The organism is Acidaminococcus hominis, from assembly GCF_022484025.1.
Taxonomy (GTDB): Bacteria; Bacillota; Negativicutes; order Acidaminococcales; family Acidaminococcaceae; genus Acidaminococcus; species Acidaminococcus hominis.
This window is the reverse complement of the sequence record NZ_JAKVMG010000001.1, coordinates 2,357,814-2,415,484: the sequence shown is the minus strand read 5'-3', so window position 1 is coordinate 2,415,484 and position 57,671 is coordinate 2,357,814. Positions and strand designations below refer to the sequence as shown.

General features: G+C 52.3%; 45 protein-coding genes, 3 rRNA genes and 1 pseudogene (1 of these 49 only partly in view). 6 read left to right on the top strand and 43 right to left on the bottom strand.

The features are described from left to right. From LKE88_RS10900 to LKE88_RS10890, 3 genes and pseudogenes are all read left to right on the top strand, one after another. Window positions 1-5, top strand: the end of a protein-coding gene (locus tag LKE88_RS10900; RefSeq protein WP_105326902.1) for an ABC transporter substrate-binding protein. Its footprint begins 1,051 nt before the window's first position; the window shows 5 of its 1,056 coding nt (coding positions 1,052-1,056); its start codon lies off the left edge, out of view; it ends in the stop codon at window positions 3-5. Between the two features lie 239 nt (window positions 6-244). After that, complete coding sequence (locus LKE88_RS10895; protein WP_270441592.1) at window positions 245-1,429, top strand: MFS transporter; 1,185 nt, start codon at window positions 245-247, stop codon at window positions 1,427-1,429. A 20-nt stretch (window positions 1,430-1,449) separates the two neighbouring features. Beyond that, window positions 1,450-2,536: pseudogene (locus LKE88_RS10890) on the top strand (alpha/beta hydrolase). 81 nt (window positions 2,537-2,617) lie between these two features. Here the strand turns inward: LKE88_RS10890 and LKE88_RS10885 are convergent. From LKE88_RS10885 to LKE88_RS10855, 7 genes are all read right to left on the bottom strand, one after another. Beyond that, complete coding sequence (locus tag LKE88_RS10885) at window positions 2,618-3,070, bottom strand: hypothetical protein (protein WP_146109056.1); 453 nt, start codon at window positions 3,068-3,070, stop codon at window positions 2,618-2,620. Between the two features lie 55 nt (window positions 3,071-3,125). After that, window positions 3,126-4,325, bottom strand: a complete 1,200-nt coding sequence (locus LKE88_RS10880; RefSeq protein WP_105326899.1) for an LL-diaminopimelate aminotransferase — start codon at window positions 4,323-4,325, stop codon at window positions 3,126-3,128. A 63-nt stretch (window positions 4,326-4,388) separates the two neighbouring features. Further along, the gene (gene dapF, locus LKE88_RS10875) at window positions 4,389-5,264 is read right to left on the bottom strand and encodes a diaminopimelate epimerase (protein WP_105326898.1); all 876 of its coding nucleotides are present in this window, start codon (window positions 5,262-5,264) and stop codon (window positions 4,389-4,391) included. A gap of 146 nt (window positions 5,265-5,410) precedes the next feature. Further along, entirely contained in the window at window positions 5,411-6,742 is a 1,332-nt protein-coding gene (locus LKE88_RS10870; protein WP_270441596.1) for a purple acid phosphatase family protein, read from the bottom strand. A gap of 150 nt (window positions 6,743-6,892) precedes the next feature. Beyond that, window positions 6,893-7,498, bottom strand: coding sequence for a flavodoxin (locus LKE88_RS10865; protein ID WP_270441598.1), 606 nt, complete (start codon window positions 7,496-7,498; stop codon window positions 6,893-6,895). Window positions 7,499-7,687: 189 nt separating this feature from the next. Next, window positions 7,688-8,695 (bottom strand): N-acetylmuramoyl-L-alanine amidase family protein, encoded by a 1,008-nt coding sequence (locus LKE88_RS10860; protein ID WP_276803577.1) that lies wholly within the window; start codon window positions 8,693-8,695, stop codon window positions 7,688-7,690. Window positions 8,696-8,936: 241 nt separating this feature from the next. Further along, window positions 8,937-11,927 (bottom strand): ESPR-type extended signal peptide-containing protein, encoded by a 2,991-nt coding sequence (locus LKE88_RS10855; RefSeq protein ID WP_105326894.1) that lies wholly within the window; start codon window positions 11,925-11,927, stop codon window positions 8,937-8,939. Between the two features lie 266 nt (window positions 11,928-12,193). On the opposite strand from LKE88_RS10855, the gene LKE88_RS10850 reads away from it, so the two are divergent. Next, the gene (locus tag LKE88_RS10850) at window positions 12,194-12,919 is read left to right on the top strand and encodes a LytR/AlgR family response regulator transcription factor (RefSeq protein WP_270441602.1); all 726 of its coding nucleotides are present in this window, start codon (window positions 12,194-12,196) and stop codon (window positions 12,917-12,919) included. On the opposite strand, the gene LKE88_RS10845 is transcribed toward LKE88_RS10850, so the two are convergent. The 22 genes from LKE88_RS10845 to LKE88_RS10740 form a co-directional block, all read right to left on the bottom strand. Next, window positions 12,916-14,274 carry a GHKL domain-containing protein gene (locus LKE88_RS10845; protein ID WP_105326892.1) on the bottom strand — a complete coding sequence of 453 codons (1,359 nt, stop codon included), beginning with the start codon at window positions 14,272-14,274 and terminating at the stop codon, window positions 12,916-12,918. The genes LKE88_RS10850 and LKE88_RS10845 overlap by 4 nt on opposite strands. Further along, window positions 14,271-15,182 carry a hypothetical protein gene (locus tag LKE88_RS10840; RefSeq protein WP_118287197.1) on the bottom strand — a complete coding sequence of 304 codons (912 nt, stop codon included), beginning with the start codon at window positions 15,180-15,182 and terminating at the stop codon, window positions 14,271-14,273. Before LKE88_RS10840 ends, LKE88_RS10845 begins: the two co-directional genes overlap by 4 nt. A 152-nt stretch (window positions 15,183-15,334) precedes the next feature. After that, window positions 15,335-15,451, bottom strand: a 5S ribosomal RNA gene (gene rrf / locus LKE88_RS10835). A 69-nt stretch (window positions 15,452-15,520) separates the two neighbouring features. Next, window positions 15,521-18,426 (bottom strand): 23S ribosomal RNA (locus LKE88_RS10830). Between the two features lie 391 nt (window positions 18,427-18,817). Then, window positions 18,818-20,373, bottom strand: a 16S ribosomal RNA gene (locus LKE88_RS10825). The 16S, 23S and 5S rRNA genes sit together here, the layout of an rRNA operon. A 511-nt stretch (window positions 20,374-20,884) precedes the next feature. Next, the gene (gene eutH / locus LKE88_RS10820) at window positions 20,885-21,964 is read right to left on the bottom strand and encodes an ethanolamine utilization protein EutH (protein WP_105326890.1); all 1,080 of its coding nucleotides are present in this window, start codon (window positions 21,962-21,964) and stop codon (window positions 20,885-20,887) included. A gap of 45 nt (window positions 21,965-22,009) precedes the next feature. Then, window positions 22,010-22,765: a gamma-glutamyl-gamma-aminobutyrate hydrolase family protein gene (locus tag LKE88_RS10815; RefSeq protein ID WP_105326889.1), complete on the bottom strand. Its 756-nt coding sequence runs from the start codon at window positions 22,763-22,765 to the stop codon at window positions 22,010-22,012. Window positions 22,766-22,875: 110 nt separating this feature from the next. Beyond that, window positions 22,876-24,222, bottom strand: coding sequence for an ISL3 family transposase (locus tag LKE88_RS10810; RefSeq protein WP_146109029.1), 1,347 nt, complete (start codon window positions 24,220-24,222; stop codon window positions 22,876-22,878). Window positions 24,223-24,347: 125 nt separating this feature from the next. Further along, window positions 24,348-25,754: an alanine/glycine:cation symporter family protein gene (locus LKE88_RS10805; RefSeq protein ID WP_231086339.1), complete on the bottom strand. Its 1,407-nt coding sequence runs from the start codon at window positions 25,752-25,754 to the stop codon at window positions 24,348-24,350. A gap of 359 nt (window positions 25,755-26,113) precedes the next feature. Then, window positions 26,114-27,358 (bottom strand): MerR family transcriptional regulator, encoded by a 1,245-nt coding sequence (locus LKE88_RS10800; protein WP_158572332.1) that lies wholly within the window; start codon window positions 27,356-27,358, stop codon window positions 26,114-26,116. Window positions 27,359-27,419: 61 nt separating this feature from the next. Further along, the gene (locus LKE88_RS10795) at window positions 27,420-28,160 is read right to left on the bottom strand and encodes an RsiV family protein (protein WP_105326887.1); all 741 of its coding nucleotides are present in this window, start codon (window positions 28,158-28,160) and stop codon (window positions 27,420-27,422) included. Between the two features lie 87 nt (window positions 28,161-28,247). Next, complete coding sequence (locus LKE88_RS10790) at window positions 28,248-28,982, bottom strand: energy transducer TonB (RefSeq protein WP_105326886.1); 735 nt, start codon at window positions 28,980-28,982, stop codon at window positions 28,248-28,250. Beyond that, the gene (locus tag LKE88_RS10785; protein WP_270440834.1) at window positions 28,975-29,391 is read right to left on the bottom strand and encodes an ExbD/TolR family protein; all 417 of its coding nucleotides are present in this window, start codon (window positions 29,389-29,391) and stop codon (window positions 28,975-28,977) included. Before LKE88_RS10785 ends, LKE88_RS10790 begins: the two co-directional genes overlap by 8 nt. Further along, window positions 29,388-29,972 (bottom strand): MotA/TolQ/ExbB proton channel family protein, encoded by a 585-nt coding sequence (locus tag LKE88_RS10780; protein ID WP_231086337.1) that lies wholly within the window; start codon window positions 29,970-29,972, stop codon window positions 29,388-29,390. The genes LKE88_RS10785 and LKE88_RS10780 overlap by 4 nt, the downstream gene beginning before the upstream one ends. A 53-nt stretch (window positions 29,973-30,025) precedes the next feature. Beyond that, entirely contained in the window at window positions 30,026-30,862 is an 837-nt protein-coding gene (locus tag LKE88_RS10775; protein ID WP_158572333.1) for an ABC transporter ATP-binding protein, read from the bottom strand. A gap of 1 nt (window position 30,863) precedes the next feature. Then, window positions 30,864-31,829: an ABC transporter substrate-binding protein gene (locus LKE88_RS10770; protein ID WP_276803570.1), complete on the bottom strand. Its 966-nt coding sequence runs from the start codon at window positions 31,827-31,829 to the stop codon at window positions 30,864-30,866. A gap of 69 nt (window positions 31,830-31,898) precedes the next feature. After that, on the bottom strand, window positions 31,899-33,809 hold the full coding sequence (locus LKE88_RS10765) for a TonB-dependent receptor plug domain-containing protein (protein WP_276803568.1): 1,911 nt from the start codon (window positions 33,807-33,809) through the stop codon (window positions 31,899-31,901). Between the two features lie 27 nt (window positions 33,810-33,836). Further along, a complete protein-coding gene (gene truA, locus LKE88_RS10760) occupies window positions 33,837-34,574 on the bottom strand; it encodes a tRNA pseudouridine(38-40) synthase TruA (protein ID WP_105326881.1) in 738 nt (245 codons plus the stop codon). Beyond that, on the bottom strand, window positions 34,571-35,380 hold the full coding sequence (locus LKE88_RS10755; RefSeq protein WP_105326880.1) for an energy-coupling factor transporter transmembrane component T family protein: 810 nt from the start codon (window positions 35,378-35,380) through the stop codon (window positions 34,571-34,573). The genes truA and LKE88_RS10755 overlap by 4 nt, the downstream gene beginning before the upstream one ends. Continuing rightward, on the bottom strand, window positions 35,370-36,236 hold the full coding sequence (locus LKE88_RS10750; protein WP_105326879.1) for an energy-coupling factor transporter ATPase: 867 nt from the start codon (window positions 36,234-36,236) through the stop codon (window positions 35,370-35,372). Before LKE88_RS10750 ends, LKE88_RS10755 begins: the two co-directional genes overlap by 11 nt. Then, window positions 36,221-37,057, bottom strand: a complete 837-nt coding sequence (locus LKE88_RS10745; protein WP_105326878.1) for an energy-coupling factor transporter ATPase — start codon at window positions 37,055-37,057, stop codon at window positions 36,221-36,223. Before LKE88_RS10745 ends, LKE88_RS10750 begins: the two co-directional genes overlap by 16 nt. Before the next feature lie 96 nt (window positions 37,058-37,153). Then, window positions 37,154-38,698: an AbgT family transporter gene (locus tag LKE88_RS10740; RefSeq protein WP_105326877.1), complete on the bottom strand. Its 1,545-nt coding sequence runs from the start codon at window positions 38,696-38,698 to the stop codon at window positions 37,154-37,156. Window positions 38,699-38,811: 113 nt separating this feature from the next. Between LKE88_RS10740 and LKE88_RS10735 the strand changes: the two genes are divergently transcribed. Together LKE88_RS10735 and LKE88_RS10730 are read left to right on the top strand one after the other, a co-directional pair. Next, window positions 38,812-39,585, top strand: coding sequence for a hypothetical protein (locus LKE88_RS10735; protein WP_146109054.1), 774 nt, complete (start codon window positions 38,812-38,814; stop codon window positions 39,583-39,585). Window positions 39,586-39,590: 5 nt separating this feature from the next. Continuing rightward, a complete protein-coding gene (locus LKE88_RS10730) occupies window positions 39,591-40,712 on the top strand; it encodes a M20/M25/M40 family metallo-hydrolase (protein WP_105326875.1) in 1,122 nt (373 codons plus the stop codon). A 43-nt stretch (window positions 40,713-40,755) separates the two neighbouring features. Here the strand turns inward: LKE88_RS10730 and LKE88_RS10725 are convergent, their stop codons facing one another. The 14 genes from LKE88_RS10725 to LKE88_RS10660 form a co-directional block, all read right to left on the bottom strand. Continuing rightward, on the bottom strand, window positions 40,756-41,085 hold the full coding sequence (locus tag LKE88_RS10725; RefSeq protein WP_353937273.1) for a carboxymuconolactone decarboxylase family protein: 330 nt from the start codon (window positions 41,083-41,085) through the stop codon (window positions 40,756-40,758). 597 nt (window positions 41,086-41,682) lie between these two features. After that, entirely contained in the window at window positions 41,683-45,714 is a 4,032-nt protein-coding gene (rpoC, locus tag LKE88_RS10720) for a DNA-directed RNA polymerase subunit beta' (protein WP_276803563.1), read from the bottom strand. 16 nt (window positions 45,715-45,730) lie between these two features. After that, entirely contained in the window at window positions 45,731-49,453 is a 3,723-nt protein-coding gene (rpoB, locus tag LKE88_RS10715) for a DNA-directed RNA polymerase subunit beta (RefSeq protein ID WP_105326873.1), read from the bottom strand. Window positions 49,454-49,709: 256 nt separating this feature from the next. Beyond that, window positions 49,710-50,111, bottom strand: coding sequence for a type II toxin-antitoxin system RelE/ParE family toxin (locus tag LKE88_RS10710; RefSeq protein ID WP_105326872.1), 402 nt, complete (start codon window positions 50,109-50,111; stop codon window positions 49,710-49,712). An 83-nt stretch (window positions 50,112-50,194) separates the two neighbouring features. Further along, a complete protein-coding gene (rpmA, locus tag LKE88_RS10705; protein ID WP_105326871.1) occupies window positions 50,195-50,485 on the bottom strand; it encodes a 50S ribosomal protein L27 in 291 nt (96 codons plus the stop codon). Window positions 50,486-50,490: 5 nt separating this feature from the next. Continuing rightward, entirely contained in the window at window positions 50,491-50,817 is a 327-nt protein-coding gene (locus tag LKE88_RS10700) for a ribosomal-processing cysteine protease Prp (protein ID WP_105326870.1), read from the bottom strand. 3 nt (window positions 50,818-50,820) lie between these two features. Continuing rightward, window positions 50,821-51,132, bottom strand: a complete 312-nt coding sequence (gene rplU / locus LKE88_RS10695; protein ID WP_105326869.1) for a 50S ribosomal protein L21 — start codon at window positions 51,130-51,132, stop codon at window positions 50,821-50,823. Window positions 51,133-51,294: 162 nt separating this feature from the next. Next, window positions 51,295-51,816 carry a cyclophilin-like fold protein gene (locus LKE88_RS10690; RefSeq protein ID WP_105326868.1) on the bottom strand — a complete coding sequence of 174 codons (522 nt, stop codon included), beginning with the start codon at window positions 51,814-51,816 and terminating at the stop codon, window positions 51,295-51,297. A 237-nt stretch (window positions 51,817-52,053) separates the two neighbouring features. Continuing rightward, window positions 52,054-53,400 (bottom strand): ISL3 family transposase, encoded by a 1,347-nt coding sequence (locus tag LKE88_RS10685; RefSeq protein WP_146109029.1) that lies wholly within the window; start codon window positions 53,398-53,400, stop codon window positions 52,054-52,056. A 124-nt stretch (window positions 53,401-53,524) separates the two neighbouring features. Continuing rightward, window positions 53,525-54,136: a flavodoxin gene (locus LKE88_RS10680; protein WP_105326867.1), complete on the bottom strand. Its 612-nt coding sequence runs from the start codon at window positions 54,134-54,136 to the stop codon at window positions 53,525-53,527. Window positions 54,137-54,153: 17 nt separating this feature from the next. Continuing rightward, window positions 54,154-54,678 carry a cyclophilin-like fold protein gene (locus LKE88_RS10675; RefSeq protein ID WP_199614643.1) on the bottom strand — a complete coding sequence of 175 codons (525 nt, stop codon included), beginning with the start codon at window positions 54,676-54,678 and terminating at the stop codon, window positions 54,154-54,156. Window positions 54,679-54,826: 148 nt separating this feature from the next. Continuing rightward, complete coding sequence (locus tag LKE88_RS10670; protein WP_105326866.1) at window positions 54,827-55,708, bottom strand: LysR family transcriptional regulator; 882 nt, start codon at window positions 55,706-55,708, stop codon at window positions 54,827-54,829. A gap of 80 nt (window positions 55,709-55,788) precedes the next feature. After that, entirely contained in the window at window positions 55,789-56,310 is a 522-nt protein-coding gene (locus LKE88_RS10665; RefSeq protein WP_158572334.1) for a cyclophilin-like fold protein, read from the bottom strand. 25 nt (window positions 56,311-56,335) lie between these two features. Then, window positions 56,336-57,667 (bottom strand): SGNH/GDSL hydrolase family protein, encoded by a 1,332-nt coding sequence (locus LKE88_RS10660; protein ID WP_231086331.1) that lies wholly within the window; start codon window positions 57,665-57,667, stop codon window positions 56,336-56,338. Window positions 57,668-57,671: the final 4 nt, after the last annotated feature.

Below are 57,671 nucleotides of genomic sequence, written 5' to 3'. Positions count from 1 at the left end.
AATAAGCAACAAGAGCAAGAACCCGACAGAACACACCTTCTGCCGGGTTCTTTTCCATTCTCAGGGGCTTTTCCCGTTTTTACATCTAACTTGCTCCTATCAAAAGAATACCGCTTCTAAAGCCCAATTTGGGCCTGAAGCGGCTTTCTTTATTTTTATGCTCTTAAAGCATAATTTATAAAAGTATATAGGTATTTGTTATTCATCTTTTCCTAGTTTATACTGTTTGCAGAAAGGAGAGTCTATGAAAAACCTGCGTTTATTTCTCTTTATTTTAGCCATAGGCGTATTCGGCATCTTGAATACGGAAATGGGAGTCATTGGCATTCTGCCCGCTGTGGCTGAACGCTTTTCCGTTCCCATCTCCCAGGCAGGCCTTTTGGTCAGCTTGTTCGCCCTGGTAGTTGCCGGGGCCGGGCCCGTTATGCCCCTGCTGTTTTCCCGCTTCAACCGGAAAACCGTCATGCTTTTTGTGCTGGGGCTTTTCGCCGTATGCAACCTGCTTTCTGCTTTTACCGACAGTTTTGCCGTACTTTTGGCCGCCCGGATCATTCCCGCCTTCTTTCATCCGGTGTACTGCTCCCTGGCCTTTGCCGCAGCCGCCCAGGAGGCACCCGCTGGTGAGGTCCCCAAAGCCGTGGGCAAGGTAATGATTGGCACCGCCGCCGGCATGGTGGTAGGCGTTCCCGTCAGCAACTTTCTGGCCGCCCAATTTTCTTTAGAAGCGTCCCTGCTGTTTTTCGCAGCAGTAACAGCCCTGGCCTTCCTGGCAACCCTGCTTTGGGTGCCCTCCCTGCCTGTGCATCAGGTTCTGAGCTATGGCAGCCAGCTGGCCGTACTGAAAAAGCCCGTAGTTTGGCAGGCCATTTTGGCCGTGGTATTTATGAACGGAGCCGTCTTCGGTGTCTTCAGCTACCTGGCAGATTATCTGGACCGGGTCACCGGCCTGAACCCCCAAAACGTCAGTCTGCTGCTGCTGCTCTATGGGCTGGCCAATGTGGTGGGCAGCTATATTTCCGGCGGCCTCCTGATCCGCTTTCCCCGCTCTTCGGTCCAAGCCTTTCCCTTTGTGCTGGCCGCCCTGTATGGGCTGCTGAGCTTGGCCGGCACTTCCGCCAGCTTTACCGCTCTGGTAATTCTTCTTTGGGGAATTCTGGGCGGCATCAATGCCAACATGAACCAGTACTGGCTGACCACTGCGGCCCCGGAAGCTGCGGCCTTTGCCAACGGACTGTTCCTGACAGCCGCCAATTTGGGCACCATGGCTGCCAGCCTGCTCTGCGGCCAGCTGATTGACCGCTATGGAACCAGTTTCGTTTTAAGCGGCGGCGTTTTCTTTGCTGCTGTCAGTGCCCTGTTTATTTTCTGGCGTACCAGCCAATCCGGTACCCCAATTTCTGTACTGCAAAAAGGAGGAAATGTATTATGATGTCCAAAGCAAAAAAAATAATGGTATCCCTGCTGCTGTGCAGCAGCGTCTTTTCAGCAGTAGGCTATACGGGAAAAGCCCAGGCAGCTGATTTCTTCGCTCCCCTGCCGGCCACTACCCCGGCTCCCACCGATACCGCCGGCCATCCTGACAACTTTTACAAGAGCAGCCAGGTGACCAAACAGACGGTTTCTTTTAAGAACCTGTATGATATGAAGGTAGCCGGCAGCCTGTTTGTACCCAAAGACCTGAAAAAGGCAGAAAAACTTCCGGCCATTATTGTGGGCCATCCCATGGGCGCCGTAAAGGAGCAAAGCTCCGACCTGTACGCCCAAAAGCTGGCGGAAAAGGGCTTTGTAACCCTGGCCATTGACCTGTCCTACTGGGGCGAAAGCGAAGGCCAACCCCGGAACAGCGTAAACCCCGATGTCTACGCCGAAGATTTCAGTGCCGCCGTGGATTACCTGGGCAAGCAGAATTTTGTCAACCGGGATAAGATCGGGGTTCTGGGCATCTGCGGCAGCGGCAGTTTCGTCATCAGCGCCGCCAAGCTTGATCCCCGGATGAAGGCCGTAGCCACCGTAAGCATGTACAATATGGGCAACGCCAACCGCTGGGGCCTGAACAAATCCCAGACCGTGGAACAGCGCAAGGCCATTCTGGAACAGGCCGCCCAGGAACGCTGGGCAGAAGCTGACGGAGCTCCCGTAAAATATACCAGCGGCACCACCCACGCCATTGACAGCAGCACCAACCCCATCCAAAAGGAATTCTATGATTTCTACCGCACCACCCGGGGCTCCTACACTACGCCGGGAGAAAATCCGGAACATACCACCCATCCGACCCTGGTCAGCAACGTAAAGTTTATGAACTTCTATCCCTTTGAAGATATCGAGACCATCTCTCCCCGGCCCATGCTGTTTATTACCGGCGACCAGGCCCATTCCAAGGAATTCAGCGAAGACGCCTACCGCCGGGCAGCAGAACCCAAGGAACTGTATGTACTACGTAAAGGGCGCCGGCCATGTGGACCTGTACGATAAGGTGGACCTGATTCCCTGGGGCAAACTCACCCAATTCTTCACCAAGTATCTGAAAAACTAAATACCACAGACAAAAAAATTCCTGGCCCCGTAGGGTCAGGAATTTTTTGTTGCAAGCCTTTTGGATAATTTCCCAAGAAACTTATTTGGCAGCAGCTGCCTTATCCTGGGTATTTTCCGTTTTGATTTCTACCGGAGTCACGTTAACGCCCTGGAGCAAAGCTTTCTTGTCTTTGGTCACAAAGAGGAAAGTCAATTGCACATTCGGGGATTTTCTTGCTTTGCCCAAGTAGATCAGACGGTCTGCATCCGGGAACTTGTCCAGCCGTACCAGGGTAGCATCGCTGACTTTGCCCAGTTGGTCGGTAACGCCCTTTTGCATATTGCTGAGAGCCTTATCGTTAAAGTTCTTTTGCAATTCTGGGGTAAAGTTCTTGGATACATCAGCCAGTTCGCCTTGGCCCTGCAGCAGGTTCACTACTTGGGTAACGGTCTTTTCTTCCTGATTCAACAGGTCACTGGCGGGGCTGGCAAAACCCATACTTGCCAAACCCATGGACAAAACGGCGGTCAATGCTAATGCTAATTTCTTCATACGCAAACACCCTTTCCTGTTTTTAAGAATTGACTCTGGTTGGTAAAAAACAATTTTAAATGCTGTCTTTCTCAATCCGTTCCATGGCTTCCTTGGTGCCCTCATGGGTACCGAAAGCGCTGAGACGCAGGTAACCTTCCCCCATGGTGCCGAAACCAGCGCCGGGAGTGCCTACAATGGCCAGGTCATTGAGCAGGTGGTCAAAATATTCCCAGCTGCCCATATGGTTGGGACATTGCATCCAAACGTAAGGAGAATACTTGCCGCCGAAATACTTGTAGCCTTTCTTGTCAAAGGTTTCCATGATCATGCGGGCATTTTCACGGTAGTAAGCCAGCATTTCGCCGCATTCCTTTTCCCCTTCCGGAGACATGGCAGCTTCTGCACCCCGTTGTACAATGTAGTTGACCCCATTGAACTTGGTGGTCTGCCGGCGCAGCCACATTTTGTTCAGGCTCATTTCCTTGCCTTCCGGAGATTTCCGTTTCAGGCCCAGGGGAACTACGGTGTAGCCGCAGCGGGTGCCGGTAAAGCCTGCCGTCTTGGAGAAGGAGCAGATTTCAATGGCATAATCCTTGGCGCCGGGAACCTCGTAAATAGAGCGGGGGATGTTCTCATCCGTAATAAACGCTTCGTAAGCTGCATCGTACAGCAGAATGGCATCATACTTCTTGGCGTATTCTACCCAAACTGCCAGCTGGTCCCGGGTGTAAACGGCACCGGTGGGGTTGTTGGGAGAACACAGGTATACAATATCGGCTTTTACATCAAAGTCCGGCATGGGCAGGAAGCCGTTCTCCGGAGTGCCGTTCATGTACAAAATCTTGCGGCCGCGCATCAGGTTGGTATCCACATAAACGGGATAAACCGGATCCGGAACCAGGATTACGTTGCTGTCGTCAAACAGGTCGGTCATATTGCCGCAGTCGCTTTTGGCACCATCGCTGATGAAAATTTCCTTGCTGTCCAGTTCCACTCCATGACGAGCGTAGTAGGCAACAATGGCTTCATGCAGGAAATCGTAACCTTGTTCAGGGCCATAACCCCGGAAGGTTTCTTTCTTGCCCATTTCCTGGACAGCCTTGGTCATCGCATCCACAACTACAGGAGCCAGCGGCAGGGTAACATCGCCAATGCCCATTTTAATCAATTTCTTTTCGGGATGGGCTTTGGTGAAAGCAGCTACCCGTGCTGCAATATCAGAAAACAAATAGCTGTCCTTTAATTTTGCATAATTGCCATTTACTAAAGCCATAGTAATCTCCTTTATGTGCTGAGCACTCTTATATGTTTATTTTAAATTAGCAATGGGGTAAAGTCAATCCAAGTTATCGGGAAGTTCCATTTCTCCCTCAAAAACAGTGGTGGCCGGTCCCTTCAGGATAATCTCCCCATCGGGCTGGACCTTCACCTGGAGCATACCGCCTTTGGCTTCCACCTTGACGAATTCTCCTGGTTTGCCGGCTTTGCCCAGGGTAAGCACCGTATAGCCTACTGCGCAGGCGCCGGTTCCGCAGGCCCAGGTTTCCCCGCTGCCCCGCTCCCAAACCCGGAATTTCACGTGGTTGGCATCGATTACCTGGACAAACTCCACATTGACCTGTTCCGGAAAGACCGGAGAGGTTTCAATGATGCGGCCCACTTCTTCCACCGGAGCCGTTTCCACCTCGTCCACAAACAGGACAAAATGGGGATTGCCCATGGATACCGCCGTTCCCTGTACCTGGAAGGTACTGCCATCCGGCCGGGTGAAAGTCACCCCTTGGTTGATGCAGGTCTCTGCGTCCCATTGCATAGGAATCAGCTGCGTTCTTGTTTCGGCCTTGCCCATGGCCACTTCGGCCTCCGTCACCTTGCCGTTCTGGACCGTCATATGGATGGTTTTGATCCCGGCCAGGGTTTCCAGGGTAATGGTATCCTTTTTGGTCAAACCCTTGTCATAAACAAATTTGGCCACACAGCGGCTGCCATTGCCGCACATCTTGCCTTCTGAGGCATCGGCATTGAACATACGCATACGGAAATCCGCCTTCTCAGACGGGCAAATGCAGATCAGACCATCGGAACCAACCCCAAAACGGCGATGGCTCACCAGCTCCGAAATTTTCCCCGGCTGCGGCAGCATCTTTTCCATACAATTCACATACACATAGTCGTTTCCACAGCCATGCATCTTTGTGAATGATAGCTTCAAGGCAACAACCTCCTTCTGCCTTCTGCCCCACAGGGAGCAGAATTCTCAATAATAGTAGTATTTTACTGCATTCTGTCCATTCTGTAAAGAAAAACTTGTCACATTTTCGTGACAAGTTTTCATAATTTTGTATACTTTGTTCAGTTTTACTTGACCACCGTTGCCGTATCAAGCAGCGTGCCATTGGGCAGGTAGCAGCGAATCCGCAGCATATTGTCCTGCTTCTCCAGCACCAGATAGTTATCCGTCTCCGGCTGCGGTGCCACCATCACATCCAGGCTATGCCGGGCCCACAGGGAAGGATACCGCACATTGCCGGCCACGCCGGTAATAATGTATAACGGCCCCTGGGGCGCCCGCTGGAAGTTCTGGATAATGCCCCGGTTCCGGTAGGTGTGCAGATGGGCGGACAGTACCAGGTCAATATGGTACTGGTCAAACAGGGGCATCCACTGCCGGCCTTCTTCCGAAAAGCCCTCTTTCCGGTCGGCGCCGGGCCGGGTTTCCGGATTAAAGGCGTATTGCAGGGGATCCTTATGCATCAGCACCACATTCCACTTTTTCTGGTTTTTGGCCATATCTGCCTTGAACCAGGCCATTTCATCCGCCAAAAGACTGGGCTCAAAATCGGCCATTTCCTGGGTTTGGGTATCCAGCACCACAAAGTGCACATCTCCCACATTGAAGGAATAAAACCGGTTGGGATAGGCCTTGTACCCATTGGCCGGCAGGGAGAACAGTTTCATATAGGCTTCCGGCCGGCGAACCTTCCAGTCCAGGTTATAGGTTTCGTGGTTGCCCATAAGAGGCGCCACCGGAATCTTTTCCGCCATGGGTTCCACCACGTCAAACCAGGCATTCCACTGGGAAGCATCCTCCCCATTGTCCACCAGGTCCCCCATGTTGATGAAGAACTGGGCATCCTGGTTCCGTTCCCAGGCGGGCATAGCCGTTTCCTTCCAGACACTGTAATCGCTGGACTGGGAGTCCGGGAATACCAGCGCCTTAAAATCATTGCCCTTAAACGTATGAAGTGCCAGCCAGTTTCCTGCCTTCTTGGCATAGCGGATCCGGTATTCGTAGTCCGTTCCCGGCTTCAGCTTGGTCAAATACGCCGTATGGATGTAGGTTTCCTTGCCCCCATCGGTGAACTTCTCCTCTGCTGCAGAAACCGTCTGGGAGTCATTTTGGCCCTTTACCCGGTATTCCACCACGGGGTTTTCCTGGGCAAAGGAAGACTGCCACATAATGGTCCGGCTGGTGGAAGGATCCGCAGTCATTACCTGCCGGATATTGGTCACCTCCGAACCGGAAATCAAATCGTAGTGGATGGCTTTCTCCTGGCCCCAGCGCAGAGCTTGGAGCACAGGGGCCTTGGCGTAGCTGGGGGCGAACTGCCAAAAGGCAGCGCCCAAACCTGCCAGGCAGACCAAAAAAAGCAGCAGCTTCAAAAATCTGCGGAGCCATTTATTGTGCATATCCATAATCCTCCTGATTGTAAATTGGGTTTCTTTGGTAAGAATATTACTCTTTATTATACCGAAACCTGGGAAAAAAAGAAGCCCCTTTTGCTGGCAGCCGGGCAGAAAGAAAGGACACTCACTGCCGTGGGTGCCCTTAGACAAAGCTTATTTTTTCAGCCAATCCTTTACTTCAGCTGCACCAGCGCCGCCGGCAAAGCGTTTGCCTTCCTGCCAATTGCCGGTTTTTGCTGCTTTGGCCAGGTTGGAGCCGCTGCTGCCAAAAGAGCTGCTGTAGGAAGTAGCAAAAGGAATCACTTTCTTGCCGTCGAAATTATGGTTTTCTACAAAGGTGTAGAGAATATTGGGAGCCTGTCCCCACCAGATGGGATAGCCAATATAAACGGTCTTATAAGAACCCCAGTCAGCCACATCCCCTTTAATGGCAGGACGGATGGACGGATCCTTATGTTCCTTTACGCTCCGGCTATCGTTGTTGTTATAGTCCAAATCGGCCGCCGTATACGGCTGGGCCGCTTCGATAGCATACAGGGTGCCGCCGGTTTCCTGGGCAAGAGCTTCCGCCACCTTTTTGGTATTTCCCGTATTGGAGAAATAGACTACCAAGGTTTTGCCCTCAGCTGCGGCACTGCTGTCCGCTGCAGCTGCCGCCTTATTGCCGCCAGCCGGTGCTGCCGTAGAAGCCGTTTCTCCGCAGGCGCCCACCACAAGGGCCAAACAACAGACCAGAACGGACATCAATTTTTTCCACATAATAACCCCTCCCAAAAAAAGTCAAACTAAATACCCGGAAAACAAGTATGTTTTTCCTACAACAATTATAGTCAGGGTAAGGGAAAATAACAAATACCTATTGAGAATTATCCATGATAGGAAAAAGTAATCATAAAAAGCAATGGAGTCCGTTCTTTAGCGGGCCAGTATATTTTCTCCGCCAATTGCCTACACTCCAGCCTCCTCAAATTTTTCAATTCCCCGCGCAATAGCCTCTGCAATTTTATCCAGGAAATGCTCGGAGAGCAGCAGCTGTTCCTCCCTTTTATTCGTCATAAACAGGCATTCCACCAAAGCACTGGGCATTGAAGATTTGCGATTGACGTACAGCCGGGAAGCAAAGATGCCTCGATCCGTCACAGCAGCCGTTTTCATTAACTCAGTCTGTAGGTCATAGGCAAAGTTCTTATCATAGGGTGTCTTGGGCGTATAATACGTGGAATAGCCTCCAACACTGCGATTCGTACTCGCATTGCAATGAATACTGAGAAACAGGTCAGAACGGGTCTTTTCGGCCACATCAACGCGGGCCTGGAGTTCCTGCTGATCCGTAGCCGTAGGTCCAAAAACATCGCGGTCACTATATCGCGTTAAATAGACCGTTGCTCCCTTCTGTTCAAGGAGCTTCTTTACCCGAAGGGCAAGAGGCAGGGTTACTTCCTTTTCCTTGAGCCCGCTTTCAAGGCCATGGGTCCCAGGATCGGAACCCCCATGACCAGGGTCTAGCGTAATCCGTTTCCCTTTGAGTCCGCCCCCTACCCTGTATTCTCGCTCGAATACAGGCGCCACGTCGATTACAATGCGCGGCGGCCGTTTTGTTTCCGCATCGGCCTTCAAAGCAAATATCTTAAAATCCGCCCGGGTTGGGTTTTCATCCGTATGGATATGAATTAACGTCCCTTTTGGCGTCTTTTGCAAACGGACCGTCCTTACGTGAGTGGATTCACGCGGCTGGTAGATGGGAGCGATTGAGGGTTCCAGTATGCCATTAATAAAAATATGGGCCTCTCCTTCCAAGATTTTTGTCTTGTAAGGAAGCGGCTCATCCGATTCAATCACAACCCCTAGCTGCCCTTTCTGGTTGACTCCATAAGATACACCCACAATGTGCCCTGCCGCTTCTGCACTGCCCCAAAAACAAAAAAACAGCAATAACAAAACAATCCATTTTTTCAAGTCTTTCAGCTCCTTACTTGCAAATAATTTGCGTTCGCTTTTAAATTATAGTTAGTGTCAGCAAACCTGTCAACCAAAGAAACCTATTTTTCTGTTTCGTCCTATGCTTTGCAGGTCCAGTAAAAATAGCTGAAGACAAGCTTACAGGCCTTCTGCCGCTGCGTAACACAAATTCACCCTGGCTGGATTGCCAGGGTGAATTTGCAAGGGTATTCAGGTTTTATTTACTTCAGCTAGTGGGTTACGCCTGTCTCTTAGCCGCCAGGGCCTGGAGTTCCGGCCGGAATTCCTGCACCAGTTTGACTTCGGCCTTGGCCCCTTTGCTCAGGGCGTTATAGATGATTTCCGCCATTTCGTAGCGGGTCAGGGTCCGGTCACCATGATATTTGCCGTCTGCCTCCCCTTTGAGGATACCTTTCTCGGCCAGTTTACTGACCGCCTCATAAGCCCAATGGTTGGCCGGCACATCCGGAAATTCCCTGCTCATATGGGGATTCAGTGCCCCCAAGAGAGCGTCCAGCCGTGCCTGGAGTTCATTCACCTGTTTCGCCAAAGCGGCATTGGTATTTTCAGCCTGCTCCAGCCGTTTGCTGCTCCGGCCCAGTTTAAAGGTTACCCCGCCGCCTACCAGGTTTTCGCCATTGCCAAAACTGGAAGAGACATTAAGCATTACCCGGTCAGTAGGCCGGTAGAATACGCCCAGGGCACCGGCGGCTGCGCTGCCATAGTTCCCTACCGCGGCGGCCACGCTGACTTTGGAGTCTTCATCGAAATCCAGGGGATGGAGGTTAGCCAGGGCCGCTGCGCTGGCCCCCACCTTGTCCACCCGGCTGTCCAGCCTGTCCACTCGCTGGTTAGTGCTATACAGCTGGCTGCCGTTTACCGCATCCTTGCTGTCCGGGGCCAGTTCTCCCGGTGCCACATTGGTGATTTTCTGGTCATTGGCGTTGATGCCGTTCTTGTCAATGTAGGTCTTGTCCCCAATCTTATAGGAACTGGCCGATACTTCGCCGGCTATGGAAGCATTGCCGCCCACCTTCAGGTCTTTTTCCAGCGTGACGATATCCTTGAAGGAAGCTGCTTGGGCCACTTCCAAGGTACCGTCCAGCTTGGTATTGCCTTTCACCTCCAGCTCTTTGCCTACCGTAACGCTGCCTTGCAAGTCCGAAGCACCTTTTACTGTCAGGTTCTGGTCGATGGCGGCACTGCCCCGGACCCCCAGGTCTTTCATGACCTCCGCATAGTCCATGGTTGCTTTGCCCGTTTGGAGGGTATTCCCGGAAATCGTCGTCTTCGTAAGCGAACCGCCTTCCAAAGCCGTGCTGTGACCTGTGTTTTCAAAAGTCGTACCCTCTGTAGTCGTAGTCACCGTCGTATTCCCTACCACGTCCAGGATGCTCGTACCAGCCGTATGCGTAATGCCATCGGCAGCTGTATTCACCAGGTTCTTGGCGTTATTGGTGATGGTACCAGTGGCTGCCTGATTGGTAATATCCTGCGCGGTCTGGGTACTGCTGGTTGTATTGGTGCCAGCTGTCACCTCCGCCAAAATCTGACCCGTGGTTTGCCGGAAGGTGGATTTCGTCTTCTCATCGTTGCTGCTGACGACATTTTCCAGTTGTCCCGCGGTCAACGTACTGGAGCCTTTGGCTATGTCATCTTTCACCTTTACGGTGCTGCCCTTTTCATCAAAAGTGGCTTCGCTGGTATAAAGCGTGCCGCTATCAATCTTCTCATTTTCGGAGTGGGTACTGCCCGCGCTAATGGTCGTATAGTTGCTGGAATTGGTGTCTCCGCTGGTTAGGGTGCCGCTGGCCGTAAGGTCTTTGACACCGGTCACCGTACCGTCAGTTGCTACATTCACTGTACCGATGGTACCAGAAACTGCGGTCAGGCTGCCCTCGGCATCTACCGTGAATTTGCCGTCCGCCCCTTTGATTTCCCCGGTGGCTTTAAGGGCTGCTTTGGCGTCGTTGTAGGAATCGCCGCCGGTATAAATACCGTCGTCATCCATCAGGGAGCTGTTCGTACCCACCTTGATGCCGTGTTCATCAATGGTCACCTGGTTATCCTTTCCTTGGTTGATAATCAGGGTATCCACTGCCGTTTGGCTATTGGTCACTGCGCCAGTTTCTGCATTGACAGCAGTGCTGTTTTTCATTAGGACATTGTCACTGCCAATGACCATCCCGCCATTTACGGCACCGGCCAGGGCAGTATCAGCAGCGATGCGGGCGGTTTTCTCGTTCCCCACTGCGGTATCCAGGGCATTCAGGTTCTGGCCTACGGTACTTGTGGTCGCAACGTAAGTGCCGGCTTTAAGGCTGCCGTCATTAACCCCGGAGGTGCCGGTGAGGGTAGAAGTTTTTATTTGCGTTGCATCAATGGTAGTAGTATAGTTTCCTCTCTGATAGTATAGTGTAATCGATGGATTCGATTCCGTATCCATTGTGAGTTTACTGGCAGAGAGGCTGGTCGTTCCAATAAAGTCTTCACTAATGGTAGTAGCGCCGCTGCCAAAATCAATGGAACTACTGGTGATGGTAGTGGAATGCCAGGTGTTAACATCATCTTGAACTTTTATAGTATTGTTATTGATAATGGTTGACCCAGTAGCACCATCAATCGTCAGAGAATCTGCAATCTTGTCCTGCTTACCCGCCAGTGCCGTCTTGGTGGCATAGGTAGCTGCAATGTTGTTTCCCTCTCCATCGTTGGTGGCATTGGTGGCATTGGTTGCCGTAGTGGCGGTATCCGCTTTGACAGCAGCGTCAACTTTCCCGTCCTCATTAACATCTGCCTTTTTTTCCAATGCCGCATTTACACTTTCCTGGGTAGCATAGGTATCTGCAATATTTTTTCCATTGCCATCGTTAGTGGCATTGGTAGCGATATCCGCAGTGTCCGCTTTGACAGCAGCAGCAACTTTCCCGTCCGTATTAAGATCTGCTTTTTTCTCCAGTTCTGCATTCACTTCAATCTTGGTGTACACTTCATCGGTGGTATACACGGTGGCCGAGACTCCTGGATCTGTTGTCCCTATAGTGACGGCTGCCCAGGCGTTTCCTCCTACGCCAAAGGTCAGCAGTACAGCCAGAACCGCTGCGGGCTGGAACAGTTTGCTCCGTTTACCCCCGGCCCCGCTGCCCTTGGACCGGCTTTTAGCCAGTTCGGACACCACCATATACATTCCCCGTGCCCGATTCCAAATGACCTGATAGATCCTGTTCATACAATTTCCCTCTTTTCTTCTCCCACAGTTTGGGCTATTGTATCCTTCCTATTAACTACACTATACCAAAGTCTTTACAGGAAAATTTACAATTGGCAAGAAAGGGCGCTTTTTTGGCATGACCAGCAAAAATTTGCGCTTGCCTATTTCCCAGGTGCATTTCGTGAAAAAAAACCGCCTGTTTAGGACGGTTTTCTCAGAAAGCGTTTGTATTTGTGTATAATAGAATTAACAAGCTAACAGGTTACGGAAAGGAGAGGTGCAGGATGCTGCACATTGCTATCTGCGACGATTTGCCGGATCAAGTACAAATGATTCAGGCCGCTGCGGAAATCTACTTCCAAAACAAAAAAGAAACCGTGGAATACCGGACCTATACCGATGGCTTCGCCTTTACCGATGCCATCAGCCAGGGGTGCCCGTTCGATATCGTCCTGCTGGATGTGTGCATGCCGGGCATTCTGGGCACCGAGGTGGCCCGTGCCCTCCGGGAAAAACACAGCCAGGCGGAAATCATCTTCCTGACCACCAGCGACGAATTTGCCGTAGACGCTTTTGCCGTAAAGGCCACGGATTATCTGCTGAAACCCTTTACCCAGGCCCAATTCAACAAAGCCCTGGACCGGGCCGTAAGCTATATCCGGCAGCGCAGCAGCGCCAAAATCATCTTTCGGCTGGTAGGCGGAGGAATCCGGGTAGAAGAAATCGCCCAAATTCTTTTTCTGGAAAGCCATGGCCACGTTATGGAAGTCTATCTGGCCGACGGCAGTACCCTGGAAACCCGGAAGTCCGGCCAGGAAATGAAGGCCGACCTGGATAAAATCGCCCCGGGACAGTTTCTTTCCCCCACCAAGGGTTACCTGGTAAACCTGGCCGCCATCCACTTGATCAAGGCTGAATATGTGGAAATCCAGGGCCACCAGATTCCCCTGGGGAAACGCAAATATCGGGATTTTCAGGAACAGTATTTCCAGTTTATGTTTGACCTTTAACCGTCTTCACCCCCTGTTTGGGTTTGGGCAGCTACTTGCAGGTAGGTCTGAAACCAGCCATCTTTCTGTTGGCACAGGATGCTGGCCCCGTACTTGTCCCGGAACCGAACCAAGGATTTCATGCCAATCCCATGGCCCTTCACATGGGTCACCGGCAGACCGTTTTCGTCCAATTCCACAGGTGCATCGAACAGATTCTTCACCAAAATGTTCAGCACCCCAGCCTGGTGCAGGGCCAGTACCGTAATGTTCCGCTTTTCCCTTGGCTGCTTCTGGCTGGCCAAAAGGGCATTCTCTACCAGGTTGGACAGGACAATGGACAGATCCACACTGCATTCCAGTCCTGGAGGCAGGTCCGCTGCAATGGTTACCGGGATTCCCCATTCCCGGGCTTTGGCAAAATATACCGTCAGCGCTGCATTGATTACGGGATTCTGGCAATACTGGGGCAGTTTGGTGGTATTGAAGCGTTCTCCCAGTTTATCGATGCAGTGCAGAACCCCATCCCGGTCCTTTTGCTGGACCCGCTCCAGCAAATAGGCCAAAAGCTCCCGTTTTTCCTGGTAGAGAGCCTCCATGCGCTGCCGGGATTCCTGGGCCAACCGAATGTAATTTTCCGTGGAAGTAAACTGCTGCTGCAGCTGGTGATTCTTTTCAAAGATTTGGATGCCCTGATAGACCTCCTCCTGGCTAGTGCGGATGGACGCCAGGAGAAGCACCGCAATCACCAGCAGGAAGAACCGGGGCAGCAGCAAATCAAAGACCCCCGGCAGCACAAAGTCGTACAGACTCACGTACAGGCTTTCCACGGCCAGCAGCACCGGAATCAGGGTAATATACCGCCAGTACCGCCGGGTAGCAGCCTGGGAAAAATGGCTGAACACCTGGGTAAAGAACCGCAGCAAAAAGGGAAAGGCCAATAGGGACAGAAAACCGTACAAGAGGGTCTGCTGCCCTGCTCGCTGGGAAGTTGCCAAAAGGGGAAAAAATTCCTGGCTAAGTCCCTGGCTTAGGGTAAACAGAATACCGGAAAACAGGATCCGGAAGGCAAACACATACAGCTGGCCAATCCAAAAGCGGCTGGTAAACCCCAGACACAGCAAAACCTGAGGAAGCCAGGAGCAGTCCCGGAGGACCCAATAACTGGTCTGGGAATCTTCAAAAATACCCTGCTGCTGCAGCAGGGTAAAGCCTGCCGCTTCCAAGAGCACCAGCCCCCACCAACCCCGCCAAAGCAGCTTTTGCTGCTGAGCGGGCAGAAATTGCCGGAAGGGCAAAAAATGGAGTAAAGCAAAAGGCTGAACCAGTATAAGGAAGAATGTAGTAATACCCAGGGTAGCGAAAAAAGAGCTCATGGTTCTTCTACCTCTTTCTGCAGCTGTTTCAGTTGTTTTTCTGCTTCCGCGAAATAGCCCTGTTCTGTCAGCTGGGCCAGAAGCCGCAGCTGGTGCCGGCTATCATGGCGCAAAATAGCCATTTTTTGCTGTTCCTTCTGGAGCAGTGCCGCATAAAGATTGAGCTGCTCCAGCTGATCCTGGAGAACCACATTCTTTTCCTTCTGCCTCCGCAGCTGATCTGCGTGCCGGATACCACTCCGGACAGCCGCCACCAGGCACACCGCCACCAAAAGAAGAATGCCCCGGCTCAGAAGCGTATACACATAGATGGAAACAGGCGTGACAGCCTCTGTGGGCAGATCGTAGTAATCCATATTGGTCAGGTAATAGCACAGCAGCAGCGGCACCGGTCCCAAATAGTACCAATAGGCCGGCCGCACCCGCAGCTGTTTCCGGGTGAAAAGCCGTCCCAGCAGCCGCTGCATCAAGGGCATTCCCAAAAGGAACAGAAACAGATAGAGGCCAAAATATTCCAGCATCTCATGGGCTTCCCATTTGGCAGGCCAGCCCAACTTATAGATCTCCATGGACACTGTATGGATGAACAGCATATAAATGGACTGAAGCCCCAAAACAAAGATATGCCGAAACCAGTAAGGTCGGATGGTGAAAACCAGCAGCAGCACATGGGGCAGGTAGCTGATAAAATACAACTGCTGATAGGTATGAGTCCGGGAAACCAGGACCCCCTGACTATAGAGAACGGAAATCAGTACAAATTCCAACAAGAAAATAATCAAATGGCCGCAGAGCAAAAATCGGCGCACAGACCTGGAGGCCAGAATCCGAAAAGGATAGTACCGCAAATAGGCCGACGGCAAAAGGGAAAAACAAAAGAGAAGAATGGTCATAAACTTATACCCCATTTTTCACTTCCCCTTTCTCTTGTTTGATGGTAATTGTATTATAACAAAAAATCCCCCATTTTCGTTATTTGTAAGATAACGAAAATGGGGGATTTTTGCAAAAGACAAAAGAAAAACCCCTGAGTGATTTCTCACTCAGGGGTCCTTACCTTAACCGGCAGCTTCCTATCCTCCCGGACCGTTTCCAGTCGAGTACTTTCGGCGTATGAAGGCTTAACTACTGTGTTCGGCATAGGAACAGGTGGATCCCTTCAGCCATAACCACCGGATTTTCAATTGAAGGCATGAGCCTTCAAAACTTCATGAAGAGACGTTTTTTACTTCTTGGACTTGCGGTTTAAGTCAAGCCCTCGACATATTAGTACAGGTCAGCTGAACACATTGCTGTGCTTACACATCCTGCCTATCAACCTTGTGTTCTTCAAGGTGTCTTACCGGATTACTCCGTGAGAGATCTCATCTTAAGGATGGCTTCACGCTTAGATGCTTTCAGCGTTTATCCGTTCCAGACGTAGCTACCCAACTATACCCTTGGCAGGATAATTGGTACACCAGCGGTCTGTCCACTCCGGTCCTCTCGTACTAGGAGCAGCCCCCTTCAAATCTCTTACGCCCGCGATGGATAGGGACCGAACTGTCTCACGACGTTCTGAACCCAGCTCACGTACCACTTTAATGGGCGAACAGCCCAGCCCTTGGGACCGACTTCAGCCCCAGGATGTGATGAGCCGACATCGAGGTGCCAAACCTCCCCGTCGATATGGACTCTTGGGAGAGATTAGCCTGTTATCCCCAGGGTAGCTTTTATCCGTTGAGCGATGGCCCTTCCACTTGGATGCCACCGGATCACTAAGCCCTACTTTCGTACCTGCTCGCCGTGTTTGGCTCGCAGTCAAGCTCCCTTCTGCCTTTACACTCCGCGCGCGGTTTCCGTCCGCGCTGAGGGAACCTTTGGGCGCCTCCGTTACTCTTTAGGAGGCGACCGCCCCAGTCAAACTGCCCGCCTAACAATGTCCCGGCGATCGTTACTCGCTCGGTTAGAATCCCGATAGTTGAAGGGTGGTATCCCAACGGCGGCTCCGGTAATCCCAAAGGACTACCATCTCTGCCTCCCACCTATCCTGTGCATCAAATATCAGAACCCAATATTAGGTTACAGTAAAGCTCCATGGGGTCTTTCTGTCCAGTCGCGGGTAACCTGCATCTTCACAGGTATTTCAATTTCACCGGGTCCCTCGTTGAGACAGTGCCCAAATCGTTACACCTTTCGTGCGGGTCGGAACTTACCCGACAAGGAATTTCGCTACCTTAGGACCGTTATAGTTACGGCCGCCGTTCACTGGGGCTTCAGTCGAATGCTTTGGGTCGAACCCGGACATCCTTCTTTAACCTTCCAGCACTGGGCAGGTGTCAGCACCTATACATCAGATTTCTCTTTCGCAGGCACCTGTGTTTCTGGTTAACAGTCGCTTGGGCCTCTTCTCTGCGACCATCCTAGGCTCCAGGAGCAAGTCCCTTCACCACGATGGCTACCCTTATCCCGAAGTTACGGGTACATTTTGCCGAGTTCCTTAACGAGGGTTCTCCCGCGCACCTTAGGATTCTCTCCCCGCATACCTGTGTCGGTTTACGGTACGGGCGGCAGCTTTCTCACTAGAAGCTTTTCTCGGCAGCGTAGGCTCAATCCCTTCGGGAACAAGTTCCCTCCGCGTCACACCTCAGCCTCAGTGTACGGATTTGCCTGTACACCAGCCTGCATGCTTGCACACGAACTACCAATCTCGTGCGGACCTGCCTTCCTGCGTCACTCCATTGTTCAAACGATTGCTGCCGGTACTGGAATATCAACCAGTTGTCCATCTCCTACGCTCTTTGCCTCGGATTAGGTCCCGACTTACCCTGAGACGACGATCGTTGCTCAGGAATCCTTATGCTTTCGGTGGAAAGGATTCTCACCTTTCTTTTCGCTACTCATGCCAACATTCTCACTTCCCACCAGTCCACCGTACCTTACAGTACGACTTCAACCCGATGGGAACGCTCCTCTACCACGCAAGCCTAAGCTTGCATCCATAGCTTCGGTTCCATACTTTAGCCCCGGGAATCTTCGGCGCAGGGCCTCTCGACCAGTGAGCTATTACGCACTCTTTAAATGGTGGCTGCTTCTGAGCCAACATCCTGGTTGTTTATGAGACCCCACATCCTTTTCCACTTAGTATGGCATTGGGGACCTTAGCTGATGGTCTGGGCTGTTTCCCTTTTGACAACGGGACTTATCTCTCGTAGTCTGACTCCCAAGCTTTGCAGCATAACCATTCGTAGTTTGACAGGGTTCGGTAACCATTACAGTCCCTATCCCGATCAGTGCTCTACCGCCTATGCTTACTGCTTGAGGCTAGCCCTAAAGCTATTTCGAGGAGAACCAGCTATCTCTGCGTTCGATTGGAATTTCACCGCTACCCACGATTCATCCGAAAGTTTTTCAACACTCACCGGTTCGGTCCTCCACACAATTTTACCTGTGCTTCAACCTGATCATGGGTAGATCACTACAGTTTCGGGTCTGCGAACACTAACTCATCGCCCTTTTCAGACTCGGTTTCCCTACGGCTCCGCATTTCCTGCTTAACCTCGCTAGTGCCCGCAACTCGTTGGCTCATTCTTCAATAGGCACGCCGTCGCTTGCGCTCCGACTGCTTGTAGACATACGGTTTCAGGTTCTCTTTCACTCCGCTCCCGCGGTTCTTTTCACCTTTCCCTCACGGTACTATGCGCTATCGGTCACTAAGTAGTGTTTAGCCTTGGAGGGTGGTCCCCCCGACTTCCCACAAAATTCCTCGTGCTTCGTGGTACTCTGGATACTCACCTTCTCGCTCGTCCTTTAACCTACGCAGCTTTTATGCTCTGTGGCTTACCTTTCCAGGTAATTCGGCTAGGATGAACTTGAATTATGTGAGTCCGTAACCCCGGAAAGCCGAAGCTTCCCGGTTTAGGCTCTGCCCTCTTCGCTCGCCGCTACTGTGGGCATCTCGTTTGATTTCTCTTCCTCCGGCTACTTAGATGTTTCAGTTCACCGGGTTCCCTTCCCTAAGGATACCAGCCCATTACGGCTGGTGGGTTTCCCCATTCGGATATCTACGGATCAAAACCTGCTTGCGGTTCCCCGTAGCTTTTCGCAGCTTACCGCGTCCTTCATCGGCTCTTAGTGCCTAGGCATCCGCCGTATGCCCTTAGTAGCTTGACTTATCTCCTAACAATAATCGGCTGCTTCTTTGTTGCTCCTCGTAATTTTTCCTCGATATACCTTAGTATTATCTGCGGAAAATTACTTCGTCGCGCCTCGAATCATTCCGATTCTTGTTGGAGCTCTTTTGTTTTGCATCACTGCAAAACTTCAAGTCTAACTAAGTCACACTTACGTGTTCCTAGTTGTTCTCGTTACTCGTCTCTAAATTCGCATTTAGATTAGAGGTGCTTGCATGTTCATCACAACATACAAGACTTAATTTGTCTCTTCTATGAAGTTTTCAAGGTTCATGGTTCAGGGACGAGCCCTGAAAACCAAATATTGATTATGACAGATGTGCGTCGACGAGAATAGATAAGATGCCTTGGCATTTATCGGTTCTCCATAGAAAGGAGGTGATCCAGCCGCTCGTTCTCGAACGGCTACCTTGTTACGACTTCACCCCAATCATCGGCCCCACCTTAGACAGCTGACTCCTTGCGGTTATCTCACCGGCTTCGGGTGTTACCAACTTTCGTGGTGTGACGGGCGGTGTGTACAAGGCCCGGGAACGTATTCACCGCAGTATGCTGACCTGCGATTACTAGCGATTCCAACTTCACGCAGGCGGGTTGCAGCCTGCGATCCGAACTGGGGTCGGGTTTATGGGATTTGCTCTGCCTCGCGGCTTTGCTGCCCTTTGTTGCCGACCATTGTAGTACGTGTGTAGCCCAAGACATAAGGGGCATGATGACTTGACGTCATCCCCGCCTTCCTCCAGGTTATCCCTGGCAGTCTCCTATGAGTCCCCACCATTACGTGCTGGTAACATAGGATAAGGGTTGCGCTCGTTGCGGGACTTAACCCAACATCTCACGACACGAGCTGACGACAGCCATGCACCACCTGTTTTCGTGCCTCCGAAGAGGGGGACCTATCTCTAGGTCTTTCACTCAATGTCAAGCCTTGGTAAGGTTCTTCGCGTTGCGTCGAATTAAACCACATACTCCACCGCTTGTGCGGGCCCCCGTCAATTCCTTTGAGTTTCAATCTTGCGATCGTAGTCCCCAGGCGGGGTACTTATTGCGTTAACTCCGGCACAGAAGGGGTCGATACCTCCTACACCTAGTACCCATCGTTTACAGCCAGGACTACCGGGGTATCTAATCCCGTTTGCTACCCTGGCTTTCGCATCTCAGCGTCAGACACAGTCCAGAAAGGCGCCTTCGCCACTGGTGTTCCTCCCAATATCTGCGCATTTCACCGCTACACTGGGAATTCCCCTTTCCTCTCCTGCACTCAAGACTTCCAGTATCCAACGCCATACGGGGTTAAGCCCCGCATTTTCACGTCGGACTTAAAAGCCCGCCTACATGCTCTTTACGCCCAATAATTCCGGACAACGCTTGCCACCTACGTATTACCGCGGCTGCTGGCACGTAGTTAGCCGTGGCTTCCTCGTCAGGTACCGTCAATACAAACGCTTATTCAACGTTCGCACATTCGTCCCTGACAACAGAGTTTTACAATCCGAAGACCTTCATCACTCACGCGGCGTTGCTCCGTCAGACTTTCGTCCATTGCGGAAGATTCCCCACTGCTGCCTCCCGTAGGAGTTTGGGCCGTGTCTCAGTCCCAATGTGGCCGTTCATCCTCTCAGACCGGCTACTGATCATCGCCTTGGTGAGCCGTTACCCCACCAACTAGCTAATCAGACGCAGGCCCATCTTCCAGCGATAGCTTATAAATAGAGGCCATCTTTCATCCCTTCTCCATGCGGAAAAGGGATCACATTCGGTATTAGCATTCCTTTCGGAATGTTGTCCCCAACTGGAGGGCAGGTTGCCTACGCGTTACTCACCCGTTCGCCACTAAGAATTTACCGAAATAAATTCTCCGTTCGACTTGCATGTGTTAAGCACGCCGCCAGCGTTCGTCCTGAGCCAGGATCAAACTCTCCAAAATAGAATTATTTTGAAAAGCCGCTTGGCTCTTGAAAATACTAGCTTTGATTTTTTTACTTCGTTGTCTCGAAGTGACTCGATCTCATCACCGTAAAGGTGACTTGACCCGCACATCTGTCAATCAATATTCAGTTTTCAAAGTTCGTCTTGCTGTCTCAGCGACAGCTTGTTTATTCTAGCAAACTTAGAAGTTTTTGTCAACAACTTTTTTGTTTTTCTTTTGAAAAACAGCGTTTTGATATTTCCAAGTGTTGCTTGCTTCTCAAGAGGAAGCTTAGTTATAATACCATACCCCTGGCAGAATGGCAAAATGGAAAATTACGGTTAATAACAGTTTAAATTTGGTTTTTACGCGTTTTTTACATTCTCGCAGTTCTCTTTTCATTACTTTCTTAAACTTTACGTTACTTTACGTAAGAATTACAAAAGCTCGTTGAATCGTTCGTACTAAATCGAACAATTCAACGAGCTTTTACTTGTATCAGTTGCATATGTAACAACTATTACAGCTTTTAGCTTTTTTTATTTTCTTTGGCCGTATACCTGTTGGCCACCCATAGCGCCAACAGCGCACCCACCAGTTTACCGGCAATAACGGGAATGGTCATACCCGGCTCCACCCCAGCGGTAAAGCCCAGATAGTCCCCAAAGGTGCAGGATGCTGATACCATGAAGGCAATATTTTTGACTTTCCCGGCTTCCGTCATTTTGGGCAGCATCATGAAGGTAGGCAGCGGATTTACCAGCGTTACCCCAAAGCCAAATACATCGTCCTTGTTTACGGCCTTGCCGCCCTTCTTGTCCATGCGTTTTTCCACTGCTTTGGTTACCAGGGACATAATGGGCAGAGCACCCATAAGGAACACGGCAATGACGTCTACGATTTTCATAGCCACGTCCACTTTCTCCATACCGGCGATAATGGTAATGCCCGTTACCTGGGTAAAGCCAGCTGCCACAAGCCCCAGCGTTCCCAGCAGGGAAACCAGTTTGCCCAGCGCCAAGCAGCCGGCAATAATCAACCGAGGTCTCAGCAGCAGACCCACTGCCAGCAGTAGGGACAGCAGCAGCACCGGCACCGTATTGTACAAGATGCTGCCCAGGGGAAACCCTGCAGCCAGACCTCCTGCCACAGCCCCAATGGGCATGGGAATAATGCCCAGCATAATTCCTTTGGCAAAAGAATCCAAGTCGTTGTCACTGATAATGCTCAGGCCCAAAGGAATCAGAAATACCAGGGTACAGCCCAGGGTAGTACCGATATTCAGGCCGGCATACAGAGCCATAGAGGGATCCTTGGCCAGTTCCATAGCCAAAGGATAACCGCCCATATCACTGGAAAGCAAGCCTCCAAACAGTGCCGGGTCCACCCCTGTGGAATTATACACCAGCGCGGCCAAAGGCTTAATATTGCTGGAAATCACAGGGGCCAAACAAATCATCCCTGCCATCCCCAGAGCCAGAGGGCCCATGGCATTGAGCCCATCTACAAACTTCTGCCCCAGCCCCAATTTGTTGCCGCGCAGATGGTCAATTCCGCCCAGCACAATACCAATGCCGATAATCATGAATAAAAGCTTGTCCAACCCCATCAAATTCACCCAGTTTCCCGCTAAATTTGCTGCCCCTGGGAAGCCTTACTGATTTGCTGCAGCAGTTACAAATGCCTTAAAAATGTTCTGCTGCTCTTGTGTAGTAAACATCATCTCTGGATGCCATTGTACGCCCAGGGTAAATACCTCAGCATCCTTCAGCTCCACCGCCTCAATGACCCCGTCCTCGGAACGAGCCGTTACCTTCAGCTTGGTTCCAGGATTTTTTACCGCTTGGTGATGGTAACTGTTTACCTCCACAGAGTCGTTACAGAGGATAGTATAGAGCAGGCTGTCTTTTTCTACAAGATTTTTATGCACAGAATATTCTCTGGGACTATTCCCCATAAAATGCTTCAGGTAACCGCCTTCGCTTTCCAGATCCTGGTACAGGGTTCCGCCCAAAGCGGTGGTCAGGATTTGGATTCCCCGGCAAATTCCTAAAAACGGTTTTTTATTGGCTAAGGCATAGCGGGTAATGTATAAATCCATTTTATCCCGCTCCGGAATAATCCGGCCGCATTGGCCAATCATCCGGGTTCCGTAATTTTTGGGATCCACATCATGGCCGCCGGTGACCAAAACCCCGTCTAATTTGGCCAGCAAAGGATCCAACTCCTGCATAGCTTTCAGCCGAGGCAGCAGCACGGGGATGCCCCCAGCCTTTTCTACCGCATAGACGTAGTCCCCTGCCAGATACAGCCAATCCTGGCCGGCAATACCTACGCCGGATTGCAGGCCCAGGCCATCCTGGGGATCATAGTTGCACGTTACACCGATTACTGGTTTCAAAGTTGTCATCGTAGTCATCCTTTCTGCCATACAAATTATGGCTCTTCACGTTTTATTGTGGGATGGCAGATTTCTGCCATCCTTCTTTTATGTCTAGCAACATCCCACTGTCGCAATCTCTAGACAGTGCCGTTTCGTATAGATGGTAATGCTGAATATCGAATCAGAGTGAAAAAATATTCATCATTTTTGTATCCATACCCTATTCGTTTTGCAACCTTAATCTTGTTATTGAAGCCTTCAAGCTTTCCTGTGGTAATCGGATGGGCTGAGTGAGCAATCAAACCCTCTTTGCGTTTTCGCTTTAAGCGGGCAAACTTTTGCAGCTGCGGTATGTTGCTCTCCTCGGCTCCTTTAAACCATTTTTCCCATTCTACGGCAGCTAAATCGGGGTTTCTAAGCTCGAATAGATCACTTAGTTCCTCTTTCATTGTATGGCAAACTGTCAAATTTTCATGTTTTTTAAGGATTTCCTTGAGATTTTCTGCCTTTTTATCGCTTAGTGTTTCTTCCTTGCAAAGCAGCGTCCAGCGAGCTTGTTTTACTTCCTTGTAAAGCCGATTCTCCTCTTTAATTGAATCCTCTGCTTTTGTTGCCTGCTCTTCAGCAATATTCTCTGTAATCCCAAGCTTTAGGTTATCGGCTTTCTCTTTGTGCTGTCTTGCTTCCTCCAGCCTTACGGCTCCCAGCACATCTCGTCCATACTGGGCTTGCATATGGTAGCGGTCGTATACTATTGCCGCATGAGGCAGATACTTTTCTACCAGGGTGTTGAACGATGCGTTCATGTCCATTGCGACAGCTTCTACTTCAGACAAATACTCCAGGTCTGTCTCTTCAAAAAACTTTGTAAAGGCAGCTATAGAGCGTCCCGCACCAACCCAGAGGATGTCTCCCATATCAAGGTCCATAACACAGGTTGCGTAAGTATGGCCTTTGTGCATTGCAAACTCATCAACGGCAAGATGCTTAGGACGGTAGCCACTTTTGCGAAGTTCCTCGCTTCGCGTTTTGAGAGCCTCGTCCATAATTTCCTTATGGATTTTAGAAACTGTTCCCCAATGGATACCGGTCAAATCGCTGACTGCTTTAATCGTCATTTGATGCATAAGCAAAATCTTGATCCATAAAGCGGCACGAGAAGTGACTCTGGTTCCAGGATACTTAAAGGTTATGTTTTCATTGAAGGTATGCCCGCATTTTTGGCACCGGTAGCGGTGGAATCTCACACGAAGAATCCGTGGCTTTCCGGGTATCCAGGGCATGTCTTTAAGTGTAGTTACAGGGTTGTCATGGACATGGACCTTACCGCCGCAGCAAGGGCATACAACGTCGGCTGTAGGCCGGGTACTATTTACATCTATGATCTCTTCAAAAAGAGAAGCAATACTCGTAGGAATATTAAAATTGTCCTGTATGTTTTTGCATAAATTTGCTATACTTGAGGTTGAGAGCACGTGGATCATTCCTTTCGTAGTTTTGTCGCTATTACTTAGAATGGAGCATCCCGTGCTCTTTTTCAATACCTTTTTTCAGTTTTTAAATTCTGTCTTAGATTTCGTATCCCCCAATTTTCCGTGATGAGCCCAAATTATTTGTTCAAGCCTTTACGGGCAGCATATTCTTTTTCCATTTTGACCCAGGGAGCCCATTTTTCCGTTTCCCATCTTTGGGGATTGGAGAAATATTCCTTGAACAGCTCCACAATCTGGCCGTTGCACCAGTATACCCCCAGCATATTGACCAGCACATACACGCCAGCAAAGAAGTCTACATAGGTAATCAGTTTGGAAATCCCAACCATGCCGCCGCCCAGGATCAATACCAGCATAATCCAGCGGGCTACGCCCCGGGCCTTTTCACCCACCAAGGCAATGAACTGGGCTTCGGTAAATTCAATCTGGGCGCAGGCGGTGGTAAAGGTAAACAGCACTACTGCTATCGTAACCAAAAGGCCGCCAAAGCTGCCCAGGCTTTGCTCAAAGGCCGTAGCCGTCATAATGGCCGGATCCAGTTTCAGGGTCCAAACGCCGCTGGTGAGCACCACCAGGCAGGTCATGGAACATACGATAATGGTATCAAAAAATACTTCAAATACGGCCCACATGCTTTGCTGAATGGGGTGATTCACATCGGCTACCGCATGAACAATGGTGGTTACGCCGGTACCGGCGTCATTGGAGTAGCAGCCCCGGGCAATCCCCCACCGGATGCTTTGGGTTACCGTAGCACCCACGAACCCGCCAACGGCAGCATGACCGGTAAAGGCATCCGCAAAAACAGCTGCCAAAGCACCGGGCAGATTGCCCACGTTCATGGCAATCACCACCAGGCAGCCTGCCATGTACATCACACTCATAAAAGGAACCAGTTTTTCCGTTACGGACAGCAGGCTCTTCATGCCGCCGATAACTACCAGGCCCACCAACAGGGTCAGCACCACCGTGGTAGCCAGCCGGGGCGTACCAATCCCCACCAGGTTATCCACCCCAGAACCGATCTGGGCCGAAGCGGCCAAAAACAGGCAGAAGATGCAGAGTACGGCATACACCGGGCTGATCCACTTCCAGCCGGTACCCTTGGTCAAGTAGATCTGGGGACCGCCTTCCCATACCCCGTTGTCCCCCATCCGGCGATACTTCATGGCCATGGTGGTTTCACAGAATTTGATGACGCAGCAGAAGAACCCGGACAGCCACAGCCAGAACACGCCCCCAGGGCCGCCAAAGGCTACCGCCATGGCCGTACCGATGATGTTGCCGGCCCCCAAGGTAGAAGCCAGGGCCCCGGTAACTGCCTGCCAGCCGGAGAACTTGCCGTCTTCACCCTTTTCCCCAAAGGATTTCCCAATGGTGTTTTTCAGGATAAAGCCCAACCGGGTAAATTGGGGAAAGCCCAGCCGGATGGACATGATGAAACCGCCGCCTACCACCCACAGCAGCATGGGGATGCCCCAGAGCCAATTTGCAAAAGCCTGCATACCTTCTAGAATAAACATAATGATTCCTCCTCGCATTTCCTGGCAGCAATGCCGTCCTTTCGTTTGTTGCCCCCATAGTAAGACCTATAGTCCACACCACGTCAAGAAGAAACTTTACGTTCTGTCCTCCGAACGTTTTCTTATTGTATGCAATCTGTTCTATTTTTAGCCATTTGTTTCTTGTATTAACCATAATGTATACTGTATTAACCATACAGCATTCTTGGTTCCTATTCTTTCAGACTTTATTTCACCAAACTCGCTTTAAAAAAGTCATTTTTATTTTTTGTATAATTCTCCGTTTCGTTCGCCCCAGGGATTTTGCCTCATAAAAAAAAGATGGAGTTAACTCCATCTTTTTCAAAAATATTTTTCGCTTACAATTTTTTCCCCACATATCCATACATTTCCAAGGGTTCCCCATCCACATGTTCGGTATACATGTGATGTTTGGTGGTCTCCAGCACCGTCCCCAGCAGCTTGGTCTTCAGGCTGTACCCATTCTGCCGATACTCTTCCTCCAGGGCTTTCATACTGCACATCCGGCTGCTGCCCTCGGGGTACTTACGCATCAGGTTTTTCCGGCTTTGGCTGCCCCAAGGCAGGCTTTGGTACGCCCCAATCAGCTCTGCTCCGGGCTTCAGCTGTTCCTTCAGGTTCTGAAGCTGGCACTGCTTATGGTAAAAGCTGTATTCCAGCTCTCCAAAAAGGGCCACCACCAGATCAAGGGACTCCCTGGCCAGTGGCAGGTGCTCACCGGCATCCGCAATATACAAAACCTTTAGATCAGGAGCCAGGGTCTCCATCAGGGATTTATAGTCTGCCAGCACTTCCGGGTACTTGTCCGCAATAATGTACAGACAGTCCTGGGGCAGATTGTCCAAAAAATTATAGATAAAAAAGTAGCCGTTGATGTTCCCTTCAAAAATCACTTTCCCGTGCAAGTCCCTCTTGTTCAGCTCCTGCAGCATAAATTCCGGGCAGCGAGGCGCACAGATACTGAACTGGAGCCCGGTCTCATGGTACAGTTTCCGCTCCAGGTCCGGGGTATCGTGGTTTCCTGTATAAAGGTTCCCCGTCAGCAGGATGCCGTTGCGAATCTCCATCTGGCAGCCGCAGTCACAGCGCAGCTGCCCTTTCATCAGGAAAGACCGGCTGATTTCCCCACCTTCAATGGTAAAGCTTTTGCCGCAGTGGGGGCAGCGCAGCAGGGCAATGGCCTCCAGCGGCACCCCGCTGGCAGCCGTATGGGCAACCTTTTTCCGTTCTTCCAGCTGCCGGATTTCCTGCTGGAGCAGTTCCAGGCTGGCGTCCAGATTTTCCCGCTGCTGCCGCAGCTCCTTGGCCTTATTTTCCAATAGTTCAATGCATCGGTTCAGGGTGGCTGGCTCGATAAAGTTGGACATCCGTTTCAGGTACAGCAGGCTGCGGATTTCCGTAATGCTTAACTGCATATTTTTCAGCCGCAGGATAGTTCCCATATCCAGCTTATCTTTCTCGCCAAAATGCATCTGGGTTCCCACCACCTGGGGCCGCAATAGACCCATTTTCACGTAATAGCGGACCGTGTCCTTGGAAACCTGGTACAGGTCCGCAAAATCTCCGATTTTCAGATCTTGCATGGGAATTCCTCCTATAGGGTAAAAGCAGGCAAAGCCATAGGGTTTTGCCTGCTTTTTTTGCTCAAATACCGTTTTGCATGGACAGATCGATGATGCCCACCGCATACGGTGCGATTTCGTAGGGCTGGAACAAAAAGTGGATACTGCCGTCCGGGTCCAGATAGTAATTTTCCGGCAATTTTTCCAAGCCCTTAAATTCCGGATAGAAGTAATGGCCTGTGCCATAGGGCGTTGCCCACAGCTTTTCGTTGATTTTTTCCAGAGTAAACAGGGCTTTCTGGTGCTTGGGCACAAGGTCCTGCCATTTCACCAGCTCCCCGGTCTTGAGAGAAAAGGTGTAGCCCCGTTCCCAACTCAAGGGGTGGGCTGCCCGTTCAAAATAATCCATACCGTATTCCCGCACAGACAAATACCCCTCGCCGTAATGGCACAGCCGGTAGTGGATATAGGAGGTCAGCTTTTCCGAATGAACGTTGGCTTTTTCGTAATCCTTCCGGGACTTTTCCGCTACCTTTTTCAGGTACCGGGAAATTTTCCGGGATGCCTCCGGATTCTCTGCCAGGTACACCTGGGGATAGCTGAGATTCAGGCCATTTTCCTGAATCAGCTGGCTGCGGATCACCAGCCCCTGCTGGGCAACCATGACCTGCCCTGGAAATTCCCCTTCCAGCGGCTGCTCCAGGGTCAAATGGGCGGTTTTGGCCCAATCATTTTCTGCCGCCTGACTCATTCCTGGTCCGGACAGTACCAACGCCAGGGCCATAAATCCCGTCAGCAGCAAGCCTGCCTGCTTCTTTCCCATACTGCCTCATCCTTTCCTGTCTAGACACTTGCCACGACTTATTCTCTCCTTGTATTATACAAAGCCTTTTCGGCCTCTGCAAGAAAATCACTCCTCCAGGCTGTACCGTACCCGAATTCGGGCGGTGCTGGTTATGGGCTGTCCAGTCCGGTCCAGGGCCGGCTGGAACTGCCCCTGCCGGACCGACTGGAGAGCCGCCCGGTCCAGCCGGTCGTAGCCGGAGCTTTCCTCCAACCAGGCTTCCGTTACGCCGCCCGAAGGGCTTACCGTTACCCCTACCAGAACGCTGCCTTCTTCGCCGGCACTCCGGGCAGAGGCTGGGTACACCTTATGGTAAGAGGACAGGACGGGTCCCCGGCTAAGGTCCGCACTGCCGCTTCCAGCCCCGTTCCCAGCCCCGGAGCCAGAGCCTTCTCCGCCGCCTTCTCCACCGCCATTAGCGCCAGTGCCCGTGCCGGAGCCAGCAGGGCTTGCTGTGCCAGTCCCGCTGCCCGCAGCGCTGGGAGCAGAAAACCCTGCACTGCTCTCCCCCGTAGTAAGTACTCTTTTCCCCGGCTCGCCTCCTTCTGCTGAAGGGCCGGTAGGGGTCTGCAGCAGCTGCTGCAGTACCTGTTCCGTATTTTCCCCAGTACCGGCAGCGTTGCCAGACACCCCGGCTGCGCCGCCTGCCGTATTGCCCCCCACTTCCTGAAGGGTTACGTGAATGCTGGGGGGCTGGGGCGCTGGCCGCAGCTGGTACAGCAGCCCGCCTGCTGCAAAGACGAGCAAACCATGCACCAGCAGGGACCAGCCCAGATACCCGGGCCATTTTCCCTTAGCCATGACTTCCCTCCAGCTGCACCGCCAGGGCAAAATCCTTGATGCCGCAGGTTTTCAGTTCTCCCATAACACCCATGACCCGGCCGTAGCTTACCTCCTGGTCGGCCCGCAGGTTCACCACCTGACCCTTGCCCTGCTGCACCGCAGTCTGGGCCTCAGCCTTTAGCTGTTCCACCGTTACCGGCTGCCCCTGGAAATAAAGGCCTCCGTCCCGGGTAAGGGTTACTTCCAAGGGTGCTTCCTGCTGGAGTACCCCTTGGGCCTTGGGCAATTCCACGGGTACCCCGTACTGCTGGGTCATGTACATGGTACACACAATGAAGAAGACCAGCAGCAGAAACACCATATCAATCATAGGGGAAATCTGGATATTGGATTCCTTTTCCGAGGAAGAAGAACCGAAATGGATCATTGGTGCCAGCCCCCTTGCTGCGGCAGGCTGTCCGCATTTTCCATAAAGGTATTATCCACCTGTTCCAGCTCCCCTGCCAGGGTTTTTACCCGCTGGGCAAAATACGTATGACAGCAAATGGTCACAATGGCAATCAGCAGGCCAAAGATGGTGGTAATCAGGGCTTCCCCCACCCCGGCGGTAACCGCCAAAGGATTTTCCCAGCGGGTACCCAGGGCATCAAAAGAAGCCATCATCCCGGTGATGGTTCCCAAAAGGCCCAAAATAGGCGCCAGGGTCACAATCACCTGGAGATAGGTCAGGCCTTTTTCAAAATGCTGCAGCAGCTGCCGGCTTTCCCCTACAATATAGCTCTCCTTGGTCCGGACCTGGGGAGGAGCGGAAAGAAGTTTCCGTCCCAAAGCCGCCATTTCTCCCGGAGTATTCTCTGTCAGCTGCCAAGCCTCCTGCCAGCGGCTTTCCCGCAGCAGAGCGCAGAATTGCTGGGGAAAAACCCGGCCTGAATCCTCCTTATGAAAATACTTCCACCGTTCCAGGGTAAGGGCCAGGGAAATCACAGAACAAAGCAGCAGGGGCCACATTACCAAACCTCCCCGCAAAAAATAACTCCAACCTGTTTTCAGCCATTCCATCACTAATCTGCCTCCGTAAATCGATTTTTCAAAATGTCCTGCAATAACTCCTGCTGCCGTTTTTCCTGTTGGGGATTGGGCCGGGGCTGAATCCGCAGCCCTCCAGGGCCCCGCACCACCTGGCAGGAAAGGCCATAAGCCTCACTCAGCAGCGTTTCTGTCAGCACCTGTTCCGGAGTGCCCTGGGCCAGAATTTTTCCCCGCCCCACCAGCACCAGCCGATCACAATAAGCCGCAGCCAGGGTCAGGTCGTGCAGGGAAAGCAGAATTCCCAGGCCTTTTTCCACCAGCTGGCGGCAAAGCTGCAGCAGCTGTTCCCCCGCCGCCAGGTCCAGTTCCCCCAGGGGCTCATCCAGCACCCAATAGGGCGCCTGCTGGAGCAGGGTCCGGGCCAATAGCACCCGCTGGCGTTGGCCTCCGGACAATTGGTCCACCGGCTGCGCCGTCAGTTCTTCCGCTCCCATAAGGGCCAGACAGCGCCGGGCCTGCTGCCGCTCCGCTTCCCCTTCCTGGGCCAGCCAGGAAAGATAGGGATAGCAGCCAGTCAGCACCACGTCCTCCGCCGTATACCCAAAAGCAAGCTGCCCGTCCTGGGGCAGGTAGGCAATTTTCCGGGCAAGCTGCTGCCGGCTGAGCTGCCTAAGTTCCCTTCCGTCCACCTGAGCCGTTCCCCGCCCAAGGGGCAGGATTCCCGCCAGGCTTTTCAGCAAGGTGCTTTTCCCGGCACCGTTAGGGCCAATGAGCCCTACACACTCTCCTTGGGCCAGGGAAAAGTCCACCTGGTCCAAAACCTCTTTTTCTCTATAGCCCAATCGGGCCCCAATTAATTCCAGTGTCATATCAGTACCCCTTGAGCAGCGGCTCTTTGTCCCAAACAAACAATTTCCGGCCAAAAGCTGCGTTGGCCATGGCCTTGATGCCATACACCAGCTTGGGAGAAGCGTCATAGACGTACCGGTCCGGCAGCGCCACCAGATGCTTCAGGCCCCGCAGCTCCTGGTAGGCCGGATTGGCAAAAAACTGCTGCCGGATAGCCGCATAATCCTGCTGTTCCTCCGGATAGGGCTGGGCCACCAGGAAAAAGTCCGGGTCCGCCCGGAGCACTGCTTCAGGCGTCAGGGTATCTCCGTTTTTCAGGCCGGCTTCAGCCAAGCCATTGCGAAAGCCCGCCCGCTTGGTCAATTGGTCGTAAAGGGACCCGGTGCCGCCGTAACGGCTCATCAGCGAAACCAGAAACCCCACCGGCCGGGGCTGGGGCTCCTGGGCCACCACCCGGTCGATTTCTGTCAGCTGCGCTTCCAGCTGCCGGACCACCTTTTCTCCGGTCTCTTCCTGCCGGAGGGCTTTGGCCATCAGCCGTACATTGTCTTCCACTTGTCCAAGCGTAGACGGGCCATAGCACACCACCACAGGAATCCCCAGTTCCTCCACCTTGGCAATCAGCCCCGGATCGGACCAGGTGGAAGCCAAAAACAAATCCGGCTGGACGCCAGCCACAGCTTCCGGGGTATAATCCCGCAGCCGGGGGGTGACGCCTTTGGTTTCTTCACTGATAAAGGAGACCCCCGGTTCCCCGTCCAGATAATAGGCAGCCGCCAAACGCTCTGCCGGCACCAGGGTCAGCAGGGTTTCATCCAAATGGAGGGAATCGGTCACAATCCGCCGAGGCTCCTGGGGCAAAGTGACAGTTTTTCCCCGGACATCTACTACCGTATAGCCGCTTTTTAGCTGGGGTTTTGCCGTTGGGCCACAGCCAAAAAGCACCAGCAGCACACCCAGCAGCAATAGAAAGCGCAGGCTTTTCATGGGGTTCCTCCTTCTTAGGCTTCAGATACAGAAAAAGAGGCTGTGCAGCGCTCAGCCTCCCCTTCCTCTTTAGAACGAATATTCCGCGCCAACCATAATCCGGCGTCCGGGCATGGGATAGCTATCCTGCCCTCCGACTACGCCGCCCTGCTCAGCATAGGCTGCGTTGGTCAAATTGTAAACTGTGGCGTAGCCGGTCCAGTTTTGGTTAAACTTGTACCGGGCATTGAAATCCATGGTCAGGTACCGGTCTTCCCCGTAGTTTTTCCGGCTGAGACCGGTGGCTGCCCGGCCCCTAAGGGACAGGTTCCACCGCAGGTCATGGAACCGGACCCCAAACTGGTAGTAGTTGGGGGCATAGTTGTTGTCCCGGGTGTAGCCTGCATCAGCACGATTATCTTCCACTTTTACATAAGTATAAGACCCTTCCAAATCCCAATGCTTATTCAAATGGTGCACAGCGGACAGTTCCAGGCCGCGTTTCTTTTCTTTTTGGATATTCTCCGCGTAGGAATCCGTGCGGTACTCATTAACCTTCACTTCGCGCCACTCAATAGCATTGTTTAGCAGGCTATAGAAAGCATTAATGCTCACATCAGTTTTGGGCGTGGCCTTAAAGTTGTAGCCAATATTCCACACATTGCCGGTTTCCGCCTTCAGGTTGTCCTTGCCTACATATTTGCCCCACCCCCACAGGGACAGGTCAGAATAATAATACAGGTCATCGATGGTGGGCGTCCGAAATACCTGGTTCCAGGATACGTACAGATTGCTGTCCTGGGAGAATTTCTTGTTCACGGAAACACTGCCCGTGGTCCGGTTCCCGCTGTGGCTATGGTCATCATAGCGGACCCCGGCGTTTAACTGCCAGGAAGGCAGGAACTGCCACTGGTCCTGGACAAAGAGAGCCTTGTTGTTATACCCCTGGGTTCCCGTATAGCTGGCTATATTTTCAGCTTGGGCATGCCGGTATTCCAGACCCGCAATCAGCGTATTGTTCTCCGCCAGTTTCAGGTTCTGCTGGGCCTCCACCGCCCAATCGGTTTCGTCCATGCCCCCCAGGTTGTAGTAGGAATAATAGTTCCGGTACAGCTGCACATAGCCTTTGTTGTCCAGGTTCCGGTTCCAGTCGTAGCGCAGGCCCACATTGTTGGTTTTCTTGTCAATCTGGGAAGGGCTGTAATAGTTCACCTGGTAGGGGTTATTGCCCTCCAGATTGGAATAGTCATAGTTCAGGGTCAGGCCGCTGTTGGCATCAAAATCCTGGGTCACCTTCAGGGACAGGGCGTCCTGGGTATAGTCACTTCTGCCGGGCCACCGCTTGGTGTCCCCATTATGATCCTTATACTTTGTGTAGGAAGCCTTTTCCAGCTGGGCACTGACCAGAATTCCGGTTTTGTCCTGCCGGCCGCTGCCGGTTACCCCCAGGTCCTGATTGCCCCAGGAGCCATAGCCTGCCCGCAGGGTTCCCGTAGTTTCTTCCGTATTTTTCGTGATAATATTGATTACGCCGCCTACGGCGTCCGCCCCGTACAGGGTGGAGGCGCCGCCTTTCACCACTTCAATCTTCTCAATGGCGCCCATGGGCGGCAGGGTATTCAGGTCAAGCGTAGCCTTCACCATAGACCCCATACTATTATTTACCCGGCGGCCATCCACCAGCACCAGCACCCGCTCATCTCCGTTGAGCATCACGTGGCGCTCACCGGCGCCAATACCACCCTGCATGACCCGGGCACCGGATACATCCTCCAGGGCTTCCGCCACATTTTCGTAGCCCCGCTCCTTGATCTGCTGGGCCGTAATCACCGTTACATTGGCAGGGGTATCCGCCTTGGTATTTTTCAGCCGGTTGGCAGTAATGACAATCTCCTGTACCGGTTCCTGGGCCGCATCGGCCGCCAGGGCCAGTCCACTGCCCAGAGTCAAAAGGGTCAGTGGTACCGTTACGCTAAGGGTTTTCCCCATCATTTTTTTCATTGCAAAAGCCCCTTCCAATTTTTCGTTTTAATATTTCACATGCATTAAATAAAGTCCTTGGGCCGGAGCAGCCATCCCCGCTTGCTTCCGGTCCTTAGCGGCCAGTACCGCCGCAAAATCTTCTACCGTCCATTTGCCGGTGCCCACCCGCACCAGACAGCCCACAATATTGCGCACCATCCGGTACAGGAAACCGTCCCCGGTAATGGTAAACACATACAGGTCCCCGTCCTGCACCCAATGAGCTTCCTTCAGGGTCCGAACCGGGGACCGATCCTGGCTCCCTTGGTTTTTGAAGGAAGAAAAGTCGTGGGTGCCCAAAAGCAGCTGGGCTGCCTGGTTCATGGCTTCTACCTCCAGGGGCTCCCGGATTTCCCAGGTATAGTTCCGCTGACAGGGATCCGGCAGAGGCGCATAAAGTACCTTGTATTGGTACGTTTTTTCAATAGCATCGTAGCGGGCATGAAAATTCTCCGGTGCCACTTCCGCGGTGCGGATGACAATATCCGGGGGCAGGACTGGCTCCAAAGCCCGCCGGTAGTTTTCCGGGGGAATGGGACTTTCCGTAGAAAAGGAAATCACCTGTCCCAGCCCGTGGACTCCGGCATCGGTCCGGCCTGCCGCCTTGATCAAAATCGGTTCGCCCAGTACCCGGGTCAGGGCCCGTTCCAGCACCTGCTGGACACCTACCCCGTTTTTCTGGCGCTGGAACCCTTGGTAACTGGTTCCGTCGTAGGCCACCAGGGCCTTAATGGTTCTTCTCATGCAGCAAGCGGCCCCCATTTCAAAAAGGCCAGCAGGGCAAATAGGCCCAGCATCACCAGGGCCGCAGCGCCATCACCTTTTTTATAAACCAGTTCATTCATCCGGGTCCGACCTTCCCCGCCCCGGTAGCACCGGGCTTCCATGGCCAGGGCCAGTTCATCGGCCCGGCGGAAGGCAGAAATAAACAGGGGAATCAAAATGGGCAGCATATTCCGGGCCCGTTTCATGATATTCCCCGAAGAAAAGTCCGCACCCCGGGACATCTGGGCCTTCATGATCCGGTCCGTTTCCTCCAGCAGGGTAGGAATAAAGCGCAGGGCAATGGTCATCATCATGGCCAGCTCGTGGGCCGGCACCCCGATTTTCTTAAAGGGCCGCAGCAGGGATTCTATTCCATCCGTCAGTACAATGGGTGACGTAGTAAAGGTCATCAAGGAAGAAATCAAAAGCAGCAGCACCAGTCTCAGGGACATCTTGATTCCCAGAATGATGCCTTCTTCTGTCAGGGTAATGAATTTCCAGCTCCACAGCACCTTCCCGGGATCCGTAACAAAATGAATGCCCATGGTCAGCAAAATAATGACCCACAGGGGTTTCAGCGACCGCAGCAGCAGACCTGCCGGCAGCTTGGCCAGCAGGGTGCCCAAAAAAATCAGGGCAATCAGCAGTCCGTAGGACAACGGCGAATCGGCCATAAACACCATGACCATATAAAACAGGACGGACAGGATTTTGGTCCTGGGGTCCAAACGATGAATGCAGGAATTGCCGGGATAGTATTGGCCCAGCGTAATATCAGTCAGCATGTTTCCACCCCTTTGCCCGCATAATAGCTGCCACCAGTTCGTCCTGGGTAAGAGGCGTACCGTGCAGGGGCAGCCCAGCCTGTGCCAGCTCATCAGCCAGTTTCAGGCTCTCCGGAATATCCACGGACAGCTCCTGGAGCTTTTGGCGCTCCTTGGCAAACAATTCCCGGGCCGGGCCGTCCAAATGGACCTTCCCGCCCTGCATTACCAGAAGCCGGTCCGCATACTGGGCCGCTTCTTCCATACTATGGGTAATGAGCAGCACCCCCATTTTCCGCTTATGGAAAATTTGCAGCAGCTGGTGGAACACATTGTCCCGGCTGACCGGGTCCAAACCCGCACTGGGCTCGTCCATAATCAGGTAATCCGGTTCCATGGCCACTACCCCGGCAATGGCCACCCGGCGCATCTGTCCGCCGGACAATTGGAAAGGAGACCGTTGGGCAAAGGTATCGTAGTCCAAATCCACAAATTCCAGGGCGCTTCGGACAGCTTCTTCCACTTCTTCCGGGGTCTTTCCCTGATTCCGAGGCCCAAAAGCCACGTCTTCATAAATAGTTTCCGCAAAGAGCTGGTGTTCCGGATATTGGAATACCATGCCCACCTTGCCCCTGGCGGTTTTTACCTGGGCACCTTTGCCGGCCAGGTCCACCCCATCTACCAGCACCCGGCCGGAAGAAGGATGGAGCAGCCCATTCAGATGCTCAGCCAGGGTGGACTTGCCGCTGCCCGTGTGGCCGATAAGCGCTACAAATTCCCCTTTTTCCAGGGTAAAGCTCACATCATCCAGGGCTTTCTGCTCCAGACTGGTGTGGGCCATATAGGTATAGGAGATATGATCTACTTGGATGGACATAATGCTTCACACAACTCCTTATGGGTCAGAATGGGAGGCAATTTGTGCCCCTGTTTGTTCAGGACATTGGCCACCTCAGCGGCCAGAGGGCATTCCAGGCCCAGGGCACGAATCCGGTCCACCTGGGTGAATACCTCTTTGGGGGTGCCTTCCAGGGCGATTGTTCCCTGGTCCATGGCGATGATCCGGTCCGCCAGGATGGCTTCCTCCATTTTGTGGGTAATGTACACAATGGTAATGTGTTTTTCCTTGTTCAGCCGCAGCACCGTGCTGACAATCTCCTGCCGGCCTTTGGGGTCCAGCATGGCGGTGGGTTCGTCAAAAACAATGCAGCGGGGCTCCAGGGCCAGCACCCCGGCAATGGCCACCCGCTGTTTCTGGCCGCCGGACAGCCGGTGAGGTGCATGCTTGGCATACTCAGTCATGCCCACCACTTCCAGGGCCTGCTGGACCCGAGGCCGGATTTCCGGTCCGGGCACCCCGATGTTTTCCAGGCCAAAGGCCACATCTTCTTCCACGATGGCAGCCACAATCTGGTTGTCCGGGTTTTGGAGGACCATGCCCACCTGCTGGCGCACCGGCCACAGGTTCTCTTCCAGGGACGTATCCATTCCCGCTACCAGGCACTGGCCTTCCGTGGGCAGCAAAAGGCCGTTGAAATGCCGGGCCAGGGTGGACTTGCCGCTGCCGTTGGTGCCAATAATGGCCACAAATTCACCGGGGGCAATGGACAGGTTGATGCCCTTTAGAGCCGTCATTTCCTGGTTTTGGCCATCGATATAGGTATGGGTCAAATTTCTCGTTTCAAGTATCGGTTCCATAAAATCCTCCATAAATTAAGATTATAACTTTGTTGACCGCACCCCGTCAATGACACAAAAAAAGTGGTGTGCAGATTCGCACACCACTTCAGGTTCTTACAGGATTCCAGGAGGAAGCATAGTTCCTACACCAGGTCCAATGGGCAGGCCCAGCGCCAGCCAACCAATCAGGAAAAGGATCCAGGCAATCTGCAGCACAATCGCAATGGGGATCATGTTGGAGATCAGGGTACCAATGGCAAGATTGGGCATGTATTTTTCCTGGGCCACGCTGAGGATCATCCAGATATACGGGCTCATAGGCGTGAAGCAGTTGCCCGGGGAGTCCCCCAGCCGGTACAGCAGTTGGGCGAAACCAGGATGGTAGCCCAGCAGCATGAACATGGGAACGAAAATCGGGGCGAAAATAGCCCACTTGGCAGAACCGGAGGAAACGAAAATGTTTACGCCGGCGGTAATCAGGATAAAGGCAATGCACATGGGGATACCGGTAAAACCAACGCCCTTCAGGAAGTCAGCGCCGCTGATGGCCATCAAGGTACCCAATTGGGTCCAGTTGAACAGCCCTTGGAACTGGCCGCAGAAGAAGCAGAACACCACATAGGCGCCCATACCGCTCATTTGTTTTACCATGGCACCGTTGATGCTTTTAATGGAATTGAATTTCCCGGTGCTCATACCAAACACAATGCCGGCAATGCTGAACAGGAAGAACAGAATAGGAATCAGGCCCTTCAGCAGCAGAGAACCTACCAGGGTATGACCGTCCTTGGACAAGATGCCCGTAAAGAAGCCTACAGCCAGAATAACCACGTAGATAATAACGGCCAGCGCAGAATGATGCAGGGCCTTGACTTCCGTGGGGGTTACTTCAACAGCCTCTGCTTCCGTTTCCGCCCCTTCGTACTTGCCAAAGCGCGGTTCGATGATTTTTACAGAAACTGCACCAATCACCAAAGAGCACAGGAAGGTGGAAACGAACATGAAATACCAGTTACAGGTTACGTCTACGGCAAAGGCGCCGGGCGTACCCAAAAAGGCATCAATGGCCTGGTTGGTCAAGCCTTGCAGCAGGGAGTCAGTGCCTGCCACCATCAGGTTGGCGGTAAAACCAGCCTGGGCACCGGCGTAGCCAACGATCATGCCTACCACCGGGTGCTTTTTCACGCCGATGTACACAATGGCGGCCAAAGGCGGAATGACGATCATGGCCGTATCGGAAGCGATGTTGCCCACCGTACCCAGGAAAGCAATCAAATAGGGAACAATGGAGGGCGGCACATTTTTCAGGGACCGTCTCAGCATGGTCACCAACAGGCCGGATTCTTCACAGAACCCGATGGCCAGAGTCATGGTGATTACCAGACCCATGGGGGCAAAGCCGGTGAAGTTCTTGACCAGGTTGTTCAGCAGCCAGGTTACCCCGTCCTTAGAAAATAGGTTTTGGGATACCACGGCTTTCCCAGTTGCCGGGTTCACCAGGCTGAAATTGGTTGCGGTCATTACGGTACCAATTACAGCAGCGATTAAGAATAAGACCACGAACAGAATTGCGGGCGGAGGCAATTTGTTGCACACGGTTTCAATGGTATTCAGAAACCGATCCACCCAGTTTTGCTTGGATGCTTGTTTTGCTTCCATGCGATGCACCCTCCTTTTAGTTTTGTATACTAAGCACAGCAGCCCAGCTGCTGTGAATTAGTCAAAACCTCGAACATTTCTTCACAAGAAGTTCGGATTGTCTTTATAATAGCATGTTTGGAAAAGCCTTGTCCAGTCTTTTATCTTGTTATTATTTTCATGAATTTCTATGTTATAATAATTACAAATTCAACTTTTCCCTCTACTTCTGCAAAAAAATTCCCAAAGGAGAATCGCCTATGGAAAGTGTCGTTATCAATTTGTTCCCCAATTTTGCCTTCTGGAAGCTCCATTCATTAAAGGAATATTTACTGTTCTTTTTGATGCTGGCAAGCGGAATTGCTCTGCTTTTCTACGTTTTGCGCCGCATGAAGAAGGCCAGGACCCCCGCCGGTTCCTTGAAGCGGATTACCGAAGCCGTGCAAAAACAAAGTCATGGAAAAGCCCGCATTTTACGGCCGGCATCGCCTTTACTCCAGGGCTGCGACCTGTTAGTACTTTTAAATCAGGATTTGGTTATCCTTAAAAACGTGTATACCGGATACTTTATACAAGGTTCGTACCATGCCGAACAATGGAAAATTTCTGATAATTCTATGTCGCAGGAAATAGCGAATCCCCTTCCATTCCTGCAAAAAGACGCAATTGAGATTGAAAATCTGCTAAAAAAGAATAAAATAGAAAATCTAACTCTGCATTATTTTGTGCTTTTCTCGGATAATTATGCAGAACCGGAGATTACCCTGGATGATGCGGCCCTGCCCTACGCCCAAACCCTGAAAACCTTCAAGGACTGGCTGAAAAAACATCAGCTGCATCCCCATACGGCCCAGGAACTGGAGGCAATCCAAAAGGCCCTGGAGCCCCTGTGCAAAGTAGAGGAGTGAAACCCATGCCCAACCAAAAACGTTTATTGGAAACCTTTCTCACCTATGTCCAGGTGGATTCTGTATCCGGCAGCGAGGCCCCTATGGGGGAGCTGCTGCTGAAAACCCTGCGGGAGCTGGGCCTGGAGGTCCGGCGGGATACAGCTGGCAGGGACAGCGGTACCGGAGACGGCTTTAACGTCTATGGAAGACTGCCCGGTACCCTTCCCGGCAGCCCCGTACTGCTGGTGGCCCATATGGATACCATGCCCCCGGGCTGCGGCATCAGGCCCCAGGTTAACAATGGCCTGATTACCTCGGACGGAACCACCGTCCTGGGCGGCGACGACAAGTCTGGGGTGGCGGCCATTGTGGAAGCCCTCCGCTCCCTGGTGGAGGAACAGCGTCCCCACCGGACAGTGGAAGTGCTGTTTACCATTGGAGAAGAAACCGGTATGCAGGGCACAAAACATTTGGACTATACCTGGTTTCAAAGCAAAAACGCCCTGATTTTCGATCTGGGCGGTCCCCAGGGCACGCTGGTGACTCAGGGGCCTGGGCAGCTGAAATTCAAGGCCCTGGTCCACGGCCGCAAAGCCCATGCAGGGCTGGCTCCGGAAAAGGGCATCAGCGCCATCCAGGCAGCAGCCAAAGGTGTGGCCGCCATGAACCTGCTGCGCATTGACGAAGAAACCACCTGCAACCTGGGAACCTTCACCTGTGTGGGCCCCAACAATGTGGTGCCGGACCTGGTCCTGCTCCAGGGGGAAGTCCGCAGCCGCAGCCTGGAAAAACTGAACCGGCAGGCAGCACACCTGAAACAATGCCTCCAGGAAGCCTGTGACGCCGCAGGAGCGGTCCTGGACTGGGAACTGGTAACCAACTATACGGTCTTCCAGGTACCGGCCCAGAATCCCTTTGTACGGGAGGTGGGCGCCGTCTACCAGGAGCTGGGCTTTACCCCCGCTATCCAGGCCACCGGCGGAGGCAGCGATGCCAACGTGCTGGCCCTCCACGGCTTCACCCCCCTCATCCTCAGCACCGGTATGAGCAAAGTCCATACCACGGAAGAAGAACTGCGGGTAAAGGACCTGGAAGACACCTGCACCTTTATCCACCGTCTTCTTACCCAGCCAGGGAAAAACTAACGTTATGAAAAAAGCTCCGGAATTTGTATCCGGAGCTTTTCCTTTATTTGCCCGTCTGGGCGGGGCTTCCATAAATTTCCTTCATGTAGCGGAATGCCGCCCACGCCTTGGGCCAGCCTGCATAAAAAGCTGCCTGGGTCAGGATTTCGGCCATTTCTTCCTGGGTCACACCATTTTCCTTGGCTTTAGCAATGTGGTGCTTTAGGGAACTGTCCAGGACCCCGCTGGACATGACCGCCGTAACCGTCACAATGCTTCTCAGTTTGGGAGACAGCTCCTTTTCCCGGGCCCAAACTTCCCCAAAAAGCACATCATCGTTCAAATGAGCAAATTCCGGGGCGATACTCCCCAGTTGATCCCGGCCGGCAGTCACCTTCCCTGCCGGCTTGGCGGCAGGTGCATTCTGGGCCGCCGCCGCATAAGCGGCCCCAGTGGACAGCAGCAGAAAAGACGCAGCCAGTGCGGCTGCCCATTTTTGTAAACGTTTCCCTGTTTTCATCTTTATGCTCCTTTCAAAACCTCCAGCCTGACAAAAAACAACTGGATTTTCTCCTTTTACTATATCGGAATAGGCCATTCATGTAAAATATTTATTTCACATGAATGGCCATACGAAAATTGCATGATTTAATAAAAAAGCAAGGGGATGTGAAAAAATAAGACTTCTATCGTCGCCTTTGGCGACACTTCCTACACGCTTGCAGGAAGCGTTCCAGACCTCTACTGGTCAAGTGACAGACAAGGGTGGTGCAGGTATTTACATACCTAAATTTTATCTCAAAACCCGTTTTGCACATGACTAGTATAGGTCTAAGACCGGCCCATTCAAGCGTGAAGGGGCTGTCAGCACGTAGGGCTGACTGAGGAAGTTTTGAGACACAGATACGGCTATAACGAACAATAAAAATGGCTTGCGAACTAGTTTGAATTCGCAAGCCATTTTTTCACAGCCCCTTGCTCTAAGTGCTTCTTATTCTTCAGTTTCAACGGACTGGGCAGCCTCTTCCTGTGCTTCGGCAGGACGATGGAGCTTCAGTTCGATGTTCCGATATTTCGGCATACCGGTTCCGGCAGGAATCAGCTTACCGATGATGACGTTTTCTTTCAGGCCCAGCAGCGGATCAACCTTGCCTTTGATGGCAGCATCGGTCAGGTTTCTGGTGGTTTCCTGGAAGGAGGCAGCGGACAGGAAGGAGTCCGTAGCCAGGGAGGCTTTGGTGATACCCAGCAGGATGGGATGTGCCTTGGCCGGTTCCTTGCCTTCAGCCAGGACCTGATCGTTTTCATCCTCGAATTGGGCAATGTCCACAATGGAGCCCGGCAGCATGTTGGTGTCACCGGCATCATCAATGCGGTATTTCCGCATCATCTGACGAACCATTACTTCCACGTGCTTATCGTTGATTTCTACGCCCTGGGACTTGTACACGCCCAGTACCTGTTGTACCAGGTAGTGACGGGTAGCGGCAGGACCGGAAATACGCAGGATATCGTGGGGGTTCAGGGAGCCTTCGGTCAGGCGGTCACCCACCTCGACGGTATCGCCTTCGGCCACATGAATCTTGGCGCCATAAGGAATATGGTAGGTATCTTCCGTGCCATCTTCCTTTTGGATGATGATGAAACGGCCATCGTCCTTTTCCTGAATGTCCACCACACCGGCGGATTCGGACAGGATACCAGGATGTTTCGGTTTTCTGGCTTCGAACAATTCTTCGACACGAGGAAGACCCTGGGTAATATCGTCAGCACCAGCAACACCGCCGGTGTGGAACGTTCTCATGGTCAGCTGCGTACCAGGTTCACCGATTGCCTGGGCGGCAATGGTACCAACGGCTTCGCCCACTTCCACCTTTCTGGCAGTAGCCAGGTTACGGCCGTAGCAGGCCCGGCATACGCCATAGTGGGATTTACAGGTCAGTACGGAACGGATCTTCACCCGGCCGTCGCCGTGTTTTTCACGCAGGTCGGCAATTACGTCGGCCATATCTTCGGTAATGTAGTCGTTGACATGGTACAGGACTTTGCCTTCCGTATCCACGATTTCTTCGGCCAGGACACGGCCAACCAGACGATCCCGCAGGGATTCCAGTACCGTGCTCTTATTCTTACCGGAGGTAATGGCTTCTACGTACACGCCATCCACTTCGTTGTTGCGGATTTTCAGTTCCTTGACGGTACCGTCAGCCAGGATGGCTTCAATGGTATCGGCAGTGAACTTGTCCCCAGCATGGGACAGTACCAGCCCAGACTCGGTTTCGATATCTTCTTCCACTTCCTTGTTCAGGAAATGGTGGGTCATATGTTCCCGGAAAGCAGCTTGCACCTTTTCCTCGCTGACGTTGATCTGCAGAGTTTCAGGTTCTTCGTTGCTGTCTTCATCCTGGGGATACAGGCTGATTTCCAAAATCCGGGCAGCCAGGAGACGGTCAAAGACGTCTTCCGTTACCACCGTATCGGCCTCTGCCAGAATGGAGCCATCCACAGGGCTAAGCACGCTGGAAGCCAGGGTACGGCCTACGGCGTATTCCTTCAGCTTGTGCTGGCTGGAACCCAGAACGGCCTTGCAGAAGCGGGCGCGTTCCCGTACCAGATTCATGCCGGTAACGTCGCAGTCATCTTCCCGGACGATAACGTCCTGGGCCACGTCTACCAGACGACGGGTCAGGTAACCAGAGTCGGCGGTACGCAGAGCCGTATCGGCCAAACCTTTACGGGCACCGTGGGTGGAGATGAAGTATTCCAAAATGGTCAGGCCTTCACGGAAGTTGGATTTGATAGGACGGTCGATGATCCGGCCGGAAGGGTCAGCCATCAGACCACGCATACCAGCCAGCTGACGAATCTGCTGGATGTTACCACGAGCACCGGAGTTGGCCATCATGTACACCGGGTTGAAGGCGTCCATGGTGTTTTTCATCAGGGCGTTGGCTACATCTTCCGTTGCCTTATCCCACAGGGCGATAACTTTGCGGTACCGTTCATCCGGGCTCATCAAGCCGCGGTTAAAGAGGGTTTCCACCTTATCAACCTGTTTTTCGGCAGCGGCCAGGATGGAAGCCTTTTCTTTCGGGATCTGAATATCGGAAGCAGCAATGGACAAGCCGGATTTACAAGCGTTGTCGTAACCCAGTTTCTTGACAATATCCAGCACCCGGGCAGTCCCGAAGTTGCCGTACAGCTTATGGGCTTTAGCCACCAGGCGGCCCAGTTCTTTCTTATCAATCAATTTACCCAGCAGCCAGGTACCATCTTCCTGTTTGGAGTAATAGCGCATTTCCAGCGGCAGTTCGCAGTTGTAAATGATATTGCCCACAGAAGTGGTTACCAGGCTTTCGCCCTGGTCGGAAGCTTCCGGGAAAATTTCTGCATTGGGCACGCGGACTTTGATCCGGGCCTGCAGATCAATGACTTTATGGAAGTAGGCCAGACGAGCTTCGTCAAAGCTGATGAAGCGGCGGCCTTCACCCTTGGCGCCATCCTTGAAAATGGTCAGGTAATAGGCACCCAAAACCATATCCTGGGTAGGAACGGTAATTGGTTTTCCGTTGGTAGGAGCCAAGATGTTGTTGACACTCATCATCAGTACCCGGGCTTCAGCCTGGGCTTCTGCGGACAGCGGCAGATGGACAGCCATCTGGTCACCGTCGAAGTCGGCGTTGTACGGGGTACATACCAACGGATGCAGTTTGATGGCGCGGCCTTCGGACAAGATGGGTTCGAAAGCCTGGATACCCAGTCTATGCAGGGTCGGGGCACGGTTCAGCAGTACAGGATGTTCTTTGATAACGTCTTCCAGAACGTCCCAAACCACGTTGGTAGCCCGTTCCACCATTCTCTTGGCACTCTTGATGTTGGTGGCAGAACCGTTTTCAACCAGGCGCTTCATTACGAAGGGCTTGAACAGTTCCAAAGCCATTTCTTTCGGCAGACCGCATTGGTGCATCTTCATTTCCGGGCCTACTACGATTACGCTACGGCCGGAATAGTCAACACGTTTACCCAGCAGGTTCTGACGGAAACGGCCCTGCTTGCCTTTCAGCATGTCGGACAGAGATTTCAGAGGACGGGTGCCAGGGCCCGTTACGGCACGGCCGCGGCGGCCGTTATCGATCAGGGCATCTACAGCTTCCTGCAGCATCCGTTTTTCGTTCCGGACAATGATGTCAGGAGCCTGCAATTCCTGCAGCCGTTTCAGACGGTTGTTCCGGTTGATGACCCGGCGGTACAGGTCGTTCAGGTCGGAGGTGGCAAAACGGCCGCCGTCCAGCTGAACCATAGGACGCAGGTCAGGAGGAATAACCGGAATTACATCCATAATCATCCATTCGGGTTTGTTGCCGCTTTTCAGGAAAGCTTCGCATACATCCAGCCGACGGACAATATTTCTTCTCTTTTGCAGGCTGGTTTCCGTTTTCAGGGCAGCCCGCAGTTCCTTAGTCAGTTCTTCTACGTTGATTTCATGGAGCAGTTCCTTAATGGCTTCTGCGCCCATGCCCACCCGGAAGGTAGGGCCGTATTCACTGAGTTTATCCTGGTATTCTGCTTCGGTCAGCAGTTGTTTTTTGGTCAGGTTGGTATCGCCCGGATCCAGGACAATGTAGCTGGCAAAGTACAGGACTTTTTCCAGGGCTCTTTGGCCAATGTCCAGGATAGCGCCCATCCGGCAGGGAATTCCCTTGAAATACCAGATATGGGATACGGGAGCAGCCAGTTCAATGGAGCCCATCCGATCGCGGCGGACCTTGGAGCGAGTAACTTCTACACCGCATTTGTCGCAGACGACCCCTTTATAACGGATGCGTTTGTACTTGCCGCAATGGCATTCCCAATCCTTGGTAGGTCCAAAAATCCGTTCGCAGAACAAACCATCCCGTTCCGGTTTCAGGGTTCTATAGTTGATCGTTTCCGGTTTGGTTACTTCCCCGTGGGACCAAGATCTGATCTTTTCGGGAGAGGCCAAGCCGATACGCATAGAATGAAATTTATTTACGTCTAACAAGAGCACTCACTCCTTTCTACTCTTCATCAGAATCGTTGCCGTCATCTTGGGAATCATCCAGGCTCATATTCCCGATATCGGCAATCACATCAAAATCACTGGTTTCCGGCTGATCTTCATCCGGGCTCAGGTCATCCTCGCTGGCAGGAGCTTCGGTGCCGATATTGGCTGCGGTACTGGGAGTCTTGCTGGCCATATCCATGTCCAGTTCTCTGGCAATATCGCCCATTCCGATATCTTCATCTTCGTCATCCAAATCGATTTCTTCATCATCTTCATCCAGCACTTGGATATCCAGGCCGATGCTCTGCATTTCCTTCACCAATACCTTGAAGGATTCAGGCACGCCGGGTTCAGGAATATTTTCGCCCTTAACGATGGCTTCATAGGCTTTCACACGGCCTACCACGTCATCGGACTTAACGGTCAGGATTTCCTGCAGGGTATAGGCAGCGCCGTAAGCTTCCAGCGCCCAAACTTCCATTTCACCAAAGCGCTGTCCGCCGAACTGTGCCTTACCACCCAGAGGCTGCTGGGTAACCAGGGAGTACGGGCCGGTAGAACGGGCATGGATCTTATCGGCAACCAAATGGTGAAGCTTCAGGTAGTAGATGCAGCCTACGGTAACCGGGTTATCAAAGGGTTCGCCGGTACGGCCGTCATACAGGGTGGTCTTGCCGCTGGGGTCTACACCGGCCAGCTTCAGGGTCTTGCCCATTTCTTCATCGTGGGCACTATCGAACACAGGAACAGCTACCTGTACCGCATGGTCCACCGTTTGGGGCATGCCAAATTGGTCATAGTCATAGCCGGCTTCCCGCAGCTCTGCTTCCAGGTTGGGATCCTTTTCTTCGATTCTTCTGCCCAAAGAGCAGGCGGCCCAGCCCAGATGGGCTTCCAAAATCTGACCGATGTTCATACGGGAAGGTACGCCCAGGGGGTTCAGTACGATTTGTACCGGTTCGCCGTTGGGCAGGAAGGGCATATCTTCACGGGGCATAATCCGGGAAACAACACCCTTGTTGCCGTGACGGCCGGCCATCTTATCGCCTTCACTGATTTTCCGTTTTTGTACGATATGTACCCGTACCTGCTTGTTTACGCCAGGAGGCAGTTCATCGCCGTTTTCACGGGTGAATACCTTGACGCTGACAATGATACCGGATTCGCCGTGGGGAACCCGCAGGGAGTTATCCCGGACTTCCCGGGCCTTTTCGGCAAAGATGGCACGGATCAGGCGCTCTTCAGCGCTCAGTTCGGTTTCTCCCTTAGGAGTTACCTTACCTACCAGAATGTCGCCAGGGCGAACTTCTGCACCAATCCGGATGATACCGTCTTCGTCCAGATCCTTCAGGGCTTCTTCAGAAACGTTGGGAATATCCCGGGTGATTTCTTCAGGTCCCAGTTTGGTATCACGGGCATCACAGTTGTATTCTTCAATGTGAATGGACGTAAATACGTCGTCTTTTACCAGGTCTTCGGAAAGCAGTACAGCATCTTCGTAGTTGTAGCCTTCCCAGGGCATGTACGCAGCAATGGCGTTGCGGCCCAGGGCCAGTTCACCGTGATCCGTAGCAGGACCATCGGCCAGTACCTGGCCTTCTTCCACCTTGTCGCCCTTGTAGACAATGGGTCTTTGGTTGACGCAGGTGCTCTGGTTGGAACGTTTGAATTTCAGCACGTTGTATTCGTCAATGCCGCCGTTGTCGTCCCGGGTAACCAGGATCTTGTCGCCGCTGACGTATTTTACCGTGCCGGCGTGCTTGGCCAGGATGCAGACCCCGGAGTCCACAGCCACCTTGTATTCCATGCCGGTACCCACTACAGGAGCTTTGGGGTTCAGCAGGGGCACAGCCTGACGCTGCATGTTGGCACCCATCAGGGCCCGGTTGGCGTCATCGTTTTCCAGGAAAGGAATCAGGGCAGCAGCAATGGACATTACCTGTTTAGGAGAAACGTCCATGAAGTCAACCCGGCTGGGGGAAATGGACAGCACATCGTTCTTATCACGGGCAATAACGTGCTCGTTGACAAAGGAGTTGTCATCATTCAACGGTTCGTTGGCCTGGGCAATAACGTAGTTATCTTCTTCATCAGCAGTCAGGTAAACGATTTCGTTGGTAACCTTCTTGTTTTTCTTGTCCACCTTGCGGTACGGGGTTTCAATGAAACCGTACTTGTTCACCACACCATAGGTAGCCAAAGAACCGATCAGGCCGATGTTAGGACCTTCAGGGGTTTCAATAGGACACATACGGCCATAGTGGGAAGGATGGACGTCGCGGACTTCGTAGCCAGCTCTTTCTCTGGACAGACCGCCAGGTCCCAAAGCGGACAGACGGCGTTTGTGGGTCAGTTCGGCCAGAGGGTTGTTCTGGTCCATGAACTGGGACAACTGGCTGCTGCCAAAGAATTCTTTTACCGCAGCAACCACCGGGCGGATATTGATCAGGGCCTGGGGCGTAATCACGTCGGCATCCTGGAGGGTCATCCGTTCCCGGATTACCCGTTCCATACGGGACAGGCCGATACGGAATTGGTTTTGCAGCAGTTCGCCTACGCAGCGTACACGCCGGTTGCCCAAATGGTCGATATCGTCCTTGCCTTCCATACCGTCGATCACGTTCAGCAGGTAGCCAAAGGAAGCAATTACGTCCGCCGGGGTAATGGTCCGAACAGAAGCGTCAATATCTTTCGTAACAATCATGCGTTCCGGATGTTCCTGGAATTTTACCCAGACCTCGGCATAGCCGGCATCCTTGAACAGACCGCTTTCTTCAATGGTGTTGATTTCTTCGTCGCCAATCACGGTGCCAGCGGGCAGAACCACTTCGCCCTGGGTGCCATCGGGGTTTTCGAAGGCCAGGGGAGAAGTCAATTCCTTGCCCAAAAGGCGCTGACGCCAGCCCAGTTTCTTGTTGACCTTGTAACGGCCTACATTGGCCAGGTCATAGCGGCGGTTGTCGGAGAAAATATTCCGGATCAGCTGTTCGGCGTTTTCCAGGTTGGCAGGTTCGCCGGGACGCAGTTTCCGGTAGATTTCCAGCAGTGCATCGTCTTCGTTCTTGGTGCTGTCCTTGGCCAGGGTAGCAACCAGGTACGGATGTTCGCCGAAAGTGGCAATAATATCATCGTTGGTGGGCAGGCCCATCACCCGCAAAAGAGCCGTAGCCGGCAGCTTACGGGTCCGGTCCACACGGGCGTAGATGATTTCGTTCAGGTCGGTTTCGTATTCAATCCAGGCGCCCCGGTTAGGAATAACGGTGGTGCCGTACAGGAACTTGCCCATGGGGTCCATGTCCTTGGCGTAGTAAACGCCAGGAGAACGCACCAGCTGGCTGACGATAACCCGTTCTGCGCCGTTGATCACGAAGGTACCGGTATCGGTCATCAGGGGGAAGTCACCCATGAATACGGTGGATTCCTTGATTTCCCCGGTATCCTTGTACAGCAGGCGGACATCTACATTCAAAGGAGCGGCATAGGTTGCGTCCTTTTCCTTGCAGGTTTCCACATCGTATTTGGGATCGCCGATGGTGAAATTCTCAAAGCTCAGTTCCAGGTTGTCGGTAAAATCCTTAATAGGAGAAACATCCTGGAAAACATCATATAAACCTTCTCTTATGAACCACTCATAAGATTTTCTCTGTAAGTCGATCAAATGAGGCATTTTCAATACTTCTTTGATCTTGGCATAACTGTACCGCAAACGGTCGCCATTATGAACCGGCTTAAACATGTGGGTTCTCACTCCTTTTCTCTGGGCAGGTCTTTCTAAACAAAAAAAATAACAAGGCGGTCAATTAGAGAGATTGATCAGCCTTGTATCGTGTACGTTTTCTCAGTCATCATGTCGTGCTCCTCTCCTCACTTGAGCGGGAACGCGATGTCCAACCACTGAGCACTCGCGGAACCTATTCATCCTGCTATAAAAACTTCATGGACAATTATTATACTACGTATTTCACGGTAATACAATACCTTTTTTCTGGTTTTTAAGACTTTTGGGGTTCAGTTTTTTCCCGGCCGTCCCGCACCAGTTCCTGCCAGGCAGGCTGGTCCCAGGCCAGACGCACAATCGCCACCAGGTCATAACCGGCATTGTACCGATAAAAAATCAAAAACCTGCCGCAATCATAACAACGGACGCCTTCCAGATCCAAAAGGGAGTCCTGGGCATTGGCCGCCAGTTTGGGGGTCCTGCCCAATTTCTCAAGGGTTTTGTCCAGCGCCGCCAGCTCTTGGGCTGGCAGAAGGAGCTTGGCTTGGGTCAGATCCTGAAGGGCCAGCTGGGCCCACATTACATTGCCCTGGGCATCTTCCGTATTATCCTGCCATAGGCTCTGCAAGCCTGCGCCCACATAGGCGCGTACCTGTTCCCGTTCTTTGGCTTCCATAATCCTTCCCTTTCCCCTGCTTCTGCAGCATGACAAAAAGGGAGCCACTGCAAAAAGCTTTCTGCAGCAGCCCCTCTCTTATTTTATGCTTCGGCTTCAACCGGGTAAACGCTGATCAAGCGACGATCTTTACCGCTTCTTTCAAAAGCAACCTTGCCGGCAACTTTTGCATAGATGGTGTAATCTTTACCCATGCCTACGTTTTGACCCATATGGAAACGGGTCCCACGTTGACGAACGATGATGGAACCAGCAGTTACCAGCTGACCATCATGAGCTTTCGTACCCAGACGCTGTGCGTTGGAGTCACGGCCGTTGTGGGTGGAACCAGAACCTTTTTTATGGGCGTGTAATTGAAGAATCAATTCGAACACTTTGCTCACCTCCTGTGTTCTTCAGTAGTCAGATACTGGGGATAATACCGTTTCAGCTCTTGAAGCCCGCAGACCATGGTCTTTAGCAGGACTTCCGTTTGCTCATTGGGAGCATCCTCCAGTCTTACTTCCAGCGTTCCGTCTGCCTCATCGACAGCGCACTGCACTTTATGGCGGAGCACACGCTCCATGCCCAGTACGGGAAGCTGCGTATCCAGGGATACCAGCGCACATACCTGATCGAACCCTTCCGGATTAGAATCGGCATGTCCAGAAACCCGGTACCCGCTGATTTTGTCCTGATCGTTGTAGTAAATATCTACTTGAATCATGACTTATGCTTCGATAGAAGTGATCTCAACCTGAGTATACGGTTGACGATGACCCTGGCGTTTGCGATAGTTGGATTTTGCTCTGTATTTGAAAACAAAAATCTTATCAGCTTTGCCTTGTTTAGCAACTTTAGCAGTTACTTTAGCGCCTGCAACAGTAGGATTGCCTACCTTTACATCGCCGTCGTTGACTACAGTCAGAACATCGTCAAAAACGACTTCCTGGCCTTCTTCAACGTTCAGTTTTTCGATGTTCAGCACATCACCTTCACTGACGCGGTATTGTTTGCCGCCGGTACGAATAATTGCGTACATGTTTGCACCTCCCTCATCCAAGACTCGCCGAATACGGTACTCCTTCCGGAGTTTCAGGAACCCCTCCGGGCGGTAGTGCGAGTTTCACACTAGTTTTTATACTATACAACAAAAAACGGGAAAAGTCAACGCAGACTTCTCCCGTTGCAGCGCCTTTGGTACCTATTGCAGAAACAGATCAAAGGTGGCCAGCTGATTTCCTGCCAAAAGCTGCAAATCGCCTTCTACGTGACCCAGTACCTGCCCGGTAAACTGGGGTCCGCCGCTTTTGTAGAACAGCACAAACCGGTCCTTTTCCGGCCAGAAGACGATATCCCCCGCCTTGTAGCCTCCCATCTGGAGATTGTCCGTGGGAAACTGGTCCACATCCTGGTAGTACACCGCCGTCTGCCCGTCCAGGTCCTTTAAGGCCAGGGTGATGGGCAGTTCCCCTACCAGGGCATGGGTGGTGGCATTATCCTCCACCGAGGCCCACAGCACCTTGTCCCCCAGGGTAATCCGCACCCGGGCCCGGCTGAGATTAATTACGCCGCCCGGCCAATTCTTCTGCTGCACCCGGGCAGCCTGTTTGATGCCCGTCTGTTTCTGGTCCGCCTTGGCCGTTTTTTCACCGGCACAGCCTGCTGCCATAAGGCTCAGCGCCAGCAGCGCTCCTAGTAAAGCGCCGCCCCATTTTCTTTCCATGTTGTTCCCCTCCTGCTGAAAGAAACCTTTACAGCCATAGAGTACGCCTTCTCAAGCCCGTTGTAAATCCCGATTTTCCCAGACAATTTCGCAAAAAAAGCAGGAGGGTAAATTCCCTCCTGCCAATTTTTGCGCTGTCTCCGGCACTGTTTTTATTGGCTCTTCACGTTTTATTGTGGGATGGCAGATTTCTGCCATCCTTCTTTTATGTCTAGCAACATCCCACTGTCGCAATCTCTAGACAGTGCCGTTTCGTATAGATGGTAATGCTGAATATCGAATCAGAGTGAAAAAATATTCATCATTTTTGTATCCATACCCTATTCGTTTTGCAACCTTAATCTTGTTATTGAAGCCTTCAAGCTTTCCTGTGGTAATCGGATGGGCTGAGTGAGCAATCAAACCCTCTTTGCGTTTTCGCTTTAAGCGGGCAAACTTTTGCAGCTGCGGTATGTTGCTCTCCTCGGCTCCTTTAAACCATTTTTCCCATTCTACGGCAGCTAAATCGGGGTTTCTAAGCTCGAATAGATCACTTAGTTCCTCTTTCATTGTATGGCAAACTGTCAAATTTTCATGTTTTTTAAGGATTTCCTTGAGATTTTCTGCCTTTTTATCGCTTAGTGTTTCTTCCTTGCAAAGCAGCGTCCAGCGAGCTTGTTTTACTTCCTTGTAAAGCCGATTCTCCTCTTTAATTGAATCCTCTGCTTTTGTTGCCTGCTCTTCAGCAATATTCTCTGTAATCCCAAGCTTTAGGTTATCGGCTTTCTCTTTGTGCTGTCTTGCTTCCTCCAGCCTTACGGCTCCCAGCACATCTCGTCCATACTGGGCTTGCATATGGTAGCGGTCGTATACTATTGCCGCATGAGGCAGATACTTTTCTACCAGGGTGTTGAACGATGCGTTCATGTCCATTGCGACAGCTTCTACTTCAGACAAATACTCCAGGTCTGTCTCTTCAAAAAACTTTGTAAAGGCAGCTATAGAGCGTCCCGCACCAACCCAGAGGATGTCTCCCATATCAAGGTCCATAACACAGGTTGCGTAAGTATGGCCTTTGTGCATTGCAAACTCATCAACGGCAAGATGCTTAGGACGGTAGCCACTTTTGCGAAGTTCCTCGCTTCGCGTTTTGAGAGCCTCGTCCATAATTTCCTTATGGATTTTAGAAACTGTTCCCCAATGGATACCGGTCAAATCGCTGACTGCTTTAATCGTCATTTGATGCATAAGCAAAATCTTGATCCATAAAGCGGCACGAGAAGTGACTCTGGTTCCAGGATACTTAAAGGTTATGTTTTCATTGAAGGTATGCCCGCATTTTTGGCACCGGTAGCGGTGGAATCTCACACGAAGAATCCGTGGCTTTCCGGGTATCCAGGGCATGTCTTTAAGTGTAGTTACAGGGTTGTCATGGACATGGACCTTACCGCCGCAGCAAGGGCATACAACGTCGGCTGTAGGCCGGGTACTATTTACATCTATGATCTCTTCAAAAAGAGAAGCAATACTCGTAGGAATATTAAAATTGTCCTGTATGTTTTTGCATAAATTTGCTATACTTGAGGTTGAGAGCACGTGGATCATTCCTTTCGTAGTTTTGTCGCTATTACTTAGAATGGAGCATCCCGTGCTCTTTTTCAATACCTTTTTTCAGTTTTTAAATTCTGTCTTAGATTTCGTATCCCCCAATTTTCCGTGATGAGCCTTTTTATTTTTTGAGGGGAACGCCAACCTTGGCCAGCCAATCCCGCAATTCCTGCTCACTGCCGCTGTAGCGCAGGCCCTCTGTCACTTGGGCTCCTTTGGCCGAAGCCTCTAGGATGCCCACACTTTTTTCAATGGGATAGCCGCCGCTGGTACAAAAGGGCACCACTTTTTTCCCGGAAAGGTCGTAGGATTCCAAAAAGGTGTTCATCATCAACGGTGCCTGATAATCCCAGATGGGATAGCCCACAAATACGGTATCGTACTGTTCCATATGGTCGATTTTGGTTTTCAGCTTGGGCCGGGCATTGCTTTCAATTTCCTTGATGACCATTTGCAGATGCTCCTGATGGTCGGCCGGATAGGGTTTCTCCGGCTGCAATTCTACCAGGTCCCCGCCCACCAGCTGATGAATTTTCTCTGCAGCTGCCCGGGTAGTTCCCGTATGGGAATAATAAGCGATGAGGATATGGCTGCCGGCACTCTGTTGATTTACAGCCTTGGCTGCCTGGGCAGCCGGCTGGCTGGCAGAAGAACTCTCCCCGCAGCCTGCAGCGAAAAGCAGTACCAGTCCCAGTATCAGGGCCCACAGGCCCTTCCAGTTTCTTTTTTGCATAGCGTCCTGCCTCCAGTCTACTGCTGCAGCTCAAAGGTAACCTTCTTGTCCCCGGCCCCGTCAAAAAGCTCTACGCCCTGGTCAATATGGCCCAATTGCTGCCGTTCAAATTCTTCCCCATTCTGCTTGTAGAGAATCACAAAGCTTCCCCGGGGAGCCCAGTACACCAGATCCCCTACAGCGTAGCGGTCGGACCGGGTCTTTTCTGTAGGGAAAGTACCGGCGCCAAACCGATAGCACATTTCCCGGCCGTACAGATTTTGCATATCCAGGGTCAGCGGCAGTTTCTGGGCCAGGGCGCGCATGGTGGCATTGTCTTCCACCGTAGCCCACAGCACCTGATCCCCTACCGTAATTTTCAGTTTGGCGTGTTTCAGGTCCACCGGACCTTTTGCCGTATTTTCCTGGGCTGCCGCTGTTTTTCCCGGCTGGGCGGCCGGCTGGCTTTGCCCGCCTTGGGACGACTGGGCACTGCCGCAGCCTCCTGCCAGCATTCCCACCACCAGCAATACACCGGTAACCAGCATCCATTTTCCTTTCATATGCGTTCCTCCCTATCAGTTATGTTTGCTTTCTGCTTCTACTCTACCTTTTTCCCATTAGAATGTAAAATACCTATTTCAGCTTGCATCCAATGCCTGAAAGGCATTCTAACGATGCAAAAAAAGCGCTGGAAAGCCAGCGCTGCCATTAGTCTTGGGGCGTATATGCATCGTGCTTTTTCCGGAAGAACTCCAAAAATTTTTCTACCGCATGAAGCTCCGGGGTGAACCGCTTCCAGGCCAGCACAGAAGTAGCCGGAAGGACCGGTTCCAACCGGCGGAACACCACCTTTTGGGGATCATACAGGGATACCACCCCATCAATGGTCAGGGCCTTCAGATAGCCCTCCCTGACTACATTGGCCACATTGGTAATGATATTGTAGGTAGCCCTGATGTTCAGCCTTCCCTTCAGCCAATGCTGGAGCTCCCCCCGGAGAATCTGCCGGTTGCTGACAATAATGGGCAGATCCTTCAAGTCCTTTTCCGTAATGTATTCCTTCTGGGCCAAAGGGCAGTCCGCCGCCATCAGCAGTCCCCAATAATCCACATCCTTCATGCGGATGTAATCAAAGGAAGAAGTATCCACCGGCTCCATCATGACGCCCAAATCCAGGGTGCCATGCTCCAGCTGTTCCTTAATGTCCACCGCATTGCTGTTTTGGAGGTCAAAGGTCACCTCCGGATATTCCTGCTGGAACTCCGTCATGCACCGCATCAAAAACTGGACACATTTCAGGCCTCCGCAGCCGATGCGGATATTGCCGGCAACTTCCCCATGGTGATGGATATCATTTTCCAGCTTGTCCATCATGGACACGATTTCCAGGGCCTGATGACGCAGGATTACCCCGGTTTCGGTTAAATGAAAATGGCGTCCCCGGACAAACAATTTCTCTCCCAGTTCTTTTTCCAGTTGGGCCAGCTGCCGGGACAGGGTGGGCTGGGTCAGGTGCAGCAGTTCCGCTGCTTTGGTGATATTTTCTTCCTGAGCCACCATCAGGAAATATTGTAACAGGCGCAGTTCCATAGTAATTCCTCCTGTCTGCGGAAAGTTTCAGGTACGCAAGAGAGACTGCTCCCTGGGAAGCAGTCTCCGCTGTGCCCAGCTCACTGGGCTTTGGCTATTTCAACTTTTAAGGTTCCCTGCAAGGCGTTCAGGACGGCTTGGGGTTCATCCACATGGCCCAAAATTACCAGATTGCCAATGGACGCAGATTTTTCCTCGTCCTTTACGAATATGACAAAGTTCTTGGCCGGCGGCCAGTAAGCCAGGTCCCCGTTTTTATATCCGCTTTGCACATCGCTGGCTTTATAGGACAGGTCCAGGGTATCCCCACAAAAATCGTTGTCCGACGGATTCAGGGTAACCGTTTTGGGCAGCTGTCCCAAAAGTTCCTGGGCAGGAGCTGAGTCATTGAAATGGGCTTTCACCTGCTTTCCATTTACGGTTAGCCTAATTGGCATCGTCTTCTGTGATGCGCTGGCGGAAGCCGTTTTCTCCGTAGCCGCCGTTTTGGTTTCCTGGGCCGTGCTGCTGCCCGTTCCTGTAGACGCCACTGACCCGCAGGCCGCCAAAGAAAGGCAGCAAAGCAGTCCTGCCAGTCCGGCCAAACACCGTTTTTTCTGCATAAACATTCTTCCTTTCCCCCTTAGCTCATGATAACGGTTTGAATTCTCCGATATGCTGGTTGATGACCCGGCCCATGATTTTTTTCATGTTCCAGTCCCCATGGATGCCGTCCAGGGCCAAATTGGTGGGAAGCTCGTCCCCCATTGCCTCAAAGGGCGCCGCCACATCAATATGGGGCTGGGTACGGATAAACCGGTTTACTTCAGCAAAGGCAGCCTGCCAGTTTTCGTCCGTAGGTTCATCAAAAGCCTTTTGAATGTTGGCCGGATTGATGGGCGGAAGGGTCAGCAGGATGGGCATAATTCCCCGTTCCCGGGCCTTCTGCTGCAGGGTTTTCAGGTCTGCAATCACGTCTTCTGCGGGCACCCCAGCCCGAAGGCTGTTGCTGCCGCCCATAATCAGCAGATACTGGATATGAAAGGGCGTCACGTCCTGATCAAACCGGTCCACCATCATTTCACTGGTATCCCCGCTTTGGGACAGGTTGATTACCGGGAAATTCAGATAGTGCCCATAGCTGTAGGCGTAGTCCACGGGACTAAAGGACAGGTGCCCGCCCCCGTGGGAAATGCTGTCCCCGTAAATTCCCGCCACCCATTTCTTATCCGGGTTGTTGGTAATCTTCTGGGGTTCACTCCAAATCCCTACCGGCCGGCCGTTCTTATCCATGCCCCGGACCCGCCAGTAGAATTCCCCAATCCGGGGCTCTGCATCATACAGGTCCGTCAGCACCGTTTCTTCTGCATAGACCCGGTAGCGGGAAGTCAGGTAGCCCTCGGGATTTTCCGGATACCGGTCCGTCACTTCCACTTCGTATTTTTCTGCCCCCGGGTTGCCCGTATAGGCATATACCGGGTACAGCAGCACCGTAGCATTGCCCTTGGTGGCACTGGGCCGGGGCAGAGGAGCATCCCGGTCCACCTTCCGCCAGCTCTGGGTCAGGCTTTGGGGCTGAGAGTAGGGGGTAATGGGGTTGCCGTCCAGGTCAAAGGCCCGGACCCGCCACAAAAGGGGAATGTTCTGCTTCCGCTCCTGGGCAAATTGCTGCTCCGGCAAAAGCAGGTTGCTGGTAAACACCTGCTCATTCCGGTACACCGCCTGGGGTGCCGGCTTTTGGGGATCCGGGGAAGTTTTGTCCGCCGGGAAAATTTCCACTTCGTAGCGGACCGCGTTCAGGTTCTGAGGCCATTGGATCATGCCCAGTTCCTGCTGAACCGGTTCTTCCTCTGAGGAAAGGGCCGCAGCCGGGCTGCTTTTCAGCCGCTGGGCGGTAAACGTCCCCAGCAGCAGGGCGGGCAGCAAAAACATCATCAATACTTTTCCCAGTAAGGGTCTGGGGGCCCGTTGGTGCAGCATATTC

Coding starts and splice junctions, on each gene's coding strand:
- LKE88_RS10845 (WP_105326892.1), bottom strand. CDS start 14,274: ATGAGCTCTTTTTTCGCTACCCTGGGTATTACTACATTCTTCCTTATA.
- LKE88_RS10660 (WP_231086331.1), bottom strand. CDS start 57,667: ATGCTGCACCAACGGGCCCCCAGACCCTTACTGGGAAAAGTATTGATG.
- LKE88_RS10690 (WP_105326868.1), bottom strand. CDS start 51,816: ATGGAAAGAAAATGGGGCGGCGCTTTACTAGGAGCGCTGCTGGCGCTG.
- LKE88_RS10755 (WP_105326880.1), bottom strand. CDS start 35,380: ATGCTGACTGATATTACGCTGGGCCAATACTATCCCGGCAATTCCTGC.
- LKE88_RS10775 (WP_158572333.1), bottom strand. CDS start 30,862: ATGACACTGGAATTAATTGGGGCCCGATTGGGCTATAGAGAAAAAGAG.
- LKE88_RS10870 (WP_270441596.1), bottom strand. CDS start 6,742: ATGCACAATAAATGGCTCCGCAGATTTTTGAAGCTGCTGCTTTTTTTG.
- LKE88_RS10745 (WP_105326878.1), bottom strand. CDS start 37,057: ATGGAACCGATACTTGAAACGAGAAATTTGACCCATACCTATATCGAT.
- LKE88_RS10765 (WP_276803568.1), bottom strand. CDS start 33,809: ATGAAAAAAATGATGGGGAAAACCCTTAGCGTAACGGTACCACTGACC.
- LKE88_RS10780 (WP_231086337.1), bottom strand. CDS start 29,972: ATGTGGCCCCTGCTGCTTTGTTCTGTGATTTCCCTGGCCCTTACCCTG.
- LKE88_RS10790 (WP_105326886.1), bottom strand. CDS start 28,982: ATGGCTAAGGGAAAATGGCCCGGGTATCTGGGCTGGTCCCTGCTGGTG.
- LKE88_RS10850 (WP_270441602.1), top strand. CDS start 12,194: ATGCTGCACATTGCTATCTGCGACGATTTGCCGGATCAAGTACAAATG.
- LKE88_RS10770 (WP_276803570.1), bottom strand. CDS start 31,829: ATGAAAAGCCTGCGCTTTCTATTGCTGCTGGGTGTGCTGCTGGTGCTT.
- LKE88_RS10700 (WP_105326870.1), bottom strand. CDS start 50,817: ATGATTCAAGTAGATATTTACTACAACGATCAGGACAAAATCAGCGGG.
- truA (WP_105326881.1), bottom strand. CDS start 34,574: ATGAGAAGAACCATTAAGGCCCTGGTGGCCTACGACGGAACCAGTTAC.
- LKE88_RS10665 (WP_158572334.1), bottom strand. CDS start 56,310: ATGCAGAAAAAACGGTGTTTGGCCGGACTGGCAGGACTGCTTTGCTGC.
- LKE88_RS10810 (WP_146109029.1), bottom strand. CDS start 24,222: ATGATCCACGTGCTCTCAACCTCAAGTATAGCAAATTTATGCAAAAAC.
- rpoB (WP_105326873.1), bottom strand. CDS start 49,453: ATGTTTAAGCCGGTTCATAATGGCGACCGTTTGCGGTACAGTTATGCC.
- LKE88_RS10785 (WP_270440834.1), bottom strand. CDS start 29,391: ATGATCCATTTCGGTTCTTCTTCCTCGGAAAAGGAATCCAATATCCAG.
- LKE88_RS10740 (WP_105326877.1), bottom strand. CDS start 38,698: ATGGAAGCAAAACAAGCATCCAAGCAAAACTGGGTGGATCGGTTTCTG.
- LKE88_RS10710 (WP_105326872.1), bottom strand. CDS start 50,111: ATGGAAGCCAAAGAACGGGAACAGGTACGCGCCTATGTGGGCGCAGGC.
- LKE88_RS10670 (WP_105326866.1), bottom strand. CDS start 55,708: ATGGAACTGCGCCTGTTACAATATTTCCTGATGGTGGCTCAGGAAGAA.
- LKE88_RS10680 (WP_105326867.1), bottom strand. CDS start 54,136: ATGCAAAAAAGAAACTGGAAGGGCCTGTGGGCCCTGATACTGGGACTG.
- LKE88_RS10815 (WP_105326889.1), bottom strand. CDS start 22,765: ATGACAACTTTGAAACCAGTAATCGGTGTAACGTGCAACTATGATCCC.
- rplU (WP_105326869.1), bottom strand. CDS start 51,132: ATGTACGCAATTATTCGTACCGGCGGCAAACAATACCGCGTCAGTGAA.
- LKE88_RS10880 (WP_105326899.1), bottom strand. CDS start 4,325: ATGGCTTTAGTAAATGGCAATTATGCAAAATTAAAGGACAGCTATTTG.
- LKE88_RS10885 (WP_146109056.1), bottom strand. CDS start 3,070: ATGAAGAAATTAGCATTAGCATTGACCGCCGTTTTGTCCATGGGTTTG.
- LKE88_RS10855 (WP_105326894.1), bottom strand. CDS start 11,927: ATGAACAGGATCTATCAGGTCATTTGGAATCGGGCACGGGGAATGTAT.
- LKE88_RS10895 (WP_270441592.1), top strand. CDS start 245: ATGAAAAACCTGCGTTTATTTCTCTTTATTTTAGCCATAGGCGTATTC.
- LKE88_RS10840 (WP_118287197.1), bottom strand. CDS start 15,182: ATGGGGTATAAGTTTATGACCATTCTTCTCTTTTGTTTTTCCCTTTTG.
- LKE88_RS10800 (WP_158572332.1), bottom strand. CDS start 27,358: ATGCAAGATCTGAAAATCGGAGATTTTGCGGACCTGTACCAGGTTTCC.
- LKE88_RS10685 (WP_146109029.1), bottom strand. CDS start 53,400: ATGATCCACGTGCTCTCAACCTCAAGTATAGCAAATTTATGCAAAAAC.
- LKE88_RS10865 (WP_270441598.1), bottom strand. CDS start 7,498: ATGTGGAAAAAATTGATGTCCGTTCTGGTCTGTTGTTTGGCCCTTGTG.
- LKE88_RS10730 (WP_105326875.1), top strand. CDS start 39,591: ATGCCCAACCAAAAACGTTTATTGGAAACCTTTCTCACCTATGTCCAG.
- eutH (WP_105326890.1), bottom strand. CDS start 21,964: ATGGGGTTGGACAAGCTTTTATTCATGATTATCGGCATTGGTATTGTG.
- LKE88_RS10675 (WP_199614643.1), bottom strand. CDS start 54,678: ATGAAAGGAAAATGGATGCTGGTTACCGGTGTATTGCTGGTGGTGGGA.
- LKE88_RS10750 (WP_105326879.1), bottom strand. CDS start 36,236: ATGTCCATCCAAGTAGATCATATCTCCTATACCTATATGGCCCACACC.
- LKE88_RS10795 (WP_105326887.1), bottom strand. CDS start 28,160: ATGGGAAAGAAGCAGGCAGGCTTGCTGCTGACGGGATTTATGGCCCTG.
- LKE88_RS10805 (WP_231086339.1), bottom strand. CDS start 25,754: ATGTTTATTCTAGAAGGTATGCAGGCTTTTGCAAATTGGCTCTGGGGC.
- LKE88_RS10735 (WP_146109054.1), top strand. CDS start 38,812: ATGTTTGGAAAAGCCTTGTCCAGTCTTTTATCTTGTTATTATTTTCAT.